The 49989-nt window shown below is 47.4% G+C and carries 51 protein-coding genes, 1 pseudogene and 1 riboswitch (1 of these 53 running past the window's edge); of the genes and pseudogenes, 36 read left to right on the top strand and 16 right to left on the bottom strand.

Annotation, left to right across the window (positions count from 1 at the left end):
- Window positions 1–150: 150 nt before the first annotated feature.
- Complete coding sequence (locus tag M3630_RS23455) at window positions 151–1509, bottom strand: TrkH family potassium uptake protein (RefSeq protein ID WP_251253722.1); 1359 nt, start codon at window positions 1507–1509, stop codon at window positions 151–153.
- A 396-nt stretch (window positions 1510–1905) separates the two neighbouring features.
- Between M3630_RS23455 and M3630_RS23450 the strand changes: the two genes are divergently transcribed.
- The 5 genes from M3630_RS23450 (at window position 1906) to M3630_RS23430 (ending at window position 7896) form a co-directional block, all read left to right on the top strand.
- Window positions 1906–3657 (top strand): ABC transporter ATP-binding protein, encoded by a 1752-nt coding sequence (locus M3630_RS23450; protein WP_251253721.1) that lies wholly within the window; start codon window positions 1906–1908, stop codon window positions 3655–3657.
- Between the two features lie 4 nt (window positions 3658–3661).
- A complete protein-coding gene (locus tag M3630_RS23445; protein WP_251253720.1) occupies window positions 3662–5719 on the top strand; it encodes an ABC transporter ATP-binding protein in 2058 nt (685 codons plus the stop codon).
- 73 nt (window positions 5720–5792) lie between these two features.
- Window positions 5793–6119, top strand: coding sequence for a DUF1904 family protein (locus M3630_RS23440; protein ID WP_251253719.1), 327 nt, complete (start codon window positions 5793–5795; stop codon window positions 6117–6119).
- A gap of 249 nt (window positions 6120–6368) precedes the next feature.
- Window positions 6369–6941 (top strand): RNA polymerase sigma factor, encoded by a 573-nt coding sequence (locus M3630_RS23435; protein ID WP_251253718.1) that lies wholly within the window; start codon window positions 6369–6371, stop codon window positions 6939–6941.
- Window positions 6919–7896, top strand: a complete 978-nt coding sequence (locus tag M3630_RS23430) for a DUF4367 domain-containing protein (protein WP_251253717.1) — start codon at window positions 6919–6921, stop codon at window positions 7894–7896. Before M3630_RS23435 ends, M3630_RS23430 begins: the two co-directional genes overlap by 23 nt.
- Before the next feature lie 181 nt (window positions 7897–8077).
- Here M3630_RS23430 and M3630_RS23425 read toward each other — a convergent pair whose 3' ends face one another.
- Window positions 8078–9001: a DMT family transporter gene (locus tag M3630_RS23425; RefSeq protein WP_232774767.1), complete on the bottom strand. Its 924-nt coding sequence runs from the start codon at window positions 8999–9001 to the stop codon at window positions 8078–8080.
- Window positions 9002–9110: 109 nt separating this feature from the next.
- Between M3630_RS23425 and M3630_RS23420 the strand changes: the two genes are divergently transcribed.
- Complete coding sequence (locus M3630_RS23420; protein WP_251253716.1) at window positions 9111–10538, top strand: aminotransferase-like domain-containing protein; 1428 nt, start codon at window positions 9111–9113, stop codon at window positions 10536–10538.
- 199 nt (window positions 10539–10737) lie between these two features.
- On the opposite strand, the gene M3630_RS23415 is transcribed toward M3630_RS23420, so the two are convergent.
- The 3 genes from M3630_RS23415 to M3630_RS23405 form a co-directional block, all read right to left on the bottom strand.
- The gene (locus M3630_RS23415) at window positions 10738–10938 is read right to left on the bottom strand and encodes a cold-shock protein (protein ID WP_007721941.1); all 201 of its coding nucleotides are present in this window, start codon (window positions 10936–10938) and stop codon (window positions 10738–10740) included.
- A gap of 213 nt (window positions 10939–11151) precedes the next feature.
- Window positions 11152–11838, bottom strand: a complete 687-nt coding sequence (gene rluF / locus M3630_RS23410) for a 23S rRNA pseudouridine(2604) synthase RluF (protein ID WP_251253715.1) — start codon at window positions 11836–11838, stop codon at window positions 11152–11154.
- 15 nt (window positions 11839–11853) lie between these two features.
- Window positions 11854–12504 carry an MOSC domain-containing protein gene (locus M3630_RS23405; protein ID WP_173611237.1) on the bottom strand — a complete coding sequence of 217 codons (651 nt, stop codon included), beginning with the start codon at window positions 12502–12504 and terminating at the stop codon, window positions 11854–11856.
- A gap of 145 nt (window positions 12505–12649) precedes the next feature.
- Between M3630_RS23405 and M3630_RS23400 the strand changes: the two genes are divergently transcribed.
- The 10 genes from M3630_RS23400 (at window position 12650) to M3630_RS23355 (ending at window position 22867) form a co-directional block, all read left to right on the top strand.
- Window positions 12650–14098: a nicotinate phosphoribosyltransferase gene (locus tag M3630_RS23400; RefSeq protein ID WP_251253714.1), complete on the top strand. Its 1449-nt coding sequence runs from the start codon at window positions 12650–12652 to the stop codon at window positions 14096–14098.
- A 197-nt stretch (window positions 14099–14295) separates the two neighbouring features.
- Window positions 14296–15555, top strand: coding sequence for a Glu/Leu/Phe/Val family dehydrogenase (locus tag M3630_RS23395; protein ID WP_251253713.1), 1260 nt, complete (start codon window positions 14296–14298; stop codon window positions 15553–15555).
- A gap of 142 nt (window positions 15556–15697) precedes the next feature.
- Entirely contained in the window at window positions 15698–16618 is a 921-nt protein-coding gene (metA, locus tag M3630_RS23390; RefSeq protein WP_106785588.1) for a homoserine O-acetyltransferase MetA, read from the top strand.
- Window positions 16619–16750: 132 nt separating this feature from the next.
- On the top strand, window positions 16751–17941 hold the full coding sequence (locus tag M3630_RS23385) for an ROK family transcriptional regulator (RefSeq protein WP_251253712.1): 1191 nt from the start codon (window positions 16751–16753) through the stop codon (window positions 17939–17941).
- A 93-nt stretch (window positions 17942–18034) separates the two neighbouring features.
- Window positions 18035–19147, top strand: coding sequence for an Ig-like domain-containing protein (locus M3630_RS23380; protein ID WP_251253711.1), 1113 nt, complete (start codon window positions 18035–18037; stop codon window positions 19145–19147).
- A 111-nt stretch (window positions 19148–19258) separates the two neighbouring features.
- On the top strand, window positions 19259–20155 hold the full coding sequence (locus tag M3630_RS23375; protein ID WP_251253710.1) for a LysR family transcriptional regulator: 897 nt from the start codon (window positions 19259–19261) through the stop codon (window positions 20153–20155).
- Window positions 20156–20269: 114 nt separating this feature from the next.
- On the top strand, window positions 20270–20659 hold the full coding sequence (locus M3630_RS23370; protein ID WP_221868352.1) for a CidA/LrgA family protein: 390 nt from the start codon (window positions 20270–20272) through the stop codon (window positions 20657–20659).
- Entirely contained in the window at window positions 20637–21335 is a 699-nt protein-coding gene (locus M3630_RS23365) for an LrgB family protein (RefSeq protein WP_221868351.1), read from the top strand. Before M3630_RS23370 ends, M3630_RS23365 begins: the two co-directional genes overlap by 23 nt.
- Before the next feature lie 96 nt (window positions 21336–21431).
- Complete coding sequence (locus M3630_RS23360; RefSeq protein ID WP_251253709.1) at window positions 21432–21857, top strand: GNAT family acetyltransferase; 426 nt, start codon at window positions 21432–21434, stop codon at window positions 21855–21857.
- A 98-nt stretch (window positions 21858–21955) separates the two neighbouring features.
- Window positions 21956–22867, top strand: a complete 912-nt coding sequence (locus tag M3630_RS23355; RefSeq protein WP_173611245.1) for a DMT family transporter — start codon at window positions 21956–21958, stop codon at window positions 22865–22867.
- A gap of 171 nt (window positions 22868–23038) precedes the next feature.
- Here M3630_RS23355 and M3630_RS23350 read toward each other — a convergent pair whose 3' ends face one another.
- Together M3630_RS23350 and M3630_RS23345 are read right to left on the bottom strand one after the other, a co-directional pair.
- The gene (locus M3630_RS23350) at window positions 23039–23428 is read right to left on the bottom strand and encodes a hypothetical protein (RefSeq protein ID WP_251253708.1); all 390 of its coding nucleotides are present in this window, start codon (window positions 23426–23428) and stop codon (window positions 23039–23041) included.
- Between the two features lie 162 nt (window positions 23429–23590).
- On the bottom strand, window positions 23591–24634 hold the full coding sequence (locus M3630_RS23345) for a hypothetical protein (RefSeq protein ID WP_251253707.1): 1044 nt from the start codon (window positions 24632–24634) through the stop codon (window positions 23591–23593).
- A 333-nt stretch (window positions 24635–24967) separates the two neighbouring features.
- On the opposite strand from M3630_RS23345, the pseudogene M3630_RS23340 reads away from it, so the two are divergent.
- Window positions 24968–25394: pseudogene (locus M3630_RS23340) on the top strand (GNAT family N-acetyltransferase).
- A 694-nt stretch (window positions 25395–26088) separates the two neighbouring features.
- Complete coding sequence (locus tag M3630_RS23335; RefSeq protein WP_232774778.1) at window positions 26089–26919, top strand: protein-glutamine gamma-glutamyltransferase; 831 nt, start codon at window positions 26089–26091, stop codon at window positions 26917–26919.
- Between the two features lie 56 nt (window positions 26920–26975).
- Here the strand turns inward: M3630_RS23335 and solA are convergent, their stop codons facing one another.
- Window positions 26976–28115, bottom strand: coding sequence for an N-methyl-L-tryptophan oxidase (solA, locus tag M3630_RS23330; protein ID WP_251253706.1), 1140 nt, complete (start codon window positions 28113–28115; stop codon window positions 26976–26978).
- Window positions 28116–28291: 176 nt separating this feature from the next.
- Here solA and M3630_RS23325 point away from each other — a divergent pair, with 176 nt between their 5' ends.
- From M3630_RS23325 to motB, 8 genes are all read left to right on the top strand, one after another.
- Window positions 28292–30019, top strand: a complete 1728-nt coding sequence (locus M3630_RS23325) for a methyl-accepting chemotaxis protein (RefSeq protein WP_251253705.1) — start codon at window positions 28292–28294, stop codon at window positions 30017–30019.
- Window positions 30020–30254: 235 nt separating this feature from the next.
- A complete protein-coding gene (locus tag M3630_RS23320) occupies window positions 30255–31037 on the top strand; it encodes an ankyrin repeat domain-containing protein (RefSeq protein WP_251253704.1) in 783 nt (260 codons plus the stop codon).
- A 103-nt stretch (window positions 31038–31140) separates the two neighbouring features.
- Window positions 31141–31743 (top strand): flavin reductase family protein, encoded by a 603-nt coding sequence (locus M3630_RS23315; protein WP_251253703.1) that lies wholly within the window; start codon window positions 31141–31143, stop codon window positions 31741–31743.
- A gap of 110 nt (window positions 31744–31853) precedes the next feature.
- A complete protein-coding gene (locus tag M3630_RS23310) occupies window positions 31854–32096 on the top strand; it encodes a helix-turn-helix domain-containing protein (RefSeq protein WP_173611252.1) in 243 nt (80 codons plus the stop codon).
- A gap of 4 nt (window positions 32097–32100) precedes the next feature.
- Window positions 32101–32616, top strand: coding sequence for a peptide deformylase (gene def, locus M3630_RS23305; protein ID WP_251253702.1), 516 nt, complete (start codon window positions 32101–32103; stop codon window positions 32614–32616).
- Window positions 32617–32714: 98 nt separating this feature from the next.
- Window positions 32715–33446 carry a ZIP family metal transporter gene (locus M3630_RS23300; protein ID WP_047073459.1) on the top strand — a complete coding sequence of 244 codons (732 nt, stop codon included), beginning with the start codon at window positions 32715–32717 and terminating at the stop codon, window positions 33444–33446.
- A 91-nt stretch (window positions 33447–33537) separates the two neighbouring features.
- Window positions 33538–34353 (top strand): flagellar motor stator protein MotA, encoded by an 816-nt coding sequence (motA, locus tag M3630_RS23295; protein WP_173611254.1) that lies wholly within the window; start codon window positions 33538–33540, stop codon window positions 34351–34353.
- Entirely contained in the window at window positions 34346–35155 is an 810-nt protein-coding gene (gene motB / locus M3630_RS23290; protein ID WP_251253701.1) for a flagellar motor protein MotB, read from the top strand. The genes motA and motB overlap by 8 nt, the downstream gene beginning before the upstream one ends.
- Before the next feature lie 568 nt (window positions 35156–35723).
- Here the strand turns inward: motB and M3630_RS23285 are convergent.
- A complete protein-coding gene (locus M3630_RS23285; RefSeq protein ID WP_012684609.1) occupies window positions 35724–36104 on the bottom strand; it encodes a winged helix-turn-helix transcriptional regulator in 381 nt (126 codons plus the stop codon).
- Between the two features lie 203 nt (window positions 36105–36307).
- Here M3630_RS23285 and M3630_RS23280 point away from each other — a divergent pair, with 203 nt between their 5' ends.
- The gene (locus M3630_RS23280) at window positions 36308–37126 is read left to right on the top strand and encodes an alpha/beta hydrolase family protein (protein ID WP_251253700.1); all 819 of its coding nucleotides are present in this window, start codon (window positions 36308–36310) and stop codon (window positions 37124–37126) included.
- A gap of 26 nt (window positions 37127–37152) precedes the next feature.
- On the opposite strand, the gene M3630_RS23275 is transcribed toward M3630_RS23280, so the two are convergent.
- Window positions 37153–37623, bottom strand: coding sequence for a low molecular weight protein-tyrosine-phosphatase (locus M3630_RS23275; protein ID WP_251253699.1), 471 nt, complete (start codon window positions 37621–37623; stop codon window positions 37153–37155).
- A 68-nt stretch (window positions 37624–37691) separates the two neighbouring features.
- On the opposite strand from M3630_RS23275, the gene atoS reads away from it, so the two are divergent.
- The 6 genes from atoS (at window position 37692) to M3630_RS23245 (ending at window position 44530) form a co-directional block, all read left to right on the top strand.
- A complete protein-coding gene (atoS, locus tag M3630_RS23270; protein ID WP_251253698.1) occupies window positions 37692–39515 on the top strand; it encodes a two-component system sensor histidine kinase AtoS in 1824 nt (607 codons plus the stop codon).
- A complete protein-coding gene (locus M3630_RS23265; protein WP_251253697.1) occupies window positions 39515–40918 on the top strand; it encodes a sigma-54-dependent transcriptional regulator in 1404 nt (467 codons plus the stop codon). Before atoS ends, M3630_RS23265 begins: the two co-directional genes overlap by 1 nt.
- 166 nt (window positions 40919–41084) lie before the next feature.
- Complete coding sequence (locus M3630_RS23260) at window positions 41085–42410, top strand: short-chain fatty acid transporter (RefSeq protein WP_251253696.1); 1326 nt, start codon at window positions 41085–41087, stop codon at window positions 42408–42410.
- A gap of 80 nt (window positions 42411–42490) precedes the next feature.
- Window positions 42491–42594, top strand: a riboswitch (guanidine-I (ykkC/yxkD leader).
- A gap of 140 nt (window positions 42595–42734) precedes the next feature.
- Window positions 42735–43088 (top strand): DMT family transporter, encoded by a 354-nt coding sequence (locus M3630_RS23255; RefSeq protein WP_251253695.1) that lies wholly within the window; start codon window positions 42735–42737, stop codon window positions 43086–43088.
- The gene (locus M3630_RS23250; RefSeq protein ID WP_251253694.1) at window positions 43085–43399 is read left to right on the top strand and encodes a DMT family transporter; all 315 of its coding nucleotides are present in this window, start codon (window positions 43085–43087) and stop codon (window positions 43397–43399) included. The genes M3630_RS23255 and M3630_RS23250 overlap by 4 nt, the downstream gene beginning before the upstream one ends.
- A 153-nt stretch (window positions 43400–43552) precedes the next feature.
- Window positions 43553–44530, top strand: a complete 978-nt coding sequence (locus M3630_RS23245) for a cation diffusion facilitator family transporter (protein ID WP_251253693.1) — start codon at window positions 43553–43555, stop codon at window positions 44528–44530.
- A gap of 72 nt (window positions 44531–44602) precedes the next feature.
- On the opposite strand, the gene M3630_RS23240 is transcribed toward M3630_RS23245, so the two are convergent.
- From M3630_RS23240 to sspK, 5 genes are all read right to left on the bottom strand, one after another.
- Window positions 44603–45940 (bottom strand): hemolysin family protein, encoded by a 1338-nt coding sequence (locus M3630_RS23240; protein ID WP_173611264.1) that lies wholly within the window; start codon window positions 45938–45940, stop codon window positions 44603–44605.
- 217 nt (window positions 45941–46157) lie between these two features.
- Window positions 46158–47270, bottom strand: a complete 1113-nt coding sequence (locus tag M3630_RS23235; protein ID WP_251253692.1) for a site-2 protease family protein — start codon at window positions 47268–47270, stop codon at window positions 46158–46160.
- Window positions 47271–47338: 68 nt separating this feature from the next.
- Window positions 47339–47641, bottom strand: coding sequence for an iron-sulfur cluster biosynthesis family protein (locus tag M3630_RS23230; protein ID WP_173611266.1), 303 nt, complete (start codon window positions 47639–47641; stop codon window positions 47339–47341).
- A gap of 143 nt (window positions 47642–47784) precedes the next feature.
- Window positions 47785–48141 (bottom strand): DUF3905 domain-containing protein, encoded by a 357-nt coding sequence (locus M3630_RS23225; protein ID WP_173611430.1) that lies wholly within the window; start codon window positions 48139–48141, stop codon window positions 47785–47787.
- A gap of 127 nt (window positions 48142–48268) precedes the next feature.
- Window positions 48269–48400 carry a small acid-soluble spore protein K gene (gene sspK, locus M3630_RS23220; protein WP_007724732.1) on the bottom strand — a complete coding sequence of 44 codons (132 nt, stop codon included), beginning with the start codon at window positions 48398–48400 and terminating at the stop codon, window positions 48269–48271.
- Window positions 48401–48496: 96 nt separating this feature from the next.
- Between sspK and M3630_RS23215 the strand changes: the two genes are divergently transcribed.
- From M3630_RS23215 to M3630_RS23205, 3 genes are read left to right on the top strand one after another with little or no spacing between them, the layout of a single operon-like run.
- Entirely contained in the window at window positions 48497–48772 is a 276-nt protein-coding gene (locus M3630_RS23215; protein ID WP_173611267.1) for a DUF3886 domain-containing protein, read from the top strand.
- On the top strand, window positions 48772–48918 hold the full coding sequence (locus M3630_RS23210; protein WP_173611268.1) for a hypothetical protein: 147 nt from the start codon (window positions 48772–48774) through the stop codon (window positions 48916–48918). The genes M3630_RS23215 and M3630_RS23210 overlap by 1 nt, the downstream gene beginning before the upstream one ends.
- Window positions 48919–48966: 48 nt before the next feature.
- On the top strand, window positions 48967–49143 hold the full coding sequence (locus tag M3630_RS23205; protein ID WP_007724726.1) for a hypothetical protein: 177 nt from the start codon (window positions 48967–48969) through the stop codon (window positions 49141–49143).
- Between the two features lie 95 nt (window positions 49144–49238).
- Here M3630_RS23205 and M3630_RS23200 read toward each other — a convergent pair whose 3' ends face one another.
- A protein-coding gene (locus tag M3630_RS23200) for an ABC transporter permease (protein WP_173611269.1) crosses the window boundary here: on the bottom strand, window positions 49239–49989 show its 3' portion. Its footprint extends 437 nt past the window's final position; only the last 751 of its 1188 coding nucleotides appear in the window; the start codon falls outside the window, past its right edge; its stop codon occupies window positions 49239–49241.

Raw genomic sequence — 49989 nt, 5'->3', positions numbered from 1 at the left:
TTGCCATTTTACTTCTTCTGGGTAATGCACTCTTGTGCCCATTAAAGAAGCACCTCCTTAGAATCATATTTGGAATACGATTCAGGAGGTGCTTTTTCCTTGTCTCAATTTACTGGGTCACTTCACTAGCTTTGGGGGATTTCCTTTTCTCTATTGACCAATGATAATGCGTTCTTTCGGATAATGGTAGCGTACGATTCGGTCATTGCGCTTCAAGAAGAGGAGCAAATTGATAATCCCGATACGTCCGATCATCATCGTAATAATCAGAATGAGCTTGCCGCCTATGCCCATCTGAGCCGTTATCCCGGTAGACAATCCGGTCGTACCGAATGCAGAGCAGACCTCGAACAAGACGTGCTGGAAAGGTAAATCCTCCAGCCAGACGAGCAGCATGACCGCTGTGAACACCAGGATGATCGCGATGAAAAAGACAGTGAAGGAGCGCTGAATGTCCTCATCAACCAGCTCTCTTCCGAACACCTTTACTTCCTTGTAGCCACGCATGTTGGCAAAAACCGAGGCAATCAGGACGAAGAACGTCGTGGTGCGTATCCCACCGCCCACGCTGCTCGGCGAGGCGCCAATGAACATCATCCCGGAGAGCATGATGAGTGTTGTGGTCGACAAGAGACTGATATCCATCGTAGCCAAGCCGCCGCTTCGCGAAGAGACGGAGTGAAACAACGAATAGAACAACATTTCATGCCAGGTCTTATCGGTCAAAAACTGATTTCGTTCAAAAACGAAAATGAGCAGGGCACCAATGGCGATCAAGGAAAAGAACGTCAGTGTTGTAATCTTGGTGAAGAGCGAAAAGGTGAAACGCACTTTTGCACGGCGATAGGAAAAGTACGTTCTCAGTTCCACGAGGACGGGAAACCCGATCGCTCCACAAATAATCAAGATCATCACGATAGTCTGAAACACATAATCGTGGGTAAAGTCGAGCATGGAGTTTCCGTGCAGGTCAAACCCGGCATTCGTAAAAGCACTGACAGAGGCAAAGTAACCGTGGTAGAACGCGGTGTACCAGTCGTCGTAGTAGCCGGCGTAAATAAAATGACTGCCTAACAGGATGGTTCCCGCTAGCTCGATCAAGAGTGCAATCACGAGAATATTGCGCATCAGGTCGACCAGACCGGACAATGTGGAGCGGTTGTGGTCCGTCGCGATCCAGATGCGTTGTTCCAGGCCGATTTTTTGGCCCATGAGGATCCAGATGAACGTTCCCAGTGTCATGATTCCGACCCCACCAACCTGGAAGAGCAACGTAAGAAAGAGAATCCCCCACTGGTTGAAAACCTCATGAATCGTAATGACAGTCAGCCCGGTAACGCTGATGGCACTCGCCGCGGTAAACAAAGAGTCGATAAAAGAAAGAGAGGCTCCCGGCAAGTGAAAAAACGGCAATGACAGAAGAAACGCTGAGATCAGAATGAGCCCAACGTAGGCGAACACGATGATTTGAACAGATGTCAATCGACGCTTTTGATTGGATGATAACAAAATAAATGGCCTCCTGAATAAGCTTCATGAGGATTATCATACCAAATAAATGAAGGGAAGCAAAAGCACGGAAAAGATCAGTTGACAATGTATCCGCAATAATGGTAAAGTTCAGAAGTATTTATTGGAAATTCAAAATATTAATGGAAAGGTGGGCTAGTCATGAAAAGAATTGTACGCATGGGTCATCCATACAAGGGCATACATGACGTAACCCCACCATTGATACGAGCGTAGTATCGTTTTTTTGATCTCGTTAACATGGCGTAGGTTACCTTTTGTAGCCTGCGCCTTTTCTATTTTTGTTGAGGAAAAGGCATGTTGCTCACGGGCGATGTGTCTTTTTTGTCCCTAAAAAAGGCACCCAGCCAGCTAAAGAGAGGGGAGAAACAAAAGATGTTCTCGGTTTTGGCAAAGCTTGATTGGTTTTTCAAGGAGCATTGGAAACGTTATACGGTCGCTATTCTGCTATTGATTCTAGGCGGCCTACTGGAGATTATCCCTCCAAAAATCATCGGGGTGGCTATTGATGAGATTCACCTGGGGACGCTAACTGGAGAGCGGCTGGTATCCATTTTGCTGTTTTTCGGCGTATTGTCTGTCGCGATTTATTGGGTCAATTTTATCTGGATTCGCCAGCTGTTCGGGGGAGCGTTTCTGGCGGAACGGACGTTGCGTTCGAAGCTTATGACGCATTTTTTGCGGATGACGCCAACGTTTTATCAGCGCAATCGTACCGGTGATCTGATGGCGCGAGCGACAAATGACCTCAAGGCTGTCTCAATGACGACAGGCTTCGGGATTTTGACGATGGTGGATTCGCTATCTTTTACAGGGGCAATCGTGCTGACAATGGGCTTTTTGATCAGTTGGAAGCTGACCTTAGCGGCGATCCTTCCATTGCCGTTCATGGCCTATATCATCAAGCAGTATGGGAAAAAAATTCACGAGCGATTTTCAACCGCACAATCCTCGTTTGGCGAGCTAAACGATCGCGTACTGGAATCTGTCTCTGGTGTTCGTGTGATTCGAGCTTACGTACAGGAAATGGCGGATCAGGAGCGCTTTCGTCAAAAAACACATGAAGTGTATCAAAAAAATATCGATGTAGCGAGAATCGATTCGTTGATTGAGCCGACCGTCAAAATATTGGTTGGGATCAGTTATATGATCGGCTTGATCTACGGTGGCTATCTTGTGTTTCAAAGAGAACTGACCTTGGGAGAGCTGGTCTCGTTTAACGTCTATCTCGGGATGCTCATTTGGCCGATGTTTGCGATTGGCGAATTGATCAATGTAATGCAGAGAGGAAGTGCCTCGCTGGATCGGGTCAATGAAACCTTGGCTTACGAAGCCGATGTGACGGATCACGACAGACCGGTTCATATTGCAGTACCAGAAGTCATTCGATTTGACTCCGTGACATTCCGCTATCCATCTGCGCAGGTTGACCAACTAGTGAATGTCTCCTTTACCCTTGGTCGGGGGCAAACGCTAGGAATCGTCGGGCGTACGGGAAGCGGAAAATCCACGCTGGTGCGACAGTTGCTTCGCGAATTTCCGGTAGGACGGGGAGCTATCAGTGTTTCGGGAGAGGCGCTAGAACAGATCAGCCTGGATAACATCAAGAGCTGGATCGGCTATGTACCGCAGGAGCAGATTCTGTTCTCGAAGACAGTCCGCGAAAACATCCTGTTCGGGAACAACGAGGCAACAGAAGAACAATTACAGGAAGTATTGAAGCAGGCAGCGTTTGCTAGGGATGTGCAACTACTGCCTGAAGGCTTGCAAACGCTCGTTGGTGAAAAAGGCGTAGCCCTTTCTGGCGGGCAAAAACAGCGGGTCTCGATTGCCCGGGCTCTTTTGGTCAATCCGGAGATCTTGATTCTCGATGATGCCATGTCAGCGGTGGATGGAAAAACCGAAGCGGAGATGATCGCCAATATTCGCCGGGAGCGTGCAGGTAAAACAACACTGATCACCACACATCGCTTATCGGCCGTCCAGCATGCAGATTGGATTCTCGTCATGGACGAAGGGCGAATCGTCGAGGAAGGTACACATGCACAGCTAGTGGAGCTGGGCGGTTGGTATAAAGAACAATTCGAGAAACAGCAGATTGAAGCGACTCTGACAGAAAGCGGGTGAATGAATGACGACAGGGAAAAGGCTAGTCCATTATGCATCCATTTTTAAAAAGACGATCCTTCTGGCGATATTGATGCTGTCCATCTCGGTTGGGGCAGAACTGACGGGACCGTTTTTGGCAAAAAAAATGATCGATACGCACATCATGGGCATTGAATTCCCGTGGTATGAGACGGCACAGCGTGAGGATTCCGTGTTATACAAAGGGAAGTACTACACGAGACAGGACCACTTGGCAGCAGGGGAGAGCACAGGTGGGGAAGTTCGTGTTTTACAAGTAGGACGCGACTATTATTTCTTGAATCAGGCGATTTCGTATGATGGGCAGCGCTCCATTGAGGATGGGAAGCTCGTCATTGTCAAAGGTGCGGATCGAGCGGAGTACCAGGCCACTCTCTTAAGCAATCAGGAGATATTCGAATTTTTTCGGCCAGAGACAAGCGGCCTGCTCACACTGGCAGCTCTCTATTTCGGATTATTGGTAGTTGCCTCACTTTTCCATTATGGACAAAAATTTTTATGGCAAAAATCAGCGAATCAGGTCATCGAGAGACTGCGTATTGATGTGTTCGCGCATATTCAACGATTACCGATTCAATATTTCGATCATCTCCCTGCCGGGAAGGTGGTTGCTCGTGTCACAAACGATACGGAGGCAATCCGGGAGCTGTTTACGAATGTGCTCGGCAACTTTATTACGAGCGGGATTTATTTAGTCGGTATTTTCGCAGCGCTGTTCTTGCTTGATGTACGGCTCGCGCTCGTTTGTCTAGTCATTTTGCCAATCATGGTCGTGTGGATTTACTTGTACCGCAAGTACGCCTCTGCATTCAACCATGTCATACGGGCACGCATCAGTGACATCAACGGAATGATCAATGAGTCGATCCAAGGGATGCCGATCATTCAGGCATTTCGCAGAGAAAAGGAAACGATGCGGGAATTCGGCGAACTAAACGAAGAACTGTTCACCTATCAAAATAAAATGCTACGGCTCAATGCGACCGCTTCGTTTAACCTGGTTCAGTTCATCCGCAATATCGCGTTTGTGTTGTTCATCTGGTATTTCGGCGGAGCGTCCCTTGGGATAGGTACACTGCTCTCGCTTGGTGTCCTCTACGCATTCGTCGATTATCTCAACCGCTTGTTCCAGCCAATGACACAAATCGTCAACCAATTGGCGAACCTGGAGCAATCTCTCGTTGCGGCATCACGTGTTTTTGAATTGCTGGATGAAGAAGGCGTTGACGTTGATCCTATAAAGGTTCCGTGCTATCAGGGGAATGTCCGTTTTGACGATGTTTCTTTTGCCTACAAAGACGACCAATACGTGTTGAAAAACATTTCATTCGAAGCTTGGCCAGGAGAGACAGTGGCACTGGTTGGTCACACAGGCTCGGGAAAAAGCTCGATTATCAATCTGTTACTCCGCTTCTATGATGTTAACAGAGGAGCGATTATGATTGATGGGCGCAATGTCCAGTCGTTTTCCAAACAGCAGCTTCGGCAGCATATGGCTATTGTTTTGCAGGACCCGTTTTTGTTTACAGGAACAATTCGTTCCAATGTGAGTCTGAATGATCCGTCGATTTCGCCGGAAAAAGTGGAGAAGGCCTTGTGTGATGTAGGGGCAGACCAACTGTTCCGCAGTCTTCCGCAAGGATTCGATGAACCTGTTATCGAGAAGGGCAGCACGCTTTCACTCGGACAGCGTCAGTTGATTTCGTTTGCGCGTGCTCTCGCGTTTGACCCGGCTATCCTCATTCTGGATGAAGCGACTGCCAGCATTGACACGGAAACAGAGGGCATTATTCAAAATGCACTTGAAGTGTTGAAAAAAGGGAGAACGACCTTCATCATTGCTCATCGCCTGTCTACGATCAAAAATGCAGATCAAATTCTCGTACTGGATCGTGGCAGAATTGTAGAGCGAGGAAAGCATGAAGACTTGATGGAGAAGCAAGGCAGGTACTATCAGATGTATCAATTGCAGCAAGGGAACAAAGAAGTGCGGGTGCAAGAGGCAGTAGGTAAGCACGGGAGCGCCGCAGCTCTGGCCTAGTTTTTTCTACTCTTTTTGCCTCTTGAACGGTAAGATAGAGCATAGAAGTATGGACTTTTCAGGAGGGATCATCATGCCACATCTTATCGTTCGAGGCATTCAAGCTGAACAAATGGCCACGATTAGCGAACCGCTTGCAGTGGAGCTTGCTGCACTCTGCCAATGCGGCACGGATAATTTCACAATCGAATGCTTACAGACGACAGGCGTTTTTGGCGAGAAAATTGTGGAGTCGTTTCCTTTTATCGAAGTAGCGTGGTTCGAGCGTGGGCAAGAAGTTCGTGACCAGTTTGCCCAAATTGTAACAAAGCATGTCCTATCTCTTGGCATCCCAGAAGTGGAAATGGCATTTGTCGCTTATCAAAAAGAAAGCTATTATGCCAACGGAGAGCATTTCTAAAGAGCTGCCGACAGGTGCTGTCGATTTCCCGGGAAAGAATTAAGACATTCGACAAGAGTACGGACAAATAAATGAATACAAGCATGGAATAAGGGTGTTCCTTCCGTAAGTACGAGGTATTTCGTATGAGACGGGTGGAGCACCTTTTTTATTTAGAACGAAATTTAATTCACAAAACCAAAAATTTCTAAAATAGGTGTCACAAACAAAAGATGCTAGTTGTTATTCATAGTGAGAGGAGGGCAAACAGTGGAAAAAACAGAGATAGAGCGCCTGCTGATTGAGATAAAAGCAGGTTCTCTTGAGCAATACGAACTCATTATCGATCACTATCAACAACCGATCTTTACATACTGCTATCACATGCTCGGTCATCGCCAAGATGCGGAAGACGCTGTCCAGGAAGTCCTGTTTCGTGCCTACGAGCATCTTGACCAGTATACGTACTCGCTGTCATTTTCTGCATGGCTGTACCGGATCGCTTACAACCATTGTGCGAATGTGCTGAAGCGCAGGAAATTAAGTCGCGTGTTGCCCTTTTTGTACAACCGGGATCAGGATGGACGCAATTATGTCGAGGAGAGCATCGAGAGCAATTATTTCGGGGAGCCGCTCGAGCGTATTTGGAAACGGCTGTCCGCCGAAGAACGAACACTCATTTTCTTGCGTGTGCTAGAGGAAAGAGAGTACGAGGAAATTGCGGAGCTGATGGACAAAAAGGCTGCGGCTCTGCGCAAGCAATTCGAGCGTGTTTTAAAAAAGTGCAAACGTTATTTGCCAACGACGGAAGGGGTGCTGAATGATGGACAAAAATCCGTTTAAGCATATGCGAGACATGCTGGTAGCAAAGCCAGTCCCGAAAGTCGATGTCAAACATAAAGTCATGGCAGCAATTCGTGCCAAGGAAAACAAGGAGGAGAAAGTCGTGAAAAAGAAAATCGGTTTGCTAGTCACTGTAGGTATGCTCGTCGGAGCGTCTTCCGTATGGGCGGGGATGGAAATGATCCAGTTGAAAAATGAGAAGGGCGAAGTAGTGCTAAAGCTTAAACAAATGAGTATGCAAGAACAGGAACAAAAGATGCAACAGCTACCCCCGGACATAAAGGATCAGATCAAGAATCGAAATGCAGAGATTTTTAAACAGTTGGATACGGGAGAACAAATCGTCAATGGATTAAAACCTGGAGAAGCGGTTGCCATTTATTGGCCGCTGACAAAACTTCAGTTGGAATCAAATCCAAACAGTACTCCGTTCGTAGATGTACGATCCAAGCCTTTTACCTATACAACGTGGAAGGACATGGAACAAAAGGTTGGCCATCTGTTCAAGGTGCCGGCTGAGATGGGGACGGATTTCAAGTTTGTAGCAGGTGAAGCGATCTATCTTCCAAGTGACAAGTATGATGAGAAGGCGATGAAAGAGGAACAAGAAAGAACGAAAAAAGAATACGTGGTACAACCAATTCCGTTATCAGACAAGCTTCGTAATGCAGAGATCGAGTACAAGGGCCAAAAAGGGAGTGCTTTCGTAGAAGTTTCGATCCTGGATGACAAGAATAAAAGTGGAGGTACACTTGCGGAGAATTTGGAGAAAGTCATGATTGGCGACAATGAAGCCGTGTACTCCACTTTCGCACCTAAAAACGGGGACACCGTTCACTCTTTGGGTTGGGTGAAAAATGGGACAAAGGTAAACTATAGCCTGAGAGCCAAGATGAGTGTAAGCACGAAAGAAGAGCTGCTGAAAATGGCGGAACAAATCAATCAAGCGAAATAATGATAAATTCCCTCATTGTGGGTGACCCAAGCCGCAATATTCTGTTCGTGCTAGCGAGAAAGTGGCATCCAAAGACGAGCTGATCAAAATCGCCGAGCAGATCAACGAAACGAAATAACCATAATCCAAATAGAGGAGTACCACAAAGCACAGTTTGGCTTGTGGTACTCCTTTTCTTTCGCTAATTGCTTACATCACGTAGCTTGTTTGCCTTTTTGCCCATCAACTGTTTCAAGCCATTCATATTAATCAGGATAATCCCGACAATAATCGTGATTCCCCCTGCTAACGACAGGAGATAAAGCGGTTCATTGTACAGGATGACGCCCAAGCTTAAGGCAATCAACGGAGAGATATAGAGCCACGTGGATGGAAACACAGGGTTGGTTTTGGCAACAAGCCAATAGAAAATGGTGTGCCCCATCATGGAACCAACGAAGACCAAGTACAGGAGCGAGAGGATCGCATTAGCCGTGAGCATCGATTCGATATGCACTTGCTCTGTAAATAACGATAAGACAAGCAGCATGGCTCCTCCATACATCATCTGTGCCGCATTCAAAGCGATGGGTGAGGTATCTTGAAACCGTTGGATGACGCTCCGGGAGTATACTGCACCAGCAGAATAAAAGATTTCCCCGAATATGACTGCCATGCACCCTGCAAGCCAAAGGAGACTGAATGAGATGGTCACACCGGGTAAAATCAGCAAAAAGACACCGACAAAGGCAACCAAGCAACCCGCCAACGCAATACCGGGGGGCTTTTGCCGAGTAATACCGGTTTGAAGCAGCATCACCATGAGAGGGCCTGTTGCAGATAATATCGCTGCAATTCCTGAACTTACATGCTGCTCTGCCCAATACAAGGGGGCAAATGTCCCGAACGTCAAGCCGATACCGGTAAGGAGCATTTCTTTATGAAACAGCAGCGAGAGACGCGCCTGTTTTTTCCAGAGCATGAATGAAAACAAAATGACACCTGCCAGAAAGAACCGAAGTCCTCCTGAGAAAAACGGCGGAGCTCCAGCATCGATCCCGACTTTGATTGCCAGAAAAGTCGTTCCGAATATCAAGCACATGACCACATAATTAAGCAGTACCATTATGATTCCTCCCTTTTCCTCATGATAAGGGGAAGGGAATAGAACAGATGAAATGGAATAGAACAGATACAAAGATCCATCCATTATCATGGGGGAAGGGGGGAGCGGCATGAAAAGGAAGGCTCTTTCAAACAGTCATTCTGATAAGCTGTTCGAACAAGTGTATGACTATCTTCTGGACCGAATCAGACGCGATGAGTGGAGGGCACATGAAAAGCTCCCATCTGTTCGAACGTTGGCGTTGGAATTGAATGTGCATCGCCTGACGGTTTTTAAAGCATTTCAATTATTAAAGCAAAACCGCCATGTGTACGTGAAGGATAAGTCGGGGTATTATGTACAACCGAGCAGCCTGTTGCCAGTGGAGTCGATGAATGATCCAATCGTTTCTGCCTATGTGCACAAGAGTTATCTTTCGGAAATTCATCAGGTGCAGGCGACCTATCAATTTTCCAAAGCATTGATCGAACCTAATTTATTGCCGAATCATTACTTTTCCGAGTACGTGAAGAAAGTGTTTGATCTGTATCCAAAAGTGCTGGGTACCTACTCAACCACACAGGGAGATCAGGAGCTGCGGGAAGCACTGTGCAGCTATTATGTTAGCCGTAATCATTTTCACCTGTCCCCCGATGAGCTGATGATTACATCTGGTTCGCAGGAAGCGATTGATTTGGTTGCCAGAGTCCTTGTAAAGCCGCGTGATGTCGTGTTGATTGAGAGACCTACGTACAGTCCGGCCATCGATGTATTCGGAAGACAGGGCGCCAACATGATTTCCATCGAGATTTCGCCGGATGGCTATGATTTGGAGCAGGTTGAACTGTTGATGCAAAAAGAAAAACCACGCCTGTTTTATCTCAATCCGACCTTTCACAATCCGACAGGGTATACGGTTCCCGCTGAACAACGGAAGAGACTGGTGGAGCTGGCTGCGAAGTATCAGTGTCTGATCGTAGAGGATGATCCGTGCCGCGATATTTACTTCGGTGACGAGCCTCCACTGCCGTTTTTTTCTTACGACACGGCAGGCTATGTCATCTATCTGCGCAGCTTTAGCAAGTACATCGGGCCGGGGTTGAGTATTGCGACTGTGGCATGCCGTCCATCTATTATGAATTATTTGATTCAGGCGAAATCACTGTCCGACAGTGGGGCGCCCCTGCTGAATCAAAAGATTTTTTTGCATTATTTCTTCTCTGAACGGATGCAGCAGCATTTGGCGAAGCTGCGGATTGCATTGGCCATTCGCCGGGATATTATGGAGGAAGAGCTGTCTGTGACCGACTGGGAGTGGTCCAGTCCACCAGGAGGCTTTAATTTATGGGTAAAGCTGCCTGATTCCGTCCCGATGGATAGTCTTTTGGCGAAATGCATAGAACAATCGATTACGTTTGTGCCCGGTGCGATCTGTGATCCGCTGCGGGAGTTAAGCTCTTGGATACGCATCAGTTATTCCTATTTGAATGAACAACAGCTGCGGGATGGAATGCAAAGGCTCGTCAATACGGTTCGTCAGTTGAACATAGAGGAATAAAGGAAGGGCTGGGTTGAATAATCCGTATTTGAAAATATAAAAATTTTAAGAAGTGCGATGTACTGTGTTATACTGAGTCTACCATTTACTGTTCTGTAGCATTCCCTACTCGATTTACGTGAGTAGGGTTTTTATTTGTGTCTCAGACAACAAAAAAACAGACACCCTTACAGGAGTCTGTTTTTTGTGTTTGGTTAAATTAAACTTTTTGAACGTTAGTAGCTTGTGGTCCGCGTTGGCCTTGCTCTACGTCAAAAGTAACTTTTTGACCTTCGTCCAGGGATTTGAAACCGTCGCCTTGGATAGCGGAGAAGTGAACGAATACGTCTTCTTTACCTTCGCGCTCAATAAAACCAAAACCTTTTTCTGCGTTAAACCATTTTACTGTACCTTGTTCCATTGTTATTGCCTCCTAGTGTGTAACACACATATATTACTATCCTTGCTCTCAGGATCATCTAGACGAAATTTGCTATCTACGCTATCCGTTGCTTCGAACAAAAATAATTCTCTATTAGCATAACAGGATATTGAAAGGATAGCAAATTATTCGCGTATATTTATGAAAGAAAATATAGATGGGCCACTATACTAACTCCAACCCGTCCTGATTTCATAAGCTTTTATTCAGATCAGTCAATTCCTTGGGCGTCAGATTGCGCCATTGCCCCAATTTCAAATTCCCCAGGGCAATGTTCATGATGCGTATCCGCTCAAGCTTTCTTACCTGATAACCAAAAGCCTGGCACATCCGTCTGATTTGTCGATTCAGTCCTTGTGTCAGCACAATATTGAAGACGCGGTCGCTGACTTTGGTTACTTTGCAAGGCTTTGTAGTCGTTCCGAGAATACGTACGCCGTTTGCCATTCCGTGCAAGAAATTCGCTGTGATGGGCTTGTCTACGGTGACGATGTACTCTTTGTCATGATTGTTCTCGGCACGCAAAATTTTGTTTACGATATCCCCGTCATTGGTTAACAGGATGAGGCCTTGCGAATCCTTATCCAGACGCCCGATGGGAAAAATCCGTTCCGGGTGATTGACGAAATCGATGATATTGCCTTTGACGTGCAGTTCAGTGGTACACGTAATTCCAACAGGCTTGTTCAGGGCGATGTAGACATCTTTCTTTTTGACACCGAGCGGTTGCCCATCGATGCGCACGTCATCTCCTGACGCAACCGTACTTCCCAGTTCCGCGAGTTGACCATTGATCGTCACGCGCTTGGCCTCGATTAATTTATCGGCTTCTCTTCGCGAGCAAATGCCGGTTTCACTGATGAACTTATTAATTCGCATGAGACATTCCTTTCGCTATTGCTGCTGCTTTTCCAGTTTTTCAAGTAGTTTATTCCGCCAAGGAAGGGCCAATTCCTCCACCTCAAGCATACGCTGTATCGTCTCTTGGGAAGGTGACTTGTCGTGGAAGTATAAGTGATGGATGGAAGCCACACTGACTTGCTTCGGATGAGCAGAGATTAGGGTAATCTCTGAATCTGGCTTGATCGTCCCTTCCTGCAAGACGCGGAAGAAATAGCCCGTATAGCCCATTTCCACCACCGCTTTGAGCAACTGGTTATTGTTGTTTCGCTTGTTGATCGTCGCGCAAGGAAATCTGCCCTGGGTCACTTGCAGGATGGTATCACCGAATTGGTACACATCCCCGATACAGACCTGCTCCTCTGTCATGCCAGCGAGCGTGAGATTTTCTCCGAATGCCGCAATGGTCAGAGGCTGGCCGAATAACTTCTCCCAATGGGCATAATGTTCAAAAGGATACGCACAGACGACGCGGTCTGGCCCACCGTGGTACTCTGGATTCGCGATATCGTCGTCAGCAATTTTCTCGGAACGGACAACGAGCTCGTCTGCTTCTTCCTTCCAAATTCCGGAGAGATATTCCTTGCCGTTGTACATATTACTTTTAGGTAATCCTTTACTAATTGTAACGATTTTTCTGCTCAACTAATGCTCACTCCCAGCCTGTACGATTGCTTCTCTTTTTATCCCCATACTATACCACATTCCCTAATATCCTCCACAGCGGATGGGCACCAGCGGACGCTTCTGGTATGATGATAGAAAGGAATACACAGGAGGCCTCAGTGACATGCAATCATTTGGTGTGGCACTACACACAGATAAATATCAAATCAACATGATGTACGCCCATTGGGTAAACGGAACACACAATCAGAAGGTCGTTTTCGAAGCATTTTTCCGCAAGCTGCCTTTTGGAAACGGGTACGCTGTATCTGCCGGATTGGAACGAATTGTTTCCTATATAAAAAATTTGCGTTTTGAAGAAAGCGATCTCAAGTATTTGAGTGAGCAGGAGGAGAACTACGATCCGAAGTTTTTGGAAGAGCTGCGCCAGCTTCGTTTTAACGGCTCTCTCTACTCCGTGAAGGAAGGAACCGTGGTTTTCCCGAATGAGCCGTTGATTCGCGTAGAGGGGCGTGTCATGGAGGCACAGCTGGTTGAGACGGCTCTGTTGAACTACATGAACTACCAGACGCTGATTGCGACCAAAGCTTCGCGGATTAAAAACGTGGCGGGCAATGATGTTCTTATGGAGTTCGGAACAAGAAGGGCGCAGGAGGCAGATGCTGCGCTGTGGGGGACGCGGGCAGCGTACTTGGCTGGCTTCGACGCGACCTCGAACATGCTCGCAGGGAAAATGTTTGGCATTCCGACAAAAGGGACGCACGCTCACTCATGGGTACAGAGCTTTGAGAGTGAGGAAGAAGCATTTGAGCGCTTCGCAGCAGCTCTACCAGGACAGGTAACCTTGCTGGTCGACACTTACGATACGCTCAAAAGCGGCGTTCCGAATGCAATTAAGGTCGGAAAACGCCTGGAGAAACAAGGCAAAAAGCTGACGGCGGTGCGCCTTGACAGTGGCGACTTGACGTATTTGTCCTGCAAGACACGCGAAATGCTTGATAAGGCGGGCATGACCGATGTGCAAATTGTCGCTTCCAACGATCTCGATGAGCACACGATTATGAATCTGAAGGTACAAGGAGCACGCGTCAATAGCTGGGGAGTAGGAACGCAGCTCATCACGGCAGCGGATCAGCCGACACTCGGAGGCGTATACAAGCTGGTGGCACGCGAAGGCGCTGACGGAAAATATCAGCCGACCATCAAAATCTCCGGGAATCCGGAAAAAGTCACAACGCCGGGCATCAAAGATATGTACCGATTGATTGATCCGGAAACAGGGAAAGCGATTGCTGACTACATGTGCTTCCCACATGAAACAACGGTCGATGATGGAGCCCCTCTCCATTTGTTCCATCCGAGCCATACGTATTTGAGCAAGAATTTGGAGAACTACCAGGCAGAGTCGCTGCTCATTCCGATATTTGTGGATGGGGAACTGGTTTATGAACTGCCGACCCTCCAAGAGATTCGCAACTACCATCGTGAGCAACTCAAGCTATTCTGGCCTGAATACTTGCGCATGCTGAATCCGGAGCATTACCGCCTGCACATCAGCGAAGAGATGTGGGAGACGAAAACAAAGCTGATGAAGGCGTATTTGAAAAAATAGGGAAAAACGTCTGATGTGTCGTGAGGATGCATCAGGCGTTTTTTATTTGTTTGCCAAAAATAACACAATAATGTGAAAACAAAGAAAATAAATTGTCTGAATTTACTTTCATCGTATATAATTACTCCATTCATCCTTTAGTTCTGCGCCAAGGTGATGTAGAAAATGCATGTGAAAAGTATTGGGGAGGAAGAGAGATGCTAAATACTGTAGAGAAAGAAAACCTGAATCCATACGAAATTGTGCAAAAACAGATTGATGCTGCAGCGGCATTGTTGGGTTTGCGTAGCGATGCTGTAGAAATTTTAAAGCGACCCAAACGCGTATTGGCCGTCAGCTTTCCTGTCAAGATGGACGATGGCAGCGTGCGTGTCTTTGAAGGCTACCGATCACAGCATAATGATGCGGTAGGACCAACCAAAGGCGGGATTCGCTTTCATCCTGATGTGACGATGGATGAAGTCAAGGCGCTCTCCATGTGGATGTCATTCAAATGTGGCGTGGTTGGTCTTCCTTATGGCGGCGGAAAAGGCGGTGTCATATGTGATCCTCACGAGTTCAGCAAAAATGAGCTGGAGCGAGTCAGCCGCGGCTTCATGGAAGCTATCGCTGATATTGTCGGACCTGAGACAGACATACCTGCACCTGATGTGTATACGACCCCACAAATCATGGGCTGGATGATGGATACGTACAGTCGATTAAAAGGCAGCTATTCTCCGGGAGTGATCACGGGAAAACCTCTCTCGGTCGGCGGCTCCAAGGGAAGAAACGAAGCGACTGCCCGGGGATGTGTCTTTACAATATTGGAGGCGTTAAAAGATTCTGGGCGCAAGCCGGAACAAACAACAGTCGCGATTCAAGGCTTTGGCAATGCGGGAAGAATAGCAGCGAGGCTTTTAACAGAGCTGGGCTTCAAAATCGTGGCGGTCAGTGACTCACGCGGAGGAATTTATGATGCTGTCGGCTTGGACATTGAAAAGGTAGGCCAGTTAAAGGACAACGCCACTATATTGGAGTATGCAGGTGGTACGGTCATCTCCAATGAACTACTGTTGGAGCTCGAAGTGGATATTCTGATCCCGGCCGCGTTGGAAAATGTCATCACAGCAGCGAATGCCCACAGCATTCAGGCCAAGTGGATTGCAGAAGCGGCTAACGGACCTACTACACCCGATGCAGATGCCATTTTGCGGGAAAAAGGGATTACCGTGATCCCGGATATTCTCGCCAATGCAGGTGGCGTAACCGTTTCTTATTTTGAATGGGTGCAAAACCTGATGAATTACTACTGGTCCGAGGTTGAGGTAAACGAAAAGCTGCAAACGACCATGATTAATGCTTATCGGGCCGTGAAAGAGCTCTCTGATCAATACAAGGTGGACTTGCGCACGGGAGCTTATATGATCTCGCTTTTGCGAATTACGGAGGCGATGGAAGCGCGCGGCTGGATTTAAGGGAAGAGACCTCTTGCAACTTGCTTGCAAGGGGATTTTTTCATTTTCCCCTGCGGGATTAGCAGGAAGGCAAGTATTTTTGTCGAATTTGTCGGATTATTGTTTTTCTACCTGTGTTCAAAGGATGGAAAGGGGGATCTTTATGCCAATCAAATTGCCCGACGAATTGCCTGCAACGGAAATACTCGCCCAAGAAAATATTTTTGTGATGAAGGATAGTCGTGCCTTCACACAGGACATACGACCGCTCAGGATCGTCATTCTCAACCTCATGCCCGTGAAGGAAACAACGGAAACACAGTTGCTCCGTCTCTTGGGGAATACGCCGCTACAGGTGGAAATCGTGCTATTGCACATGTCCAGTCATACGTCCAAAAATACGTCGGAAGAACATTTATCGATGTTTTATAAAACGTTTGAGGAGATCCGTGACCAGCGATTTGATGGCATGATCATCACCGGAGCGCCAGTCGAACAGCTCGAGTTCACCGACGTCACGTATTGGCAGGAGCTAACAGAAATTCTCGATTGGAAAATGGAGAACGTCACGTCGACCCTGCATATTTGTTGGGGAGCACAAGCGGGTCTTTACCACCACTTTGGCGTTCCGAAGCATCCTTTGCCAGAAAAAATGTTCGGAATCTTCCCTCATACACTCAATAAGCAAAATGTGAAGCTGTTCCGCGGATTTGACAACTACTTCCACATCCCGCATTCCAGGCATACCGAAAATCGCAGGGAAGACATCGAGCAAGTGCCTGAACTGGAGATTTTGTCCGAGTCTGATGAAGCAGGGGTTTACATCGTAGCGACGAGGGATGGCAGACAAATTTTCGTGACAGGACATTCCGAGTACGATCCGACGACCCTGCAAGATGAGTACCAGCGGGATGTGAACAAAGGCTTGGATATAGCTGTTCCGCGTAATTACTATCCAAAGGACGATCCAAGCCGCGAGCCCATCGTCACTTGGCGCGCACATGCGAATTTGATGTTTTCCAACTGGTTAAACTATTACGTTTACCAAGAGACACCGTATGATTTGAACAACAACAAGCGATAGCAACGCAGCAGCCATCCGAGGTGATTCGGATGGTTTTTGTTTGGCCCGGTTGACGTAATAAATGGCGACAGGTAGTGTGAGAATAATCGCGCAGGAATACTACCGGGAATTCAAGCAAGATGGGAGTTTTGTATGATGAAAAAAATCATGAAACAAGATCAGGACGTCACCAAGCAGCATAACAAGCAAATGATCCTCGACATTATCAAAAAGCAGAGACCGATATCGCGAGCGGAAATCGCCAAAATTACGCGGATGAGTGCCACCTCGATTGGCAGATTTGTCAGCGAGCTGTGCGAAGAAGGACTGATTCGAGAGACAGAGCTTACCTCATCAGGTGTGGGCAGGAAGGCAATCATGCTCGACATCCAGCCGGGAGGCATTTATACAATTGGCGTGGATATGGCAAAAAAACGCATCAGCTTTGGGATCATGGACTTTAGCGAAGCGATTATTGCACAGCACCGGATGGATCATAAAACACAGGATTCTACACCGGAAGAAACGGCTGAACTGATTTGTAACGAGATCGAAGGGATGCTCAACCAGACCGGTATTCCGCTAGAAAAAGTGGTCGGGATCGGTATTGGAATGCCTGGGGTGATCAATTATGAGCGAGGGATTGTTCAGCTATCCACTACGCTGGACTGGAAGGACGTAGCGTTCGCCAGCCTGATTGAAAAAAGGCTGAAAATCAAAACCGTTATCGACAACGATTTGAAGGTGAAAATTCTCTCGGAGTACTTGTACGGATCTGCCAAAGGCTCGAACAAGACAGCCCTGATCGGCATTGGCACGGGTATCGGTTCTGCGTTGATTATCAATGGCGAAGTGTTTCGCGGGGGCTCCAATAGCGCAGGAGAGCTGGGGCATACGACGCTCGATCCGAATGGGAATCTGTGCGAATGCGGAAAACGAGGATGCCTGCAAACCTACATAGACGAAAATTCTTTGATCATAGAAGCGCGTCGGGTGAAGGATGTCAGTGATGTCCGACAGGTTTTCGCGGCGGCGAGAAACGAAGAGCGCTGGGCGAAGGAAATTGTCTCACGTACTGCGTTGTACCTCGGAATCACGATTAACAATATTGTGTGCATGTACAATCCAGATACCGTGATTGTAAGCGGTGATTTGGTAGAGAATTATCGCGAAATCATTGACTTGGTCGAGGAGCATAGCGATCAAGTGATCTGGGAGCCATTCAAGGGGAAATTCCGTGTCATCCCTTCTGAATTGAAGGGGGAGGCGATCGTGATGGGAGCAGGAGCTTTGGCAATGCAACACTTTGCACCCTTGGCAGGGAGATGGGCAGAAGAATCATGACTTGCTTGGCCATTTTGTATTCAACAAGTACGGCCGTTTAGCCGATATAGGAAATGGTGGAAAAGTAGAGAGGAAAAGGAGAGGGATGTGAGTATGAAAAACTGGCAAAAAGGGATGCTCGCTACGGCTGTTACCGTTGGGCTAATCTTTTCCGGTGTCGGTCAAGTACCGGCGTTGGCAAATTCTTCGACGACAAGTACGCAGAAGAAGATTTCCAAGCTTGTGGTTGATACAAAGACAGTAAAGTTGAAAAAAGCGGGGACACAGCAGTTGAACGTCCGCGTTCAATACACAGATAAAACAACGGAAGACGTCACACAGCAAGCGGAGTGGACTTCCTCTGACAGTGACATCGCAAGCGTTGACAAGGGCTTGGTTACAGCAGTTAGTTCCGGGAAAACAAGAGTGAAAGCAAGCTTTGGGGGCAAAAATGTGAATGTCCCTGTTGAGATCGATGTGATTTCCAAGCTCACTGCTGACCAGAAGAAACTGGCTCTCGGCGTGGGAGGCACGAAACAGGTAAACGCAACTGCGACCTTCTCTGACAAATCTACTGCTGATGTAACGGCTCAGGCAGAGTGGGAAAGCAATGATACAGAGATTGTAACGGTAGCGAATGGATTGGTTACGGCAGTAGGCTCGGGCACAGCGAAGCTCAAAGTGAAGTACGGTGGAAAAAGCGTATCCATTCCAGTAGAGGTGGATGTCGTCTCCAAGCTGGACAGTGATAAGAAAAAGCTGTACCTGCGTCCAGACACTACCCAGTCGATTACGCTGCTGGCTACCCTGTCTACCAAAGAAAAAGTCGATGTAACAAGCAAAGCCAAGTGGACATCCGACGATGCAAAAGTCGCCACAGTTGAAAACGGAGTCGTGACAACTGTAGGCTCAGGCAAAACGAGAATCAAAGCAACTTACGGTGGTAAGACGATCATGATCCCTGTAGAGTCTGCTGTCATCTCCAAATTGGAATTTGACATGAAAAAGGCCGATCTCAAAGTCGGCGAATCAAAAGACTTAAAGGTATCTGTTATCTATACCGACAAAACCAAGGTTGACGTCACAACCGATGCAGACTGGATCTCCACGAACAGCTCCGTTGTGACTGTAGCGGATGGCAAGATCACGGCTGTAAAAGCAGGTCGTGCAACGATTGCGGCGACGTATAATGGAAAAGTCGTAAAAATACAAGTAACCGTGAAGTAACTCACGCTGGAGGAAAAGCCAGGGCGCGACTGCGTACCTGGCTTTTTCGCATACTCTAGCCTGTGGTAATCTGTAGCTAACGCTTTTGATTGGACGAAGACGGAGGGCATCATGGATATTCGACAGCTGCAATACTTTGTGGAAGTAGTTAAACATAAAAACTTTACGAAGGCCGCGCAATCCCTTCACGTCTCCCAGCCTTCTATCAGCAAAATGATCAAGGCATTGGAAGAAGAGCTAGAGGTAGTTCTGCTGGATCGGACGGAGCGGAAAATGGATCTGACAGACGCTGGGGAAATGGTCTACAGCTATGCGACCAAAGTGTTGCAGCTTATGGAAGGCATGTCGTCGGCGATTGCAGAATTGCGAAATGTCGAGCGTGGTCGGGTCAAACTGGGTATGATGCCGACAGTGGGTTCTTTTCTCTTGCCGAATGTAATCGCCTTGTTTAAAAAGCAGTATCCAGGCATCGATATCGAGATGAAGGAATACAGCGCCAAGCTGCTTGAAATCCAAATGGAGCAAGGCAGCATCGATGTAGCATTAACCGTTCTTCCAACGGATCAAGAAAAATTTGTGGCGGTTCCCTTGCTCGCAGAGGACCTCGTCGCGATCGTGCATCGGGAGCATTGGCTCGCGGAAGTCGATGAGGTGAGCTTGGAACAGCTCAAGGACGAGGCTTTCATTTTGTTTACCGAAGAGTACGCGATGCATGATGTGGTGCGCCAAGCGTGCAAGCTGTCCGGCTTTGAACCGAAAGTCGCTTACATGAGCTCTTTATGGGATTTTGTCGGAGAGATGGTGGCTACTCAGCTGGGGATCTCACTCATTCCACGATCCATCGTGAGACGCTTGAATAACGGACAATTGCACACTGTCAACATTTCGTACCCGGTGATTGACTGGCAGTATGCCTTGATTTATCGAAAAGAAGGGTATTTATCGCATGCGACAAAGGCTTTTATATCGTTTGTAGAGAAAATGTACAGTCATAACCAAATGGAATAGAAATGATGATTTTTATGTATTGTACGAATGGAATCGGGACGGCTTAGAATGAAGGTAACTCGTTCAAACAGTAACTTTTTGAACAACCTTTGTAGAGCAACTGGGGTGGTCTCGATGAAAAGATGGTTCTCCATCATCGCACAAGTTTTGCTTTTGTTCGGCTTCACCTGGCTTGGGAAATGGGTGAGCTTGTTTTTTCACCTTCCAGTTCCCGGCAGTCTGATCGGACTCGCGCTTTTGTTCATTTGTCTATATACCGGTTTGATTCGTCTACAATGGGTGGAAGCAGGAGCGACTCTGTTATTCTCGCAGATGATCCTGTTTTTCGTACCATCGCTGGTCGGGATGATGCAGTATCCATGGTTATTAGGTATAAAAGGATTGCTGGTGCTTGTGGTCGTCGTGAGCGGTTGTGCGCTTGTGATGATTTCGACAGGTGTTGTTGCTGAGCGCATGTTCAATCGTGGAGAGGTGAAACAGCATGATCCTGTGGAAAACGTCTAGCGTGATTCTGACACTCGTTTTCTTCTATGGGGCCAAACGTTTCAATAAGAAAAGACCGTCTTTGCTGTTTTCTCCGGCTGTTTTGGCGCCGATTGGATTGATTCTGTTTTTGCTTTTCGCAGGCATTCCTTATCAGGTGTATAGTGAAGCAACCTCGCTCATTAGTGAGATGATGAGCGTAGTCACAGTGGCGTTTGCGATTCCGCTGTACCGAAATTGGTCGGTGTTAATGGCGCATCGCCGGATGATTTTGACGAGTCTCGCTACGGGTTCCCTGATTGCCATCATTGCAGGAGTATCTACGACGATGCTCGTCGGATTGGGAAAAGAAGCGGCGATTAGCGTCATTCCTCGCTCGATTACTCTGCCTATTGCGGTGAGCGTAACCGAGGCGATTGGCGGAATGCCTACGATGACAGCGGTATTTGGCATGCTGACCAGCTTCGCAGGCGTTTTTCTTGCTCCCAAAATCATCAAGAGAATGAGGCTCCGTCATCCTGTTTCCATCGGCTTGATGTACGGAATGGGTGCACATGCGTTGGGGATGGTAAAAGCGTTTGAGCGTGGGGAAACAGAAGGAAGCAGTGCGACTTTGGCTGTGATCGCCGGAGCGATGATTACAGTAGTGTGGGCGTTTGCCTTGCTGCCCGTGATTATGTCGTGGCTGGCTGTGTGAAGGAAGGGGCTGTTAGATAGCCCCTTTTTGTATTATAATAATCGTATAAAAATAAAATTAAATGAATAAAAATACACAAGATAGTGGTGATCAAACATGAGAATTGAATCATTCTCTTTGCAACAATACGAGGACGTCATTCAGCTATGGCAACGAGCCGGATTACAGCTTTCTTGCTCGGATACACGTGAGGGATTGCGTAAAAAGCTGGAGCGAGACGCAGAGCTTTTCTTGGTGGCAATGAATGAGGAGGAAAGGATGATAGCAGCTGTAATGGGCAGCTATGACGGACGGAGAGGATGGGTGAATCATCTGGCAGTCGATCCGGATTTCCAAGGACAAGACATAGGGAGCAGGCTGATGGATGAGCTGGAAAAGCGGCTGGCGAATATCGGGTGTGAAAAGATTAACCTGTTGATCGAGCCGACCAATCATGGTGTACAAGCTTTTTACAATCAGCTTGGGTATGAGCGTGACGAACTAATTTTCATGGAGAAGTGGATTGCTTCTGCTAAAGGATAAAAATGGAAGTGTATCATGACCGCCCAAATGCTGGCGAAAGGTGTATGATAGAGGACAAATAAAAGCTTCATAACTCTTTCATCTTGGCAGGAGGCAACATGAGACCGCTATTTATCGTCCTATTACTCTGTACCAGCTTCCTTTGGGGAGGAAATTTTGTTGTCGGTAAATTTCTTGTCGGGCACGCGTCTTCCTTGACGTTGACCAATTTGCGCTGGCTCATTGCTGTTGTTTGCTTGTTGCCCGTTGTTTGGATACGCGAAAAGCGGATTTTTCCAACGAGAGAAGCACTCCTTCCTTTGATCGTGATGGGAGTAACCGGCGTAGCACTTTTTAATTTATTCATGTTCTGGGCCCTTGAGCGGACAGACGCGACCAATGTCGGGCTATTGTCCACGCTGAATCCAGTTTCAATTGCGATTTTTTCCTTTTTGCTGATGGGCGATAAAATTCGACCGTTGCAGATTGTCGCGATGCTGATCTCGTTTACAGGCGTGCTTGTGGTGATGACCAAAGGAGACTTCGCACACTTGTCCCAGTTGCATTTCAACACGGGCGATTTGTGGATGCTCGCCGCTGTCGCCATGTGGGGGATTTACTCCGTATGCGCGCGGTGGGCGATGAAGACCGTCTCGCCGATGATGTCCACGCTGTACTCGGGGATTTTCGGTGTTGCGCTGATGCTGCCCTTTAATGTCACTACATTTACGATCAGCAACACAGACTGGACGTTCTGGCTGTCGCTGTTCTACGTTGGTGTAATGGCGACTGTCGTCAGCATGGTATTGTGGAATATCGGTGTACAAAAGGTTGGCGCAACCTCAGCAGGTATGTTCCTCAATTTCAATCCTGTTTTTACGGCCATTCTCGCATTTCTTTTGCTCGGGGAGCGTATGACCATCATCCAAGTGCTCGGCAGTGTAATCGTCATTGTCGGCTGCTATATGTTCTCACGCTTAAAGCATGTCACGACTCCGACAGCACATTCAGTCAAACAAGCACAAGGCTAAAACGGAAATCCCTCGTCTGCTCAAACAGGCGGGGGATTTTTTGGTAAATAGGCATTTATATAAAATAAATTTACCAGAGTGCAAATTAGGCACTCTGCAAATTGCCAAACCCCGCCAAAAGCTCTATCAGAGTCGAGGCGGGGTTTAACGGTATAACGTACTTTTTAACTTCTATGGTTCCTCATTTGCAAACATCTCCAACGTAGCTATAAGAATGTCTTTCTTTTTGGTATAGTAGTCTAAATATGGAGAACCTATTATCGCCGCACCTTCAATCATTGAACAAAAATCATAAACAGGTATAGGGCGTCCGATTCCTAGGGCAGCACCTACTGTCGATAGTAATGCCAGTAAACGAACCGGGTTCCATTCCCATTCCAAGAGTTGAAGAAGTTGGATGGCACTAGAAGCTCTTTTCGTTTGCTCGAGCGTATATACTTCAGGGAATCGCCCATCCGTCTTGTAGGCATGGGAAAACTCGTTGTAGTAAGCTTCTGCTGCTAAATCGATATCGCGGTACATTTCTCTAAAATCCGTGTAAGGTTGACGCTCATTCTTCATTACTGTCACACCAACCTATCTTATAGGATGAAGTCATTGTATCAGAAAAAGTTGATAGCAATAGAGTAAAAACAAACCTCAACATCACAATTATGTGAGCGGAGAGGTTTGTTTTAGTTTTTCCGAAATGAGAATATTCACTCGGGAGAGTAAGTAGACATCCTAATCAAGTGGGTCGTATGGAAAAAAGTGATGACCACTTAATTTATTATTTAAATTTCCCTCTTCTGTCAAATGGTAATGGGGGAGATTGGCAAGTTGTCCTAGACCGAGATGCGCACCTTCATCATAAAACGAATACCCATCTTGATCAACTACCCGTTCTGCACGACTTTTTCTAACACTAAAGGTGTCTTTCCCATTACGAGCACGTAATTGAGCAGCACTTAATGAAATGGGATTTTGTACTTGAACACCACCATAACCATTAAAAGCTAATCTAGCTGTAAAATGTTTAACTCTATTTCTTCTGATTTCATGTTCCATCTCATTAGTCATTTCAACTCCGCCAGTAACTCTAGAAATGGCATCTCTCAACGAAACACTTTCAAGAAAATCTTTAATACCATTTAAATTGTCAACATAATTGTCGAAGTGTGGACTAAGAATAACAGCACCGCCAATTAGCGCAATAAAGTCCCCTACTGGCACTGGACCATCAATAGCAGCAATAGCTCCTAATGTTGCTAATCTTGCAACTAACTGGCTTTCAGTCCATCTAACCCCATATTGCTTTAAAAGAGCAAGGGCCATAGAGTTAGTACTTCTTACTGTGAATGACATAGATTCATCTTCCTCAGGGAAGTAACCATTTTGTTCATAAAAATCATAGTTTTCCGAATAAAATTCTTGTGCTGATTCATCTATTCTCGCTAATTCATTTTGAAGTGTTTCAAAATCATCTAAATCCATTTCGCTTTTTGATTGGTTGGTATACTTATCAAGTATCTCATTTACTTCTTGGAGAGGGAATTCATCGTCTTTAGATAGTAATTCCTCTAATTCACTAACAGTCCTTTCTAAATACGGATCTTGCTCGTAATCTGATTCTGTTAAGGTATCAATGAACTCCCTAACGGTGTCTTTAGTAATTACCTGATCCTTATCAACATTAGAATTGTCGATTCCAGAAGCGAGCGAATAAGCTGGGGTTAAGAAAAGTAATACCAAAACTAGAAAAGAACTAATGATACTTGTACGTTTCATAATTATTTGCATACATTAAAAAATGTATGTTTGCCTCCTTTTTATCCAAAATATGTATTTATATGTTAATAATAGAATATTAATGTTTTAATGTAAAATAGTTTTTTAGGCCAAATGTCATAAAACCTACCCTAAGGAGATTTTACAGGTGAATTCTACGAAAAAGTGATTTATAACAGGTGCAAAAGTTGAGTTATAAGTTGTGGTAGGGAAGAAGCACTGTGGACTGAAAAATTAAGTGTTAGTCCGGAAAATAAAGTATTAGACTGTCGTGGGCATCACTAAGATAACGGGTTTAACCATGAAATAGCTGTCGCACCTGCTAAGCAATGATTGTACAGCTTTATCGTGTACTCTACCCTTGTCTTGCAACTAGTGGGACAGCGAATCGGATAATTGGTGAAGGAGAGACCTCTTAGGAATAAAAACTAAGATGATGAACAGCTTGAAGAAGATACTGCTGAGGATGTTCCAACTATATCGGCAATCCGCATCAAATCATTTATGTAGCGCCGTAAATTAATCAAGTTGTGGGTCGAATTGTTTTGAAAAGAAATTGGAACAAATATGCCTATGTCAAGATATTAAAGTTGATAAGCAATATAGAGGATACCACGTCGGTAAAAAACTAATCGATCAGGCTTAACGCTGGATGAAGGATGGCGGTATGACGGGAATCATGCTGGAGAAATAAAATAATAATGTCCGCGCATGTAAATTCTACGAAAGTTGTGGTTTTGTCATCAGAGGTTTCGATTAAGATAGTGATGAGATAGCAATTTATTGGTATCTCATGCTTGATTAATAAGTGATTGATCCTCAACATATGTCTTAAGAAGCCGAAATAATGGCAGCTTCTTTAAGACATTCCCCAAGGTTAGGAATACATATAGATCGTCATGATCAACAGCACTTTTCAACTATCGGAGAACGTTAGCGCAAAATAAGCAGCCGCAGTCTAAGACTTTATTTTCCAAGTCTTAGTCAGCGGCTTTTTAAATTTGGGTACAAGTCTAAATCTTATTCTGTGAGACTGAAGATTTTTCGTGAAAGAACTCCCGCCATATCAAGGATTCCAGTCTATTACTTTATTTTCAATGAACACAACGTGCAAGTCTTAGAAGGCATAGATCAACGCACAAGGTTAGTAAGAAGAAAAAGCACAGGACTCGTAGACCTTGACAACGCCTACCCAGTCGGAACTACAAAAGGAGACCACGCTTGTCGAACACTGCTCCCTTGAGAAACTTCTGCCCGTAGGTGGCTTTGGCTCGACGGTCCCCTTTTTGTAGTGGAGACGACCAGTGAATCCCCCCTGCTGGCGTGTCAGAGTCGAAGAGAACTGTGCTTTTTCTTCTCCACCACTATGTTGACTCATGGTTTTTTAGTCGATCACGTGGACATAGGCTTTCGCATACAAATAAGAAGGACAGTGTGTGAAGGGGAGGTTGTATATGATCGTCATAGCGGGGAGACCAGCTAATCCCGCCTCGTTGGCAGCGGAATGGGGATTAAATCCGGTACAGCGTGAAACAGTAGCGATTATGGCACGTAGTGATGAAAGATTTGAATATCCAACTCCTGAGCTCCTGCAATTTGAACTGAACATGCGCGATCATCTGGTGAGGTCTGCCTTGGCACTGCACGAAAGCGGCCTGGCCTTTTCTACTTTTGAAGAATCTCGTGCCAATCCAGTTTACTGGATACGAACAGACCAGGGCGGATTCCGCTTGCGACCCGGAGTACTGCCATCCAACGGGATTATCAATATTTTTCTTGAGGGCCAAAAATACGCCACGGAATGCGCTACAGCGATGGTCATTATTATTTATCATGCAGTCCTACAGTCCATTCGTTTACCGGATTTTGAGAGAATGTTTTCGGACATCTTGCTGTATGACTGGCGGTACGATCAGGATCTGGACTTGCAAACAATCAGGACAAATACCTTCTTGCCTGGTGATGTAATTTATTTTGCCAATCCTGATTACGATCGCGCGACACCGCAGTGGCAAGGGGAAAATGCAGTTGTGCTCGGCAATGGCTTGTATTACGGGCATGGTGCGGGGATCAAACGAGCGAATGAGATGGTAGCGTTTTTGAATGAACAACGAAGAGAAGGCGCAATGAGGTCAGCCTATCTGGTCAATCAGGCGACTCGGCCTGGTTTCGCCTACTTGTTTCCCTACGACAACGGTCGTTCTACCATGCGAGCTTTCGGCCATCCCATACAAGCAAGCAGTCGAATTACAGCGCAGATCGGTTCTTTGTCTTGGGAGTGGTAAAACGAACAAAAGCCTCCTGCCAGAAATGCGGCGAGAGGCTTTTTGAACAATCTCTATTAGGGGCAGGAGAATCGCTTCCAAGAAAACATAGACAGGTCAAGGGAAGAGGCTCCCTCTACCAGCAGTTGGCTGGTCGCTTCCCCGATCGCACTGGCGAATTTAAAACCGTGCCCGGAAAAGCCCGCTGCAAATACAAGCTGTGGATGTTGAGGATGACGGTCAATGACGAAATGCTCATCCGGTGTCATCGTGTAGATGCATACCTTGCCTTGGCGCAATGGTCCGGCTGCTCCAGGCATATACGTTTCCAAAAAAGAGCGAACACAGCCTTCATCCGACAAATAGGTGCCAAAGGTACGTTCCAGTTTATCGGGATCGATGGCGTGTCCTCCGTCATGGCGTCCGATTTTTACACCAGCGCCATCAAAACTGGGAAATCCGTAGAACATGGAGTCATCAAGGCGAAAGATGAAAGCGGGAAAGCCATCCGCACTGTACTGGCCCTCATCTGCACCAAACCAGGCGACCGTTTTGCGTGTAGGCTTAAGCGGGATGGACAAGCCCAATGAGTCAAGGAGCGAACCATTCCAAGCACCGGCGGATAATAGGACTTTATCGCCGTGGTAGCTGGCAGATTCCGTATGCACGATGAACCCATTTTCTGCTGGTTCCAACTGCGTGACTGGCGTGTTCGTCAACAGTGTAGCTCCTGAGGCGAGGGCGAGCTCTCGATAGGCATGAATGCCGTTTTCGCAATAAAGCACACCTGAGGCAGGCTCCAAGCAACCGTAGTAATCAGCAGGCAGATTGATTCCTGGCCAGCGTTGCATGACCTCAGTGGCACTGAGTACTTCCAGGGGAAGGGAGTACTGCTCGGCGCTCTCCCGAATTTCATTCAGGAAAGTACAATTCAAGGGTCCAGCGTTCAAAACACCCGTTTTGGCGAAGATCGGTATACCAGATGCTTGTTCGAGTTCTGACCACAACTGTTGTGCCCGCAATGCGAGCGGGACGTACTGTTTTCCTTCTCCGTACGCATGGCGAATGATACGGGTATCCCCATGATGGCTACCCATTGTGTGTGGGGGATCAAAGGCATCGATCATGAGTGTACGCACGCCCTGTTTCGCCAGATAGTAGCCAGCCGCCATTCCCATCGATCCTGCTCCCACAATAATGACGTCGTAGTTTTGCATGAACAGTCCTCCATTCCGCTTTAGTTTCATCTATCTTACAGGAGTTTTCTGAATTGTGGATTTTAATTTTTGTGTAAAAATCCATTTTTTTGTGCGCAATAAGGTTTATTCCATCAGTTGGGAGGGAAAAGGAGATTACGCTATCATCATATGTCAAGAAAAGTGGTGTTTACGAAATGAAATGGACGATCGGAAAAAAATTGGGTAGTGCGTACGCGCTGATCCTGGTCATTATGCTGTTTATGGGGATCACGACCATTATCAAGATGGAACAAATGAATCAGAAGATGGTGGAAATGAATACGAACTGGCGTCCAGGTCTGGAAGATATTTTGAAGATCAACATGACGCTGGAAACCGTTTATGGAGTTACGCAAACCATGCTTACGACAGAGAACATGGATGACAAGAACAAGTACGCAAAGCAAGTTGATGAACAATTTGCCTATATGGACGGCTTATTGGCAAGCTATGAAAAAACGATTTTCAGTGAAGAGGACCGTAACAATTTTGAAGGATTGAAGCAGGCGCTGCAAAAATATGAGGATTTCAATCCGCAATACGTGGCAATCGCCAAAAAGGTCGACATCAGAAGACCAGCTACGGATGCAGACATGGCCGAGCTGGAGCGCATCAAGAAAAAAGGCAGTGAATTGTTTGTAGAACGAAAAAAATATTTGGATGCCATGATGACGAGTAACAGTGAGGGAGCACAACGCGCTGGCGCAGAAAGTGCGGAACTGTATGAGTCAGTCAGGCGGGACCTGAATATTCTCTTGGTTATCTCTATCATTGCGTGTGTGGCGCTAGCTGTCGTACTGACGTCAAGCATCCGTCGACCGATCTTGCGTTTGATGGAAGAGATGAAGAAAGTGGCTGATGGTGATTTGCGTGTGGAGCCATTGGTTGTCAAGAGTCGTGACGAGATTTTGGATCTGGCGAATTCGTTCAATGATATGACTAGAAGTTTAACTACAGTCATTCGTCAGGTAGGCGGAACTTCCGAGCAGGTAGCCTCATCGGCTGAGCAATTGACGGCAAGTGCAGACCAGACCAGCAGGGCCACTGAACAAATTGCTGTTACTGTTCAAGAAGTGGCAGCAGGTGTCGATCGCCAGGTAGTGAGTGTGGAGAATGGGGCGAAATCCATTGATGATATGTCACGAGGAATTCGTCAAATCGCAAATAACGCACAGCAAACATCCAATATGGTGAGCGAAGTCGCCAACATGGCAGGAGAAGGGAACCAGTCGATTCAGGCAGCGGTTCAACAAATGAATGCGATCCACAGCTCCATGCGTGAGCTCGCATCCGTGGTAGATGGTCTGGGCAATCATTCTCAAGCAATCGGAGAGATTATTGAGGTCATAACTGGCATTGCGGATCAGACCAATCTGCTGGCCCTCAATGCAGCGATTGAAGCAGCACGTGCAGGAGAGCATGGCCGTGGATTCGCGGTCGTAGCAGATGAGGTGCGAAAGCTGGCGGAGCAATCGGCTCAGTCCGCCCAAAAAATTGCGCAGTTGATCAGTACGATTCAGACAGATACAAAAGTCGCGGTTGAATCGATGGAGTCAGGCACCCGGGAAGTACAAGAAGGAATTCGCGTCGTTCATCGTGCGGGCGAAACTTTCGGTCAAATTCAGAGCTCGATTGGTACAGTAGCTGACCAGATACACGACGTGTCCGCATCTGCCCAGGAAGTGTCTGCCCATTCCGAACAAGTCGTACAAGCGATGGAGCTGGTCAGAGAAGTTTCCGACTTGACTGCTGATGGCACGCAAAACGTATCCGCTGCTACACAGGAGCAGCTCGCTTCTATGGAGGAAATCGCTTCGTCAGCGACAGCTCTTTCCAATATGGCAGAAGAACTGCAGCACATGATTCGCCGATTTAAGGTGTAGGCTTATCATGTGCAAACGAACGCAAAACGCCAACATGATTGGCGTTTTTTTCTTTTCATTCTCATTTTTTTTAGAAAAAGTTAATCTTTAGGAAATAGTTCATTAAGAACAGGTTTAGTAGGAGTTTATCTCTACGGACTACGATGTATTCAGAGGTTTAACAGGCAATCTAAGCTCGGTACGCAACCGGGCTTAGGTCTATATCTCAATGACTTGCCATGGAGGAAGGTGCCAAATGTATAAACTCATTTTCACTGCAATCCCATTCGGAATGCTGTTGACTGGCTGTGTGGATGAACCGTCCGTAACAGCTCCGGCTGTAACGACCGTACAGCAACAACAACAACCAGCAACACCACAGCCGTCACAACAACGGTCTCAACCAGGGAAAAAACCAACTCTATCTCAAGAAGAAGTGAAAGAACGGAACAAAAAACTGCTCTCTGCAGCAGCCGAGGGCAAAACCGATGAAATCAAGGCTAGCTTGGCAGCAGGGGCTGAGATAAACGCACAGGATGATCGTGGAAGAACAGCGGCGATGGCGGCTACACACGGCAACCATGTGGAAGCAGTCAAGGTCCTTATTGAAGCAGGGGCTGACATCAATATTCAGGACGACCGGCAAGATAATCCGTTCTTGTATGCGGGAGCAGAAGGATACCTGGAGATATTGAAGCCGGTTATCGATGCAGGTCCAGATACGAAGATCTACAACCGCTTCGGAGGAACACCTTTGATTCCAGCGGCAGAACATGGATATGTGGAAGTAGCGAAGGAAATTCTTACACGGACGGATGTAGACGTCAACCATGTGAACAATCCGGGCTGGACAGCACTGATGGAAGCAATCGTATTGAACGATGGCGGAAAAAAACAACAAGAGATGGTCCAACTGTTAATCGACCACGGTGCTGATGTGAACATCCCGGATCGCGAAGGAAAAACACCCCTATATCGTGCAAATGAACGAGGTTATCACGAGATCGTACAAATCCTGCAAAAAGCTGGAGCACGCTAATTTGCAGAGGTAAGCATACATTCATACTTCGAGCGCGATGGAAATAATCCTCGACTAGAATAAGTCGTAGCAAGATTGATTCTAGTCAAAGGAGGCTATGTTCATGACAAGCCATACGACCATCCAACCGAAGATTTTGTATTACGGAACCCCCGTTGTCCTGTTGACGACTGAAAATGAAGATGGAACAACAAACATCAGTCCCATCTCATCGTCATGGGCGTTAGGAAATTTTGTCATTCTGGGACTCGGATTTGGCTCGCATGGATTGGAAAATTTGCGTCAGCGGCCGGAGTGTGTTATCAATTTGCCGGATGCCTCGATGTGGCAGCAAGTGGAAGCGTTGGCTCCGCTAACAGGTCGCAATCCAGTACCCGCCTACAAAGAGGAGCTGGGCTTCCGCTATGAAGCGGATAAGTTTCAGGCAGCCAATTTGACTCCTGTTGATTCTAATATCGTTCGTCCAAAGCGAGTAGGAGAATGCCCGCTTCAACTCGAAGCAGTCGTCCGCACCATCCGTTTTCCGGAATATGCCGACATGTTTGCGATCGTGGAGACAGAAGTGCGTCAGGTTCATGCAGACAAACAAATTGTACAAAGTGCTCATCACGTGAATCCTCAAGCATGGAATCCATTGATCTACAACTTCCGTCATTATTTTGGTCTAGGTGATCAGTTGGGAAAAACATATCGATCGGAAACGTAGAACGTCAAAAACGCCAAGTTTTTGGCGTTTTTGTATTCAGTATGAAAAATATGGTATATTAGGTGTTGCCTAATAAAATTAGTTAATACCAAAAAATACGGGGTGAAAAGATGCTTGTCTGGATGTTGCGAAAAGTAATGGCAGAAAGAGGAGTTTGGACGGGGGCCGCTTTAGCAAGGCTGTTAAAAGAGAGAGCAAATTACAGTCTGTCTCCAGCCTCCATCAGTGCTTTACTAACCAGTCAACCCAAACAAATGAAAGCCGAGACACTTGATGCACTCTGTACTGCTCTGGAATGTACACCAAATGACTTGTGGGCGTATACACCGCCTAATAGAGTGAAGGGAGCATAAAAATATGGCAGTGAAACAGATTTTGCCTTTTGGAGACCCAATCTTGCGTAAAGTAGCCAAGCCAGTGGATGAACTGAATGCGAAAACGTTCAAGCTACTGGACGAAATGGCTGAAACCTTATATGCCACGGACGGCCGTGCTGGCCTTGCCGCACCTCAAGTAGGCATTCTTCGCAGGTTGGTTGTCATGGATTGCGGAGATGGATTAATTGAGCTCATTAATCCAGAAATCATAGAAAAGAGTGGCGAACAAATCGGAATGGAAGCTTGCTTATCTTTTCCTGGTTACTTTGGCAATGTAAAGAGAGCCGAGCATGTAAAGGTAAAGACGTTGAACAGACAAGGCGAGGAAATAATTCTTGCAGCAGACGGATTCCTTGCCGTTTGTATGCAGCATGAAATCGATCATTTAGACGGAATTTTATTTGTGGATCATGTTCAGGAAAAATGGCTGTATCATGAAAAAACAAGGCAAAAAGTCGATTTGCTGGATGTGATCCGCTTAACAAAAAAGACCTAACAAAAAGGCGTACCGTCTCCATACGGGAAATATGATAGTAGAAGGCCGTTTGTTCCGGATATCTGAAGAGAGCGGCATTTTTACGTGGAGGAACATACATGGAACAACTACTGATAGGTAGCTTTCTTTCTGCCATGGCTACTGGTGTGGGCGCCTTGCCTATCCTTTTTTTCAAATCGGTATCACATCGATGGCGGGATATATTGCTGGCGTTCACGGCAGGAATTATGGTGGCTGCCTCGACATTCAGTCTGATCCCACAGGCACTTCAGAGCGCGCCATTTATTATCGTTTGTTTGGGAGTGCTTACCGGAACATTGTTGCTTACGGTGTTGGAAAGCATCGTTCCGCATATCGATCTGGAGCATACGAGAATCAACATTTCGATGGATTCGCAATCGCTGCTGATCTTGTCTGCGATTACCTTGCACAATATTCCGGAGGGCTTGTCCGTTGGCGTGAGCTATTCGAGTGAACAGTCTGGCTTGGGTGGCCTGATTTCTTTTGCAATCGGTCTGCAAAATGCACCAGAAGGCTTTCTGGTGGCGCTTTTTCTGATCAATCAAAAGGTCAGTCGCTTCAAGGCGTTTCTTTTGGCAACGATGACCGGAGCAGTTGAAATCGTCTCTGGGATCTGTGGCTATTATTTAACCTCTGTTGTTCACGGGCTGGTGCCATACGGGCTTTCCTTTGCCGCAGGCGCGATGTTGTTCATCGTTTACAAGGAGCTCATCCCCGAAAGCCATGGAGATGGTCATGCTCGATCTGCGACTTTTTCGTTTATCCTGGGACTTTTGGTCATGATTGGACTAGTTCAGTCGTTTGGATGAGCGGTTTTTTTCAAAAAGCCTCACAAGTGAGAGCAAAAATTCCGAAACCATATATAGATAGATTTCGATTATGGAAGTAGGGAGTGTCACGATGGAAAAGTCTACCTTGATAGGTATAGTTTTAGGTATTGTCGCAGTAGTAGTCGGGATGATCTTGAAGCATGCAAGTCCGATGGCATTACTGAATCCAGCAGCATTTATGATCATCATCGTAGGTACGATTGCTGCCCTTTTCAACGCATTTCCCATGTCGGAAATCAAGCGTATTCCTGCCCTTTTCAAGATAATTTTTAAAGAAGAAAAGCTCCCTGAAAAAAGAGAATTGATCGGTCAGTTTATGAACTGGGCTTCCATCGCTCGTCGCGAAGGATTGCTTGCACTGGAAAACACTTCTGATGAGATTGAAGATCCATTTTTGCGTAACGGCATGAAGATGATTATTGATGGTGGGGAACCGGATTTTGTTCGCGATGTTCTGAATGAAGAAATTCACGCCATTGAAGAACGCCATCAGGCAGGGGCACTCGTCTTTAGCCAAGCGGGAAGCTACGCTCCGACACTCGGGGTATTGGGTGCGGTTGTAGGTCTGATTGCCGCCTTGGGTAACTTGAGTGACATCGATGCATTGGGTATATCGATTGCGGCTGCGTTCGTAGCTACCTTGCTCGGTATTTTCACGGGTTACGTATTATGGCACCCGTTCGCAACCAAGCTCAAACGGAAATCAAAGGCAGAAATTGAAATCAAAAAAATCATGGTCGAAGGATTGCTTTCCATTCAAGCAGGTGTATCCCCGACTGCGATTGAGCAAAAGCTGCTGGTTTACATTCCATACCAAGAGCGTGCGGAAATGAAAGAAGAAATGAAGGAAGAGAAGAGGGAGGAAGGAGCTGCGGTAAATGGCTAAGCGACCAAAGAGACATGCTCATCATGAAGAGCATATGGACGAGTCTTGGCTAATTCCATACGCGGACTTGCTCACCCTTCTGCTTGCTTTGTTTATCGTGTTGTTCGCCTCTAGCGAGATGGATGCGAAGAAGTTCGACCAAATGGTTCGGTCCTTCAGCGTTGCAATCAACGGCGGTACGGGAGTCATGAACTACCCAAGCCCGGTACCGCTAGACCCGCAGCTTCAGCAGCAAACCTTGCACAAAGGCGCACAGGAAGCAGAAAAACAGAAGACAGAAGAAGAAAAGCGTCTGGAAGAAGCGGTCCGCAAAGAGACAGAGGACTTGAAAAAGCTACAGACAAAGCTGGACGGATACATTCAGCAAAACAAGCTGCAGGACAAGCTCCAGACCAAGCTGACAGAAGAAGGCCTGCTGATCACCATTTTGGACAATGCGTTGTTTGACTCCGGTAAGGCTGATCTGAAACCGGAAGCGAGAAAGCTTGCGAGTGAAATGGCAGCGATGCTGGTGCCTCACCCGAAAAAAGTGACGGTAACTGGTCATACGGACAATGTTCCGATTCGCCGTGCTGAGTTCCCTTCCAACTGGGATCTCAGTGCCAAACGTTCCGTTAACTTCTTGAAGGTGCTTCTGGAAAACAAAAACCTCGACCCGACGAAGTTCAGCGCGACAGGCTTGGGAGAATACCATCCGGTAGCGCCGAATACGTCGGCAGAAGGCAGAGCGAAAAACAGACGGGTAGAGGTAGCGATCCTGCGTGATCTGGCTTCTCCTCCGAAAAATAGTGTGAATCCGTAATAAAAAGGATAGCTTCCTCGGGAGGCTATCCTTTTTTTTATTTATAGTAGCTGTAGTGGAGGGGAAGAAGCCCATTTCCAGTCTACGCTTCGGCCTACGTCCCGCAAGGAGTTAGACTGTCCGCTCCGAAATAAATAGCGGGAGCACTTCAAAAGTAAAGTTTCGAGGATGTACTCGCAGAGGTTGAAGCTGAAAACCCCCGCCATTTATTTCTCCGCTTGGTAGGGCTCCAGAGGCGCTAGGACTGGAAATGTGCTTCTTCCCAAGTAGCTAGTGTTTACAACTTGAGAGTAGCATTCAAGAGGTTTATTCCTTTATTAAAAAAGAAGGTGGAATCACAAAAGTTCGCAGAGGAAACAGGAGAAATAAGCGAAGATCTTTGGACACACCTACCGAGGCGCAGTGAAAAAAAGAGAAACTGCCTTTAGCGTCCACCTCTGAGACACATCCTGAACAGTCGACTTTGGACGCGGTTTCTCTTTTTTTCACGGAGCCGGGCACCCCATGCTCCCGCGCAGGTGTTCCAAGAATCTGAGCGTTTTCTCCTGTTTCCTCCCCACCACAACAGCTAAACAGAGTTCTCCCCCAATTCCAGCTTCAACTGCCCCATCCGCATTTCGCCCCACTCATACATCATTTCCACAATGGGCAACAAAGTCATCCCCAGCTCCGTCATGGAATACTCCACGCGAGGAGGGACCTCCGGGTATACTTCCCGGTGAACAATCCCGTCTTCGATTAGCTCTTTTAACTGATTCGTCAGCATTTTATGTGTGATTTTTGGGAACAGCCGTTGCAGCTCACTAAAGCGATGCGGGCCTTCTACCCCTAAATGCCACAGGATCACGACTTTCCATTTTCCGCTGAACATAGACAAGGTTAGCTCCTTGGAACAGGTAAAATCACCGTTTTTTATTTTTTCTAAGGTTTCTTTCCGCAAATCCGACATAGTTTTCTCCTCACAATTCTATCTTCGATGCAACAGCTCTAGCAAAGCAAGCCTTCTTATGTTGCGCCTCGTTTCCTTCCATCATAAACCGTGCACGATGATTTTTCATTGAGTTTTCCGGTTCATCTTGACAGCGTTCACGAAAATGAAGATAATAAGTATAATAACTAAGTAAACAACTCGGAATAGTAAAAATAAAAGAGGTGAGTTCTTTGGAACGGATTTTACAAATACCTAGCGACACGATTTCGTTGACAGCTACCTTGCATGAACCTACATGCACAACAGGCAAGACCAGAGTGAAGTACCCGTTGGTTGTCATTTGCCATGGCTTTATCGGCAGTCGGATTGGTGTGAACCGCTTGTTTGTAAAAGCTGCCAGAGAATTAGCTTCACACGGTTTTGGCGTACTGCGCTTCGATTACGGAGGCTGCGGAGAAAGCGACGGCGATTATGGGGCAGGTGGTTTGGACGTCCTGCTTGCGCAAACACGAGATGTTCTCGACCATGTTTTTACGCTGGAACAGGTAGATCAGGAGCGTGTGTGCCTGTTAGGGCATAGTTTGGGTGGTGCAGTCAGTATATTGACAGCGAGCCAGGATAGACGAATACACTCGCTCATCCTATGGGCACCGGTTGCACGTCCCTTCGATGATATCGTTCGGATCGTGGGGGAAAAGGAATACAAGGAAGCACTTTCCTACGGTAAAACGGATCATTTGGGCTACGGATTGGAGAAGCGCTTTTTTCAGTCACTGGGTACCGCTCTTCCGCTGCGTCAAGCCAAACAGTTTGAGGGAGATGTGTTAATCCTGCATGGCAATCGGGATGATGTCATTGCAGTGGATGCCATGTTCCATTATGAGCGAGAGCTGCATTTGCGGAGACGGGGGAGCTGCGAAACAGAAGTAGTTGTAGGGGGAGATCATACCTTTTCCTCGGCGGACAGCTACAAACGCTTGATTGGGAGTACGAAGAGCTGGTTGAATCGACTGCTTGAGAAGGAGACGGTCGCGGTATAAGAAAAAGGGATGGCCCTGATGACGGGCTATCCCTTTTTGGCGATATTGGCTTTGATTTCGTTCAAGAGCCCGCGGCAACCCGCATTCACCAGGTCATACACATACGTGAATCGCCCCGTATAATAAGGGTCCTCCACGTTTTGTTCCTGGGCAGAATCGGCAAAGTCAAGCAGGCGGTACACCTTTTTCCCTGACGGCGCCATCTGCTTGAGTGCGGACAAATTTTCCTCATCCATGCAGACGATATAGTCGTACTCCGAGAAGTCCTGTGTGACAATTTGGCGAGCACGCAGTGTATCATGTGCAATCCCATTTTCGGTCAACACCTTTTGTGTACCTTTGTGCGGGGGTTCACCTGCGTGCCAGCCACCAATTCCCGCTGAATCGATAGATACTTCCCCTGCCAATCCCTCCTCCTCTACGAGATGGCGAAATACAGCTTCGGCCATGGGCGAGCGGCAAATATTGCCCAGACAAACGAACAAAACGGTTGTCATATGTACGTTCCTCTCTTCCTGTGTGTGATGCTTCTGTATGTTAGAATACCATAAGGAGGCCATTTGCAATGAAAACATATCTGTACCGCATACGTTTTGTCGTGGCTGTCATTGTTGTCACCATTTTACCGATTATCGTTACCGGAATCGTATTGGTAAAATCGGCAGAGCAGGCTTTACTGGCGGAAAAGAAGCAAAAGCTAATCGCCATCACACAGCAGCTGGATTTTGCGCTGTCGAAAGATTTTGACACAATCGTCGTGGAAGCTGGTTTAGAAAAGGCTGAAAAAGAGCACAAGCTCCAAGCATTAAACGAGGAAATGCAAACGCTTACAGATCGGATCGCTCTAGCCCACCCGGGAATTGGCGTCGGCTATTATTCCGCCGCTCTCGATTCCATCGTGACGTATGGACCCAGCAGTGAAATGAGCTTGTACATAGGACAATCAATTAGCGAAACCCATCCGGGTCGCAGTGTCATGCAGACGCGGCAGATTGATGTAGTAATCGGCGAACAAGTACGGGGCAACATCATGAACGCTATGGTTCCACTCATTCGCAATGATCAAGTGATCGGCTATGCTTGGGCGAATGAGCTCATGTCTACGATTGATATACAACTCGCGGGAATGCGACAAAGCATTTATGCGATTTTGGGCATTGGCTGTATGATTGCAGCAGCGGCCAGCGGTTTGCTCGTCCATCGCTTTGAAGTGATTCTGTCAGAGATCAAGTCAGGGCTAAAGCGGCTTAGCCAAGACCTTTCCTTTCGATTAAGGAGAATGGACGGAGAGCCTGGAGAAATTACAGGTGCGATCAACAATCTGGCGAGTGACTTGCAGACTAGCCGTAGCCGCACGGAGACTATCATGAATAGTATGGACAGTGGGGTCCTCGCGTTGGATCAGAGAGGGCACCTGATTGCATGGAATGAGACAGCGATACATATGATTGGCTTCTCGTCCAGTCGAGCAAAGGGGATGCATTTCACGGAAGTTTTTACAGAGAGTGAGGCTCTCCTTCATATCCTGTTGGATACGCTGCAAAACGGTCAAGCTATCCGGGATGCTATGTGGCGCCATCAGCATCGGGACAGGGGCGTGCTCTGGCTAAAGGTCAGCTCTTCCATTTGGAAAAATACGATAGATGAAGTACTTGGGGCTATCGTCGTGTTGGAGGATCGCACACAATGGCGGAGGATGGAGTCAAGGCTGGCTCAAGCTGAGCGGCTTGCGGTCATAGGTGAGTGGGCGACTAGCATTGCCCATGAGGTACGCAATCCGTTAACGGCCATCAAAGCCTTCGCCCAGATCATCGAGGAGGAATGGCCAAAAGATCATGAGTCTCGGGAATACACAGGGATTATTGTGGAGGAAGTCGAGCGTTTGAACCGTTTTGCTGACGAGCTCTTGTTATTTTCTCGTCCCAATGAAGAGTCGAATGTACCTGTGCGCGTGCAAGAGGTAATCCAGCACACGCTCAAGCTGATGGAACATGTCGAGGGCTTTAGCGGAGTGATTGTGGAGCTTGTGTGTAACGAGGATATTCCTGCCGTGATGTCTTCGCCAGAGTTGTTAAAGCAGGTGTTTTTGAATATATTGCACAATGCACTGCAAGCAAAGCCTATGGAAGGTCGTATCCAGATTGAAATCAACAACATAAATAATGATGTGCATGTTTATGTAACGAATGACGGTCCGCCTATTGCGGAAGAAAATCTGCTGGCTATATTCGAACCGTTTTTCACGACAAAGCAAACAGGTACGGGACTGGGACTGGCGATCTCCCAACGGATTGTGCAAGCGTATGGCGGGCATATTGTTGCTCAAAATACCCCCGAAGGCGTTTGTTTCACCGTCGTACTGCCGATTCGGGCAAAAGGAGGATTGTGATGACAAGCAAAGTGCTGATCGTAGACGACGAGGCCAATGTGAGAAAGGCATTGTCAACTACGCTGCGCAAAATGGGATACGAGCTCATGGAGGCTGGCAGTGGAGTAGAGGCTTTGGAACAGGTCGAACGCTTTTGCCCGCAGGTCATGCTTTTGGATCTGCGTATGCCTCATTTAGACGGTATGGATACATTGCGCCGACTGAACGAGAGAAAGGGAAGACTCCCGAGAGTCGTGATGATGACTGCCTATGGTTCCGCCAGTGACGTCATGGAGGCAATGAAACTCGGAGCGTTTGATTATGTACAAAAGCCATTCGACTTGGGGCAGGTCAAACAAGTCGTTGCTCATGCCCTTACACAGGGAGAGCTGCTTGAGCAATGCGATGTCGGGAAAGTCCTACAGGAAGAGCAAATAAATCCAAATGGAACCAGCATGATTGGCCTGAGTCTGGCTATGCAAAACGTGTACAAGCTGGTGGGAAAAGTAGCGATGTCTAAAGCCACTGTTTTGATTGAAGGGGAGAGCGGAACAGGCAAAGAGCTCATTGCAAGAGCGATCCATTCCAATAGCCCGCGGGCGGACAAGCCTCTCATTCCTGTCAATTGCGGAGCGATTCCTGAAAATTTGCTGGAGAGCGAGTTGTTCGGATATGAACGGGGTGCATTTACAGGTGCCGTTCATCGCAAGCAAGGTCTGTTTGAGCTTGCGAATGGAGGGACGTTGTTTCTGGACGAAGTAGGAGAACTAAGCCTTTCTTTGCAGGTAAAACTGCTGCGGGTTTTGCAGGATCGCATATTTATTCGGGTAGGAGGCATCGAGGCTGTATCGGTTGACGTCCGCGTGATTGCTGCTACCAACCGTGATTTGCAGGAAAGAATTCGCCAGGAGCTTTTCCGCGAAGATTTATACTACCGGCTCAATGTCGTTCCGATTCGCATGCCGCCACTTCGTGAGCGAAAAGAGGACATTCCTCTGCTAATCCGTCACTTCCTCGCTAAATATGGAAAAGAGGCAGGGAAGCATGACCTCTGCTTGTCCGCTGCTGCCACGGAAGCGCTAATCGCCTATCACTGGCCAGGCAATGTGCGTCAGCTAGAGAATACGATCGAACGGGCTGTTGTTTTGAGTAGAGGACCAGTTATCGGTCACGAGCATGTTTTATCCCCTCTTCAGGAAAACAAGATGAGCGAACCAACCCCATGCCTTGGCAAAATCAGCTATGAAGGACGAACCATGCGCGAAATCATTGCCCAGGTTGAGCAGGAAGCAATTGCCCATGCCTTGCGCAAAGAACGCGGCAACAAGCTACAGACAGCGAAAAGGCTGGGCATATCACGGCGGGCGCTGCTCTACAAGCTCCAAATGTACGGATTGGATTCGGCAATGGACGAAAGAGACTAGTCACCCGATGTGCGCAAACAAGTGTCATACTGTGCAAAAAGTAGTCAGCATAGCAGAGCAATTGTTTTGAAAACGCATTCATTTTCCTCGAAAAACAGATTGGCATCCCTCTTGCTATATCGAAAGGCATAAGTACACGAATGCTTTTAGAAAAGGGGATGAAAATGTGTTTCAAGCGTTAACGAATGCTTCGGTCCGCATGGTGCAACGCTATTTGCCAGACGCCTTTTTATTTGCAATCATTTTGACCTTCCTCGTGTTTGTTGCCGGGATCGTCGTCAATGGCAAAACGCCGATGGAAATGGTCAACTACTGGGGAGGTGGCTTTTGGAGCTTGCTCAGCTTTACGATGCAAATGGTCATGATCCTGATTACGGGTCATACGCTAGCCAGTACGAATATTTGTAAGCGTGGCTTGAATGCCTTGGGATCACTGGCAAAGACGCCAGGTCAAGCGATTGTACTTGTCACAGTCGTTTCCTGTGTGGCGAACTGGATCAATTGGGGATTTGGCCTTGTCATCAGCGCACTGTTGGCACGCGTTCTTGCCAATCAAGTGGAAAAGGTAGACTATCGATTGCTCGTCGCCAGTGCATATGGTGGGTTTGTCGTCTGGCACGGAGGGCTTGCGGGCTCTGTTCCTTTGACGATCGCTACAGAAAAGCATAGCCTAGAAAACATCATTGGTGTCATTCCTACTTCGGAAACGATGTTTTCACCGATGAATCTGACCATTGTAGCCGCAATCATGATTGTCCTCCCGATTGTGAACAGATTCATGATGCCTGCCGAAAAAGATACGATTGTATTCAAGGGAGAAGGGATAGCGCAACAAGAAATGGCTGCTGCTACTGAAACTACAATTGACAATACTCCTGCTTCTCAAATGGAAAACAGCCGTTTGATCTCGGTTCTTGTTTCAGTACTCGGAATTATTTATTTGATTTACTATTTTGCGGATAAAGGCTTTAAGCTGAATCTGGATGTCGTTATCATGGGCTTCTTGTTTCTGGGCATACTGCTTCATGGGACACCGCGCAAGTTCTTGGATGCCATGAATGAAGCAGTGAAAACCACGACAGGGATCGTCGTCCAGTTCCCGTTTTATGCAGGGATCATCGGAATGATGACGGCTTCAGGATTGGCGGCGAGTATCTCTCAATGGTTTATTAGCATCTCGACGCCTACTACCTTCCCGCTGTTCACGTTTTGGAGTGCAGGCTTATTGAACATATTCATTCCTTCTGGTGGAGGGCAATGGGCAGTACAGGGACCAATCATGCTGCCTGTTGCCACTGAATTGGGTGTTTCCCATGCAAAAGTCGCGATGGCCATTGCCTGGGGGGATGCGTGGACGAACTTGATTCAGCCTTTCTGGGCATTACCTGTGCTAGCTCTTGCTGGATTGGGTGCAAGGGATATTATGGGCTACTGCTTGATGATGCTGATTGTGACAGGCGCCATTATCAGCTTGGGATTTTTGCTTTTTTAGCGAAGCGCTTACGTTCATTGCCAATCGCGGCGTTTTTTGATATGATAATGGGAGTTACCCCAAGAAAATAACTGCATATGTACGGAGTTTTCTAGGGTTCCGCGGTCAGTCATCTGGCCGGTCAGGACCGAGAGAAAACCCACGACCACGGTCGTGTACACGGAGGGATAAAAGCCCGGGAGGAATATCTGTGATGGTATTCACCCGAGGCTTTTTTTGCATTCGGAAAGCCTGAGCCATCTTGGATGAGTATGTATTTTGGGGAACGATAAAAACGGATACGTCCGTCGCGATGAGCGTAAAAGAAAGAGGAGGGAGCCAGAAATGGGGAAATATTGGTTGATGGTTGTCGTAGCAGCAGTATTTGAAGTCATGTGGGTAGCTGGCTTGAAGCACGCCGACAGCTTTTGGTCATGGGTGTTAACCATTATTGCGATTATTATCAGCTTTGGTGTTTTGGTCTATTCAGGGAAAAAGCTGCCGACGAGTACGGTTTATGCGATCTTCGTCGGTTTGGGTACGGCCGGTACCGTTATTAGCGAAATGGTCCTGTTTGGAGAACCGTTCAGCTGGGCGAAAGTGGGCTTGATCGCGCTTCTTCTGGGAGGAATCCTTGGATTGAAGCTGGTAACACCGGATCATGAAGAGAAGACCAAGAGGGAGGGTGAAGTGGCATGACATGGGTATCCTTGATTTTTGCAGGGTTGTTTGAGGTCGTAGGCGTGATGGGGATTACACAGGTCAACGAGAAGCCTTCGCTCCGCTCCTTTGCGGTACTGATCGGTGGCTTTTCCCTCAGCTTCTTCCTCTTGTCCTTTGCCATGAGAGAAATCCCTATGGGAACGGCCTATGCGGTTTGGACAGGGATTGGTACGGTAGGTAGCGCTCTTGTTGGGATGTTGTTCTATGGAGAAGCAAAAGACAAGCTGCGGATCTTATGTATCGCCGTGGTGATTATAGCAGTAGCAGGATTGAAATTAGTAGCATAAGGTAGCGGTATTAAGGAAAGGCAAAAGGCAGATATTCCCCTTCGGATGTCTGCCTTTTCTTTGTGTATATGTTCCATTTCTCATAAGGAACACTCCTTACGAATAGGGAATAGTAAAGGAAATCGTCTCGTTCAAGGAGGGAATGGCAAAACCATGAGCTCTATCTGGGCAACGCTCAAAAAGGGAAATACGTCCTCGGCGACAGCGGCTTTGGGGAACACAGGGCTTGCTATCGCAAAAGGCTTTGCGGCTGTCTATAGCGGGAGTGGAGCCATGTTTGCGTCGGCGATGCATTCTGTAGCCGATGCGGTCAACCAGTTCTTCGTTTTCTTTGGCAGCGTACTCGCAGAGAAAAAACCGTCACCGAGGTTCCCTACAGGCTTTGGTCGTGTCATTAACATTTTCTGTATGGTCGCTGTGATCGTTGTAACCATCATGGCCTACGAAACCATTATCAAAGGCTTGCATCTCATTTCCGAGCCAGCAGAATCCAGCCATTTTTGGTTGAATTTCATCATTTTGTCTCTGGCAGTCATTGTGGATGGATACGTGCTGGTGAAAGTGATGTTCGAAATCGTTCATGAAGCTCGGGTGGAAGCGAAAGGCTTTGCTGTCATCCCTGCAGCCTTTCGGAATGTAGGACGTGCGGCTCCCCCGACACGACTTGTCTTTTACGAAGACATCGTAGCTACACTCGGTGCGTTATTGGCGCTGATTGCCGTTATCATCACTACGTTTACTTCTTTTGCCTTGCTGGACGGGATTGCCACCATTCTGATCGGGATTCTCATGGTGGGCGTGGCATTCAGGGTAGGGTACGACAACATGGTCGGTTTAATTGGTATTGCAGCCCCCAAAGAAATCGAGGATCGGGTAGCCAAAGTCATTTTTGCTGATCCGGATGTGACGGACATCAACAAGCTGCGGATTGTACAGGAAGGGCGTTTTTACCATGTGGAGAGCTACGTCGAGCTGCGGACGGGACTGAGCCTTGCTGTGGCGGACGATATTAAATATCGCATTCGCGACAGCTTGCTGACTGACCCGGATATTAGCGATGTGACAATGGGGATTTTGGAGGACAACGGCGTGGACAACTGGAAGCAACTAACGGACCAGGGAATCACGTAGACAAATAGAAAAAGCCCCACACCAGGCAAGTAAGCAGGTGTGGGGCTTGGGTTTGTGTTAAGGGTGTGATGATTAGGAGACGGTCAACAGTTCTTGTTGCTCCGATTCATCTTTTTCCAAACGCGTAATCAGAACGCGTGTGACACGGTGATGATCCATCTGCTTGACGGTGAACAGGTGGTTTTCCCATTCTACTGTCGCACCAACAGCGATGTCTTCTTCCAGCTGGCTGTACAACCAACCGCCAATCGTGTCTACATCTTCGGATTCGAGTTCGAACGGAAGATGGTCATTCAGGTCAGCCAATACGAGCATACCGGATACAGAGAGGCCATTGTCCAGCTTTTCAATCTCTGGTCTTTCCTCATCAAACTCGTCTTGGATATCCCCAACGATTTCTTCCAAAATATCCTCCATCGTTACGAGACCGGCTGTTCCGCCGTACTCGTCGATGACAATCGCGAGCTGTGAACGGTTTTTCTGCATCAGGCGCAATACCGTGCTGATTTCCATGGTTTCCGGTACGGTCAGGACAGGGCGGACCAACGTATCCAGCTCTACGCTTCCGTCTTGCAAGGCAGAAAGGTAGAAGTCTGTCGCATGGACAAAACCAATGATGTTGTCCTTGTCCTCAGCTGCAACCGGAAAACGCGTGTGGCGCTGCGAGCGGATAATCTCCAGGTTTTCTTCAAAGGTATTCGTCGTATATAAGCAAACCATATCAATGCGCGGGATCATCGTTTCCCGAGCGACGGTTTCGGAGAAGTCAAAAACTTGTTCCACAAGAGCCAATTCGGTTTGGTCGATATGGCCACTTTGGTGACTTTGGTTGACCAAAATTCGAATTTCTTCTTCCGTATGTGCCGCTTCATGTTCTGAGATGGCTTCGAGTCCGAGTCGTCTCATGAGAGCGTTGGCGGTTCCGTTCAAGAACCAGATAGCAGGGTAAAGCAATTTATAGAAAAACATCAATGGCGCGGCAACCCACAACGAGGTGATTTCTGCTTTTTGAATGGCCAATGATTTCGGAGCCAACTCACCCAAGACAATGTGGAGGAACGTAATAATCGCAAAGGCTACACCAAAAGAAATCGCGGAGATCGCATATCCAGGCAATCCTGAGGATCCAAGCAAAGGCTCCACAATCATATGGGCAATGGCCGGTTCCCCGACCCAACCCAGTCCCAGCGAGGCGAGAGTGATCCCGACCTGGCAGGCAGATAGGTAAGCGTCTAGCTTATGCGTTACTTTTTGGGCATAGACTGCACGTCTGTTACCTTCATTCACCATCTGTGTCAGGCGCGTCTGCCGCACCTTCACGAGTGAGAACTCTGCGGCTACGAAAAAGCCGTTGAGAAAAACAAGAAATATAACAAGCAGTAGGTTGAGCACTATCGGGACGGTGTCCAAGTAACAAGTCATCCTCTCTGGAATTTTATGAAAGTACTATTTTCTATTTTACTCTGATTGGGTGGAACGCACAAAAGCGATATACCACCGTAGGGGGCGTTTTACGCCCTTTTGGTCGGGAAGAGCGACTCTCAGATAACCGTAGCGCATGTTTTTGCGCTCGGAGAACGCCGCAGATGGGCATCCATTTTTGTCAAGCAACGCAAAGTGCAAGCGGTTACCTGTGCAGTATTTGTTGGGCGTACACGAAAAACGCTGACAAAGCAGCAGCTAAACCGAGATAGGCAGCCAACACTTTCCACTTCGTAGAGGCAGGTGCGTCGTAGTACGTAGTGAGCTGGTGCATTTGCTCATCCAGTTCAGCCAGCCTCTCTTGCGCCGTACGTTCTCCATCACGGAGCGCATCCGATGGGATCGGTCGGTTCGGGTCCGAATCGTAATACAGAACAGGCTCTCGTTCCCACAGTCTGAACAGTTCCCATTTTCTGTTCACATACACTTTATCGAGTCGCTTGAAGTCGCGCTGAAGGCGTTTTTTGTCCTGCAAAAATGGAACATAGAATTTCTTCAAATCTTCCTGATTGATCGCATTGACCTCGGCATTCATTTGCGTGCGAATATCCCATGTCGATTCCAGAGCGGGCCATTTGGCTATGCTTTGCTGGAAGTCTGCAATCCTTTCGCGCTCGTATTGCAGGAGCTTTTGTTGATAGCTACCACGTAGGCGGTTGTACCACGTAATCAAGCCGATGATGAAAATGAACACAGTAATCGGTCCTGGGTTGGCGAATAGCATAACGCCAAGCCCGGCTAACCCGATAAACCAAATCTTCGTCGACAATACCGAAACGATGCGGCCGCCATCCAGCGGGGAGATGGGCAGCAGGTTAAATAAATTGAGCATGGCGCCCAAGTAGATAACCAAGCCCCAGAAAGGGTCCTGCGTATACCAATACAGCGGGAGGGCAGGCAAGAAAGCAATCATCCCCGCCAAGGGTCCGCCGTAGGCTAAGTACGCCTCCGTTTTTGCATCGCGCGGCATTTCTTTCATGGCAATGAAGGCTCCGGCAAAAGGAATGAAGACAGCGGGTGAAGTCGCGATTCCTTTTCGCTTGGCGGCAATCACATGGCCCATTTCGTGGACGAAGATCAGATAGACGAGAGCCACGGCGAATTTCCATCCGTAGAAAACGGCATACGCCCACAAGGTAATCCCCATGGATATAATGGTGGTTCCGAATTTCGAAAACTTCAGTATGCCAAGTATCCATTTTAAATTGGCAAGTAAGAAAGCACCGATCGCCAAAAGGACTGAACGGCTTTTTTTCATCGTTTTTCCTCCCAGAAGATATAGGCAGATATTCCTTCTTACGAATCAAAGAGAGAGAAGTTTCTTTTCTAGTTGCCATCCAGACGAGGGTTGGTGAAGTAAAAGCCGTACTCGCCATGGAGCGGATTGTAGCTCAGATGTCCCCCGTCGAAGTACCAGAAATCAGTCGGACGAATGACAAATCGCAATCCCTCTACTTCAAACACAGCATCATCGGTGAGGGTCTCATCTTTTTCAATCGCATAAAACATGCCGCCGGTCCCGGGGCCGCTTGTTCGTACATATAATCGAAGCGTATCTCCCGGAACAAAGCCGGCATAACGTTGATAGGCAAGGGAAAACGCTGGTTCTATCGCAAGTGTGATACTCATGGACTAGCTCCTTTCTGCTACTTGACTTCCATTGTAACACAAGTCAGAGTAGTGTCCCGAGGCTCAAGGTGCAGGTGCAATCCAAAAACACCCGTCCGGTCAGATGTACCTCTGCCGAACGGGCTTGCATGAAAAAGCTGGTATTAGTCCTTGCCTTTGCTCACGTCGAGGGTAGGGTGCATAAAGCGCGCTCTATCTGGTTCTTCTTGATCCTCAAGGAGCTCACGGTTTTCTATCGAGTTCCAGCCAATGTCATTGGTCGGATGTACCCACCGGTCCCCTGCCATGACGGAGGGATCGGTTTCTGTGCTCCAGTTGTGTAAGGGAGATTCCTTGGACTCGTACAAGCTGTCACCGATGACGACTCCGAACTCATTGACGAATGGCTTTTGAATCGTACGGGACGAGTTTTTGAAGTCAGGAGCACTGATTTGATGCGGCAGCGTCCCATCGAGGGAAATATCCTTCGTCTGATCGTTCTTCTGCTTCTCGTTATCCATCATCTGGACCTCCTTTTATCCCATAGCATGCATCAGTCACTGACCCCTTATTCGGTTTCGGATGGGAGCTTGCGCCTGCCGTCCAGTAAAAATCGCCGAGCATAATGGCTGCCCGGCGGTTTTCTTGTTAGCGGTTTTCTTTTAGCCTTTCTTGTGGTTCACTATTAATGGAGCCGTCAGAGCGGACAGCCTCGGATTGGGCTTTGGGTCCTCGAATTTCAGCGGTTTTTCCAAAATCTTTTTCTTTGTTGCGAACCATGTGATGTCCTCCTCTTTGTGAAAGATGAAGATAGTATGACCCGGATGGGGCCAGAGAATGAGGACAGAATGAGGATAGGGAAAGGGTGGCAATTCAATGGCGAAAAAACAACGAAAACCACAACAGCGTCAAGCAGTGACAACAACTACGGCAGACGCGAAAAGCGGATTGAACAGTTTGAAAGATATGCTGAATGCAGATGCGCTCGGAGCACTCAAGCAGCTTGAAAAAGACATGAAGACAGAAGGCGAGCGCAAAGAAAAGGAAGCAGCCGAACAAAAGCGCCGGGAGCAGGAAGAACGCGAGCGCAACAAGAGCTTTGCTGAGCTTTTGGACGATTACGAGAAAAAAAGCGGAGGCAAGTACAGCTAATGCGGGATGGACGGCAAACGGACCGACCGGATACTTCCAAAAACGGTTTGATGAAGAAGCGGCAACAAGATATCAAGGACGAGTCGATCAAGGAGCGGGGCCGGATGGTCCTGGGCCGATTGGGCAAAAAGGACTCGAAGAAGTGATTTTTTCTCTCTCATTCCCATATAGCTAGGAGTGAGGGGAGGGAGGTCATGGGGACAATCCTGCTCCTGTTTAGCCTCTTGTGTGTGGCAGTAGGGACCTGGAAGTTAATCGGGATCTACAAGGCAGAGAAGGCTGACAGCAAGCCGCTCTGGTGGACAGTCGCGAGCGTGGGGATTGCGCTTTTTTTTCTTTTGAAGCTGGTAACAGATACGTTGCCAACATAAACAAGCACCTGTAGCCAGAGAGCTTACAGGTGCTTGTTTTTTCGAAAAGGCTACACGCCCATTTAAGGAAAGAAAAAATGGCTAGCCATTTTTCATTATTCGTATCGCAGTGCTTCGATTGGATCGAGCTTGGCTGCCTTGTTGGCCGGATAGAGGCCGAAGAAAATACCGATGGCACTGGAGAAGCCGAATGCGATAAATACGCTGTTCCAGGACATTAGCGGCGGCAACTGTGCAAAATAGGCAATGATCGATGCGATACCAAGGCCGAACAACACCCCGATCAACCCACCGATCAAGCAGACGATGACCGATTCAATCAAAAACTGAATCAAAATATCTCGTCGGCGTGCCCCTAAGGCTTTGCGAATCCCGATTTCGCGAGTACGCTCTGTCACGGATACGAGCATGATGTTCATAACGCCGACACCGCCAACCACCAGGGAGATTCCTGCGATGATACTGAAGATCAGCGTTAAGGTGCCCGTCATTTGATTAAACTGATCCATCGATTCTTGCATGCTGCGAACCCTGTAATGGTCTTCCTTTTGATGCTTGCGGCCTAAATACTGTTTGACCTGCTGCATGGCTGGGTCGACAGAGGCTTTGTCGATCGCTTTTCCCATGATCATTTGAACAGAAGGCTCTTCCTGCAGGCTCATTTCGTAACGGATGGGAATAATCGCTCCATAGCTCGTTGCCATGTCAAACTTGAACTTCTCTTCCGTATACGTCCCGATTACGACGAGAGATTGATTGCCCCAGCGAACTCGCTGACCAATCGGGCTCATTTGACCGAACAGCTTTTGAGCAAGAGGTTCCTCAAGAACGATGACAGCGCGTTGC

This window comes from Brevibacillus sp. MER 51, from assembly GCF_023714195.1.
Taxonomy (GTDB): Bacteria; Bacillota; Bacilli; order Brevibacillales; family Brevibacillaceae; genus Brevibacillus.
This window is presented reverse-complemented; position numbering and strand designations above follow the sequence as displayed.

Bases quoted from the DNA above. Each gene is read 5' to 3' on its own strand.
- M3630_RS23450 (WP_251253721.1), top strand. From the start codon at position 1,906: ATGTTCTCGGTTTTGGCAAAGCTTGATTGGTTTTTCAAGGAGCATTGG.
- M3630_RS23445 (WP_251253720.1), top strand. From the start codon at position 3,662: ATGACGACAGGGAAAAGGCTAGTCCATTATGCATCCATTTTTAAAAAG.
- M3630_RS23440 (WP_251253719.1), top strand. From the start codon at position 5,793: ATGCCACATCTTATCGTTCGAGGCATTCAAGCTGAACAAATGGCCACG.
- M3630_RS23430 (WP_251253717.1), top strand. From the start codon at position 6,919: ATGATGGACAAAAATCCGTTTAAGCATATGCGAGACATGCTGGTAGCA.
- M3630_RS23425 (WP_232774767.1), bottom strand. From the start codon at position 9,001: ATGGTACTGCTTAATTATGTGGTCATGTGCTTGATATTCGGAACGACT.
- M3630_RS23420 (WP_251253716.1), top strand. From the start codon at position 9,111: ATGAAAAGGAAGGCTCTTTCAAACAGTCATTCTGATAAGCTGTTCGAA.
- M3630_RS23415 (WP_007721941.1), bottom strand. From the start codon at position 10,938: ATGGAACAAGGTACAGTAAAATGGTTTAACGCAGAAAAAGGTTTTGGT.
- rluF (WP_251253715.1), bottom strand. From the start codon at position 11,838: ATGCGAATTAATAAGTTCATCAGTGAAACCGGCATTTGCTCGCGAAGA.
- M3630_RS23400 (WP_251253714.1), top strand. From the start codon at position 12,650: ATGCAATCATTTGGTGTGGCACTACACACAGATAAATATCAAATCAAC.
- M3630_RS23395 (WP_251253713.1), top strand. From the start codon at position 14,296: ATGCTAAATACTGTAGAGAAAGAAAACCTGAATCCATACGAAATTGTG.
- metA (WP_106785588.1), top strand. From the start codon at position 15,698: ATGCCAATCAAATTGCCCGACGAATTGCCTGCAACGGAAATACTCGCC.
- M3630_RS23385 (WP_251253712.1), top strand. From the start codon at position 16,751: ATGATGAAAAAAATCATGAAACAAGATCAGGACGTCACCAAGCAGCAT.
- M3630_RS23380 (WP_251253711.1), top strand. From the start codon at position 18,035: ATGAAAAACTGGCAAAAAGGGATGCTCGCTACGGCTGTTACCGTTGGG.
- M3630_RS23375 (WP_251253710.1), top strand. From the start codon at position 19,259: ATGGATATTCGACAGCTGCAATACTTTGTGGAAGTAGTTAAACATAAA.
- M3630_RS23370 (WP_221868352.1), top strand. From the start codon at position 20,270: ATGAAAAGATGGTTCTCCATCATCGCACAAGTTTTGCTTTTGTTCGGC.
- M3630_RS23365 (WP_221868351.1), top strand. From the start codon at position 20,637: ATGATCCTGTGGAAAACGTCTAGCGTGATTCTGACACTCGTTTTCTTC.
- M3630_RS23360 (WP_251253709.1), top strand. From the start codon at position 21,432: ATGAGAATTGAATCATTCTCTTTGCAACAATACGAGGACGTCATTCAG.
- M3630_RS23355 (WP_173611245.1), top strand. From the start codon at position 21,956: ATGAGACCGCTATTTATCGTCCTATTACTCTGTACCAGCTTCCTTTGG.
- M3630_RS23350 (WP_251253708.1), bottom strand. From the start codon at position 23,428: ATGAAGAATGAGCGTCAACCTTACACGGATTTTAGAGAAATGTACCGC.
- M3630_RS23345 (WP_251253707.1), bottom strand. From the start codon at position 24,634: ATGAAACGTACAAGTATCATTAGTTCTTTTCTAGTTTTGGTATTACTT.
- M3630_RS23335 (WP_232774778.1), top strand. From the start codon at position 26,089: ATGATCGTCATAGCGGGGAGACCAGCTAATCCCGCCTCGTTGGCAGCG.
- solA (WP_251253706.1), bottom strand. From the start codon at position 28,115: ATGCAAAACTACGACGTCATTATTGTGGGAGCAGGATCGATGGGAATG.
- M3630_RS23325 (WP_251253705.1), top strand. From the start codon at position 28,292: ATGAAATGGACGATCGGAAAAAAATTGGGTAGTGCGTACGCGCTGATC.
- M3630_RS23320 (WP_251253704.1), top strand. From the start codon at position 30,255: ATGTATAAACTCATTTTCACTGCAATCCCATTCGGAATGCTGTTGACT.
- M3630_RS23315 (WP_251253703.1), top strand. From the start codon at position 31,141: ATGACAAGCCATACGACCATCCAACCGAAGATTTTGTATTACGGAACC.
- M3630_RS23310 (WP_173611252.1), top strand. From the start codon at position 31,854: ATGCTTGTCTGGATGTTGCGAAAAGTAATGGCAGAAAGAGGAGTTTGG.
- def (WP_251253702.1), top strand. From the start codon at position 32,101: ATGGCAGTGAAACAGATTTTGCCTTTTGGAGACCCAATCTTGCGTAAA.
- M3630_RS23300 (WP_047073459.1), top strand. From the start codon at position 32,715: ATGGAACAACTACTGATAGGTAGCTTTCTTTCTGCCATGGCTACTGGT.
- motA (WP_173611254.1), top strand. From the start codon at position 33,538: ATGGAAAAGTCTACCTTGATAGGTATAGTTTTAGGTATTGTCGCAGTA.
- motB (WP_251253701.1), top strand. From the start codon at position 34,346: ATGGCTAAGCGACCAAAGAGACATGCTCATCATGAAGAGCATATGGAC.
- M3630_RS23285 (WP_012684609.1), bottom strand. From the start codon at position 36,104: ATGTCGGATTTGCGGAAAGAAACCTTAGAAAAAATAAAAAACGGTGAT.
- M3630_RS23275 (WP_251253699.1), bottom strand. From the start codon at position 37,623: ATGACAACCGTTTTGTTCGTTTGTCTGGGCAATATTTGCCGCTCGCCC.
- atoS (WP_251253698.1), top strand. From the start codon at position 37,692: ATGAAAACATATCTGTACCGCATACGTTTTGTCGTGGCTGTCATTGTT.
- M3630_RS23265 (WP_251253697.1), top strand. From the start codon at position 39,515: ATGACAAGCAAAGTGCTGATCGTAGACGACGAGGCCAATGTGAGAAAG.
- M3630_RS23255 (WP_251253695.1), top strand. From the start codon at position 42,735: ATGGGGAAATATTGGTTGATGGTTGTCGTAGCAGCAGTATTTGAAGTC.
- M3630_RS23250 (WP_251253694.1), top strand. From the start codon at position 43,085: ATGACATGGGTATCCTTGATTTTTGCAGGGTTGTTTGAGGTCGTAGGC.
- M3630_RS23245 (WP_251253693.1), top strand. From the start codon at position 43,553: ATGAGCTCTATCTGGGCAACGCTCAAAAAGGGAAATACGTCCTCGGCG.
- M3630_RS23235 (WP_251253692.1), bottom strand. From the start codon at position 47,270: ATGAAAAAAAGCCGTTCAGTCCTTTTGGCGATCGGTGCTTTCTTACTT.
- M3630_RS23230 (WP_173611266.1), bottom strand. From the start codon at position 47,641: ATGAGTATCACACTTGCGATAGAACCAGCGTTTTCCCTTGCCTATCAA.
- M3630_RS23225 (WP_173611430.1), bottom strand. From the start codon at position 48,141: ATGGATAACGAGAAGCAGAAGAACGATCAGACGAAGGATATTTCCCTC.
- sspK (WP_007724732.1), bottom strand. From the start codon at position 48,400: ATGGTTCGCAACAAAGAAAAAGATTTTGGAAAAACCGCTGAAATTCGA.
- M3630_RS23215 (WP_173611267.1), top strand. From the start codon at position 48,497: ATGGCGAAAAAACAACGAAAACCACAACAGCGTCAAGCAGTGACAACA.
- M3630_RS23210 (WP_173611268.1), top strand. From the start codon at position 48,772: ATGCGGGATGGACGGCAAACGGACCGACCGGATACTTCCAAAAACGGT.
- M3630_RS23205 (WP_007724726.1), top strand. From the start codon at position 48,967: ATGGGGACAATCCTGCTCCTGTTTAGCCTCTTGTGTGTGGCAGTAGGG.